Here is a 41,881-nt window from a genome sequence, read left to right as displayed (position 1 = left end):
TCGTCGTGGTCCACGGCGTGGACCCGGCCGTGCTGACCGAGGAAGCCGCGAACAAGCAGAGCGAGCTCGATGAGTCCCTGCCCAACGCTGCGACTCTTCCCGCTGCCTGTGGCACCCTGACCGCCTCACAGATGGATGGAATGCCTGAAGGCGGCGCCGACACCGGCGTCTCCGGCGGCTCACAGGGTGCAGATATCGCCATGGCCGCCGGCGGCGGCGCACTCGCCCTCGGAGCCATCGGTGCCGGTGCCTACTTCATGCGCCAGCGCACCGTCGAGTCCTGATCCCGAGTCGACCGGACTCTGACCGGTCGAATCGAGCCTGAGGGCTCATGCATCGCGTCACAGCGATGCGCCTACAGCGGTGGCCCCACTTCGAACTTCCGAGTTTGAAGTGGGGCCACCCCTGGTTGGGACATCGAGAGGCTCACCTCGAGCATTGATCGCTCCGGGGCACAGTTCAGCGGGTCAGGACACGTCAAGCTCCGAGGAGAAACCAGCCATCCACGCGCACATCCCATATCTACCAACTCCCTTATCTGGTTAGATGCCTCCTATGAAGCAGATCACTCGACTTGAGCACATCAGCATGAGCTACACCGACACTGGTGGTGAGAAGCCCCCGCTGGTCCTGCTTCATGGGTGGCCCCAGACCTCCCAGTGCTGGGACGCGGTCATCCCGGCGCTGGCCGAGGACTACCGCGTCGTCGCTCCTGATCTTCGCGGCTATGGGCACACCGACAAGCCGCGCGGCGGATATGACAAGAAGACGATGGCTGAAGACATCCGAGAGCTCATCGCGCACCTCGGATACGACTCTGTACGGGTTGTAGGGCACGATCGGGGCGCTCGGGTCGCCCACCGTCTGGCCCTGGACCACCGGGAGCTGATCACACACCTGACGCTGCTGGACATCGCCCCGACGCTTCACATGTTCCGAAACGGCACCATGGAGATGGCTCAGGGCTACTGGCACTGGCTGTTCCATATGAAGGACGATCTGCCAGAGCTGCTGGTCGGGCCCCACATCGAGGAATACCTCAGGTTCTTCTTCGAACGATGGACCCTGCAGCGCCACACACTCGACGCGGTGATCCCTGACTACGTGGAGGCGTTCTCCCGACCAGGAGCGTTGCGCGCCGGATTCGACGACTATCGCGCCACCGACATCGACCTGGTCCACGACGCCGAAAACCTCGACGCCGGTGACACAGTGGATCTGCCGATCCAGGTGCTCTGGGGAGATCATGGATTGGTCGCCGGGCGCGACGTGGTCCAAGCCTGGAGACCCTTCGCCCCGCACGCGCACGGCGAACCGATCACCGACTGCGGACACTTCATCCCGGAGGAACAGCCCGAGGTCCTGGTGAAGAAGCTCAAGGACCACCTCGCCTCCTGAGCACGGAGGCCTCCCCCGCTCAGGCCTACAGGGTTCCCCGCGTGGGCTCCCCCGCGAGCGGCGCGGCCTGCCGAGGGAGGTCTCGCCGCAGACTCACGTCCTCTTCGCGCGGGCGAGCAGCACGTCCAGGGCATTCTCGATCGACTCCGCGTGCTTCTCCGCCGTATAGCGATCCCGCACAACGGCGAGGCTCGCCTCCCCCAGCTGGGTCAGCTGCGCTGGGTCGGCCAGGAGCTCGGCGAGGACCTTGCGCAGCGAGCCGGCGTCGCCGGCCTGGTAGTACCGGCCGGTGATTCCCTCCACCACGGCCTCGATCTCGGGGCTTGAATCGGGGTTGCCGTCCTCGGCCAGCACCGGCACGCCGAAGCTCATCGCCTGGGTGACGTTCAGCCCGGCCCCGCCGACGGAGACTGCGAGGTCGGCCTGGGCGTAGAGCCCGCGCAGCTGGTCATAGTCGTAGACGGCGCCGAGAAACGCTGCATCCACGCCGTGCTCGGTGAACACCTGCTCGAGCCGGGGCCGCTCGGCACCCTCCCCCACGATGAGCACCTTCGGCCGCTCAGCCGCCGGCATGCCGCCGAGTGCTTCGGCGAGCAGGTCCAGCCGGTGCCGGCTGGTGAGCCGGGAGCTGTAGATGATCGTGGCGGCTGAGCCGGCGTCGTCGTCAGTGGCTTGACCCACGTGAGCGTCAGCGGCCTCCCTGGCCATGCCGGTCAGAGCCTGCGGGTAGATGCTGTTGTAGATGACCTGGATCTTCTCGGCCGGGACCCCGTAGGAGCTGCCAAGCTCCTTCGCTCGGTCCCCGTAGACGAGCAGCCCGTCGGTCAGTCGGTAGAAGGCGAGCCGGACCCGGCGCTTGAGCCCGTCCTCGGGTCGCTTCCAGCCGTGGCCCCACATGATCAGGGTGCGTCCGCGCAGCGCGGCGACCGCTGAGGCGGCCCAGGCGGAGACGGTGGGGATGCGACCGGCGATCACGTAGGCGTCGTGGTGACCCCGCCAGATCTCCCGGACCTGGCCGTGTTCCCACCAGAACTTGCCCAACGCGGAAAACTTGAGCGGCCTGACCTTCACCAGGACCTCGTCAGCGGCGGAATGGATCGAGTCGGCGGAGGAGGCTTCGGAGTTCTTGAACCGTCCCACCAGGTCGAAGTCGTACCGCGTGGACTCCAGCAGCCGGCGCAGCAGAGGCTCGCGGTAGTGCGCCACGGTGGGCTGGACCACGAAATACACCCGGGGAGGCGCCATGGGTTCCTCTCACTTTCGAGCCGACTTTGCGGCAGATGCACAAAAAGCCTCTCCTGCTGTGACCGAGGGGACCCGATCACCGGGAGAGGCTTGGAAGTGACTGGAGGGGATGACGGGAATCGAACCCGCATCGTTGGTTTGGAAGACCAAAGCTTTACCACTAAGCTACATCCCCGTGTACGCCCGGAATCTGGCCCTTTTCAGGCTGATTCACCGCCGCAACGAGTCTTCACTCTAGCAAGCCGGACTGCCTCCTCCAAACCCAACACGCCTCGGGATAGTGTCGAGGAGTGAATCTCCCAGACAACTCCTCCGCCCAGCCCGCGAGCACTCCCGCCAGCACCCCGGCCTCTGGCACAGCAGTCTCTGAGATCACGACGGCGGCGGCATCGGCAGCCGCAGTCCACGAACAGGCCGCGCAGGAACTCTCCAGCTCAGCGCATCATGAGCAGCTATGGGCGCCGTTGGAGCGGGCCCACCGCGAGCGCGCGGCGGATCTGCGCAGCCGGGCCGCACAGGCAACCGCCGCACCCGATGACGCCGCGCTGACCGCCCCACTCGCGGCACCTCTGGCAGCACCATTGGCGGCACCATTGGCGGCCCAGTCCACCCAGGACGCGCTGGCCGCCGCCCGCGCCGCGGCCGCGCAGCTTCCGGCCACCGAGCCTGGCACCTCCCGGCCCCCGCTGGACCTGCGGATCGGGATCATCTGCGACCGGTTCCTCTTCGACACCTACTCCGGGGCGGCCACGCTGATCCCGATCACCCCAGACAACTGGCAGGACCACCTCGATGACGTGGACCTGCTGCTGGTGGCCGCCACCTGGCGCGGCCACGACGGGCTCGCCTGGGACAACACGGCTGCGGAGGCTCCGGAGCGCCGTCGGCTCCTGATCAGCACCATCATCCCGGCCTACCGTGAGGCAGGGGCTCCGCCGGTCTACTACGGCAAGGAGGACCCTCCGGACTACCGACAGTTCCTCGACGTGGCCCGGGCCTGCGACCACATCTTCACCACCGCCGCCGAGGTCCTCGAGGACTACCGGCGCGACTGCCCCGCCGCCCACAGCATCGAGGTGCTGCCCTTCGGGGTCAACCCGCTGCTGCACTCCCCCATCGGGTCCCGCAGCGCACCCGCGCAGGCCCGCGAGCTGATCTTCTTCGCCGGCTCCTGGATGGCAGGCAAGTACCCGAAGCGGGCCCGCTATGCCGAATGGATCTTCGACGGGGTGCTCGACGCGGGCAGGCCGCTGGCGATCGTGGACCGCTGGTGGGAGGAGATCTCCGCCCAGCTGGACTCCGCACACCCGCTGCTCAGCCCCAACCAGCTGATCCCGGTCAAGTACTGGCCCTACCGGGTGCCGGCCATGGACCACCACGAGCTCATGGACCTCCAGCGCGTGGTGGACGTCGCGGTGAACCTGAACTCGGTCATCGACTCGCAGACCATGTTCGCCAACCGGGCGCTGGAGCTGCAGGCCGCCGGCACTCTGGTGCTCTCCAGCTACAACCAGGGCCTGAATTCTTACCACCCGCAGGTCCGCATCGCGAACTCCGCGGCCGACGTGGAGGAGAGCCTGCGCGGGCTCGACCTCGAGGAGCTGCGCCGGGCCCAGGGCGACGGCGTCCGGGAGGTCTACCTGCGCCATCACGTCTCCGACCTGCTCACCCGGGTGGCCCGGACCGCCGGCAAGGCGATGGAGCGTCAGCAGGAGCTGGTGGTCGCCGTGGCCGAGAACGTCACCGCCGAGCTCGCCCAGGACATGGCGGCGCAGAGCCTGGCCGGACTCAGCTCGTCAGCCCCTGGATTCAGCCCGGTGGAGCTGCTCAGCTGGGAGCAGCTCGGCGCCCGCGCCGCAGACCCGCTGGCGACGCCCATCGACGTGCTGCTGCCGCTGAGCGACCAGCGCCGGTATGGGCCGCACTACGCCGCCGATCATGTGGCGGCCTTCCGCTACCAGTCGGCGACGATCAGCACCAAGCTCACCGGCACCGCCGCAGAGACCGACGCGCACGCTCACCAGCACCAGCGCGGCTTCGCCGATCTGGACCTGACGGCCTGGTGGCGGCCCGAGGCGGCGGCGCTGGTCACCCCCGCGGTGCTGGCGGCCTCCGGGCAGGACGCCCGGGTCTACGCCATCGATCATCTGGGGCACGCCGCGGCGTCGTCCATCGCGGCTTCAGGGCTGCTCCCTGCAGCGCTCCCCCACCCCGGGGATGACCTGGCCGCCGTCAAGGCGGAGGTTCGTCGCACCGCGGAGGCCGAGCAGCTGGAGCTCTCGGTGATCGTGCCGATCTACAACAACGGGGACCATCTGCGGCACAAGGCGTTCGCCTCGCTGCGCCGCTCCCCGCATTTCCCGCGCACCCAGGTGCTGCTGGTCGACGACGGCTCCTCCGACCCGGTCACCGTGGCCACCGTCGAAGAGCTGGCCCGGGCCCACCCGAACGTGTCCGCCTTCCGGCACGGCACCGGGGGCTCCGGCTCGGCCTCACGTCCACGCAACACCGGCCTGGAGCTCGCGGCGACCGAATACGTCACCTATCTGGATCCTGATGACGAGGAGCTGGAGGCCGGCTATCACCTGCTTCAGCAGCGTCTGATGGAGAAGCCCGACGCCGACTTCGCCCTGGGCACGCAGGTCACCTGGACCAACCGGCACCAGATCCTGCGGGTCCACGACTGGTACACCGGCATCGAGCAGCGTGATGGCCTGTGCTGGCCGACCCGCGAGTCGCTGCGTGAGATCCGGTTCCGCCCGGCCTCGATCGAGGGACTCGTGGCACGCACCGAATGGCTGCAAGGGCTGGGACTGACCCAGCCGGTGGGTGCCACCGGGCAGGACACCTTCTTCTTCCAGCAGATCCTCTTCCATGCCCGCGCCTATGTGCCGGTGGACCGCCCGGTCTACACCTACTACGGGGCTGTGGACACCTCCATCGTGAACTTGGTCAGCCCCGGGTACTTCCGCAAGTACCTGATCCTGGAAGCTGCCCGGGCCTCCTGGCTGCGCGAGGTCGGGCTGCTCCAGGACTACCTGGACACCCGCTTCGAGCACTTCTTCGTCACCTGGTACCTGTGGAAGTTCTCCCGGGTCCCCGCCGCAGACAGGGCGGAGGCGGCAGCGGTGCTCGCCGAGATCGCCGCGTTCTACGTGGAGGACCCGAAGAATCACCCCTGGCAGACCCCGGAGGCGCTGCGCTTCTTCGGTCAGCGTCGGCTTCCGTCGGCCAAGAAGCTGCGCCCGCTCGCGGGCCGGGTCAAGCGCCGGGCCCGCAATGCTGCGGGCCAGCGACTGGGTCAGTTCAAGCGCACCCGCCTGGGACGTGGCGCCGGGGCCGTCTACCGGCGCACGCTCAAGCCCAAGTCCGATGACCAGGTCACCGCGCTGCGCGAGGTCTCCGCCGAGATCGACCGCATCCGCCGACGCGAAGCCGACCAGTGGGGCATCACCGCCGCGGAAGCGGCCTACGCGCTGGCAGTGCAGGACCGCAGCAAGGCCAACGACGCCGGCTGAGTCAGCGGCCGTATTCCTCGTAGCGACGGCCGGCGGCGGCCTGGAGCATGCCCCACCCTTCACGGTGATAGACGCTGTCCACATACCGCACCGGTGCACGCTTGAGCCGACGCGCCGCGGTGCGAGTGGCCCCATAGCCGAGCCGAACGACTCCTTCGGCGGCGATCCGCAGCCGAAGCGCCGGAGTGGGGTGCTCGAGCTGAGCGCGGCGGATGAGTTTGGTGGCGCGCACGTGACCGGCACGGATCCCGCGCTGACGCATCCAGGCGGGGCTGAGCCGTTCGGCGGGCAGGTCCTCTTCCACCTGCGCCTCGGCGCACCACCAAGACCGCGCCCCGGCGGCCTGCATCCGGCCGAAGAGGTCGGAGTCCTCGCCGCCGATGAAGCTGAACGCCTCGTCGAAGCGAAAGCCCAGCCGGGTGAACCAGTGCGCGCGGACCAACACGTTGTTGGTCGCCGCCCGGAGGCCCCAGGGTCCGGTGGGAAAATCGATGCGCCGGATGAAGCCGCTGGACTGCAGCCAGGCCGGCGGGTCCTCCCCGAAATGGGTGATCACCGGACCCGAGACGGTGTCGGCCCCGGACTCGTTCGCGCAGTCGATCATCGTGCGCAGCCAGTCCGGCGCCGCGCGTTCGTCGTCGTCGAGGAAGAGCACTGCTTCCGCATCCGCGGGCACGGCCTGCACTGCGGCGTTGCGCGCGGCGGCGATCCCCGGGCGTGGCTCATGGATGTAGTGCGCGGACGGATACCGGCTGCGGACCTGGGCCTCGGCGTCGCCCTCGGGGCTGTTGTCCACCACGATCAGCTGCGGCAGCTGCGCTGCGCCAGTTGACTGCCCTGAGTCGCCCGGGCGCCCGGAAGCTCCCAGATCCTGGGCGCGCAGCGAGGCCAGCAGCTCAGCCAGCGGGCCGGGTCGACGGTAGGTGCAGACACAGATATAGGCGTTGGCGGCGGTGATCACCGGGAGTGCTCCTGCAGCAGCTGGCGCAGCAGGGCGGCGTAGCGGCTTCCCAGGCCCGGCAGGTCGGCGTATTCGGCGACCCAGTCGCGTCCGCGCGAATCCACCGGGGTGGAGTCCGGGTCGGCGGCGAGCTCGGTGAGCGTGGCCGCGATCTCTGCGGAGTCTCCGTCGAGGAAGCTGACGTTGGGCGCGTGGCCGAGCACCCAGGCGGCCTCCCCGGTGACCGCGGCGGTGATGTGTTTGCCCAGGCCCAGCAGCTCGAAGGTCTTCGAGGGCACGGTCCAGGCGAAGGAGGCCCAGTCGGTGCGCAGGCTCACCAGCGCGGTGTCGGCCCAGCGGTAGTGCTCCCAGATCTCCTCGCCGTGCACCGGGTCGCAGAACTCCACCGCCCCGCTCTCCAGGGCCCCGGCGGCGGCGGCGATCTGGCGCAGCTGCTCCTTCTGGGTGCCGGAGCCGACCAGCCGGAGCGTGACGTCGAGCCCCTCGGTGCGCGGGATCATGGCCACGGCCGTGATGAGCCGCTCCAGCGCCTGGCTCTCCCCATGGTTGCCCAGATAGGCGATGCGCAGCTCCCCGGCCTCGCGGGAGCGGTGTTCCAGCTGCGGCACCTGCTCCAGGGCCACGCCGTTGCTGATCGTCTCCACTCGGGCGACACCGCGCTCGCGCAGCCGCTGACCGAAGCCCTCGGTGACGGTGACGACGAGTTCCGCGCGGCGCTGGACGCTGACCACCGCGGATTCCATGACTTTGCCCAGCACGCCTGCCTTGACCCCGGCCTCACGGGCGAGTTCAGGCCAGGCGTCGCGCATGTCGACCACCAGCGGGACCCGGCGGCAGCGGCTGACCAGCCATCCCGCGCAGATGGTGGGCAGCGCGGGCACGGTCGCGATGACCAGATCGGGCTTGGGAGCGCCGAGCGCGCGAGGCACCATCAGCACCGCAGAGGCCAGATCGGAGGCGAAGCGTCCTGCGCGGGAGTTCTGCAGCAGGATGTACGGGGTGCGGTGCAGCCGCTCGCCGGTGGGCCCCGGGCTGGGGCGCAGCCGGAAGCGCCCCAGCGCGCGGACCTCTTCCGGGGTGTGGTGGGAGTTCACGGCAGGCGTGACGACGTCGACCGCCCAGCCGTCCTGGCGCAGCGAGCCCACGAGGCGCTCCCAGCGGCGCTGGGGGGCCGTGCGCTCGGGCCAATAGCTATGCGTCAGAAGCTGGACCCTAGGGGTCACTGCTGCTCATCCTGGGATTCGCGCAGCTCGATGTATTCGATGAAGCCCTCCATGTTGTCGTTCTTCAGAGACCGCTGCAGCAGCTCCAGCATCTCTTCGTCCTTGAGGATCACCTGGGCGCCGCTGGCGGTGGTGGCCATCTCCCCGGTGGGGATGGTGAACATCTCGATGTCCCCGGAACGGATGTCGCGCATCTCCAGGGCGTAGCCGGCGATGGTGTTGGCGTCGAGTCCGTCATCCACGCTCAGGTAGGGGACGATGCCGTTGACCACGTCCATCACCCGCTGCGGGTTGGTGAGGGTGTCGGCGGAGAGCAGCTGATCGACGATGCCGTTGATCACCAGCTGCTGGTTCTGCACCCGGGTGAAGTCTCCGTCTGGGAAGGCCTTGCGCTCGCGGACGAATCGGAGCGCGTTGTCCCCTTCCAGCCGGATGGTGCCTTCGGGGTAGAACGCCGGGTTGTGCTGCCCGGCGGAGAAGGGCCGCGGGTTCTCCACGTAGACCCCGCCCAGCGCGCGGGTGAGGTCGGAGAACCCTTCGAAGTCGATGATGGCCACGTGGTCGATGTGGGTGTTCAGCAGCTCCTCGACCGTGTCGATCACCAGCGGGTAGCCGCCCACGCCCAACGCGGAGTTCACCCGGCCCTGGCCCTCACCGGGGACATCGACCCAGAGGTCACGCACGATGGACATCACGTAGACCCCGGACCGGTCCGCGGGGATGTGGACGAACATCATGGTGTCTGAGCGTTCGGCGGCCTCGTCGCCGATCTCGCCCCGGTACTCCAGATCGTCTTCGCCGCGGCTGTCGGAGCCGAGCAGCAGCATGTTCACCGTGCCGTCCTCGGTGCGCCCGGCGGTGTCATCGCTTCCAAGCCCCAGGTCCAGGACGTTTCGCTGTTCGTCAAAGGTGGTGCGCAGCTGGTTGACGTAGATCAGCCCGGCGCCCACCGCGACGATGAGCAGCACCGCCACGGCGATGAGACCGTTGCGGATCAGGCGGCGTCGTCGTGAGTGGTCTTTGGGGGTGTCCTCGGAAGAGTCTGTGGCGCGGTTCGACGTCGAGGCTGCCACCGGGTCCGCGGGGCGCTTGGCGGCTCTGCGGGGTCGGTGAGGCTGTGGCTCGGGCGAATTCTTTTCGGCCACAGACCCTCCTCTACACGTTCGTCGATCCGATTCATGCTAGCCCACCGATCTGGGCAGTTACGCATCGGCGCTGTTCAGGCGGACTGTTCAGGGACTCCGGTCAGGCGCGGGCCCGGCGGGGGCGGGGCTGGCAGGTCGGGCACCAGAAGGAGGAGCGACCCATGAAGGGATCCCGGCGGATGGTGGCGGCGCGCGGCGTGTCTGCGCAGCGGCGGCAGGGCTGCCCGGTGCGCCCGTAGCTCTGCAGCGAGCGGTCGAAGTAGCCGGAGGCGCCGTTGACGTTGACGTAGAGCGCGTCGAAGCTGGTGCCGCCGGCCTCGAGCGCGGCGAGCATCACGGTCTTGACCCCGTCGAGGAGCCGGGCGGCCTCGGCACGGGTGATGGTCTCGGTGGGGCGCAGGTAGTGCAGCCGGGCGAGCCAGAGCGCCTCATCGGCGTAGATGTTGCCGATCCCGGAGACCATGCCCTGATCCAGCAGCGCCCGTTTCAGCCCGGTCTTGCGTCGGCGCAGGGTGCGGAAGAAGGTCTCCTCGTCGAATCCGGGCTCCAGCGGGTCCGGGGCGATGTGCACCGCTGCGGCCGGCACGCTGCCGCTGGGGTGGGTGGAGGCGACCAGCTCGGAGATCTGCATGCCGCCGAAGATCCGCTGGTCGATGAAGCGCAGCTGCTTCGGGCGCGCGTCTTCGCCGCGGGCTTCTGAGCTCGGGTCTCCCCCTCTGGAACCTTCGTCGCCGGAACCTTCGTCGCCGGAACCTGACAGATCAGTACATTCCCCACCGAGCTGAAGCGTGATCTTCAGATGCTTCTGCGCCGGAGCGGAGGGATCATCGATGAGCACCTGTCCGCTCATGCCCAGGTGGATCAGCAGCGACTGCTGGACCGGTTCACTCCCGGAGGCGGATTCGGCAGGTGCCGCGGGTCCCTGCAGCGGGATCCAGAGGAATTTTCCGCGCCGCTGGGGCGCCAGCAGCGTCTGCTGGGTCAGTGCGGCGGCGAAGGAGTCCAGTCGGGCCGGTTCGGCGAGCGTGGTGCCCAGAGCGTGCCGGCGCAGGCTGCGCGGATCGTGGATGGTGACCTTCTCCACGGTGCGTCCGGTGGCCCAGCGGCCGATGCCGCGGCGGACCACTTCGACCTCGGGCAGCTCGGGCATCAGGCGGGTGCGTCGTCCCCGAAGCGGTCGAGGACCAGGGTGAGGATGTCGCCCTGTTCACCGCGGCCGGCGGTGAGGGTCTCCACGGTGACCCGGGCGGCTTCGCGCTCGGCCTCCTTCTTGGAGGGCCCGGAGCCGGCGCCGTACGGGGTTCCGCCGATGACCAGGGTGGCATTGAAGGACTTGTGGTGGTCCGGACCGAAGTCGGTGATCAGGTACCGGATCTCGCCCATGTCTTTGGCGGCCGCAATCTCCTGGATGGTGGTCTTCCAATCCTTGCCGGCGGTCATCGCGTCCTTGTCGCTGAGCAGCGGGACCACGAGGCGCAGCACCAGACGGCGGGCCGTCTCGGTGTCGGTGGAGAGGTAGGCGGCGCCGATGAGCGCCTCCATGGTGTCGGCGAGGATCGAGTCCTTGTCCTGCCCGCCGGTTAGCCGTTCGCCGGCGCCGAGGCTGATGTGGGGGCCGACGCCGAGGCTGCGGGCGACCCGCGCCAGGGCACGGGTGCTCACCAGCGCGGCACGGAGCTTGGCGAGGTCGCCCTCGGCCAGGTCCGGGAAGGTCCGGAACAGGTAATCGGTCACCGCCAGGCCGAGGATCGAGTCCCCGAGGAACTCCAGCCGCTCATTGGTGGGCAGGTTGGAGTTCTCGTAGGCGTAGGAGCGATGTGTCAGGGCAAGACGAAGAGTCCCGGGGGCAATATGCACCCCGAGACTCTTCACAAGCTCTTCGTGATCACTCACGTGTGATGTCGTCATGTTTCGACGACTCAGGCGTCAGCGACCTTGCGACCCTTGTACTCATAGAACAGTGGTGAGCCGGCGGAGTCGGTGACCAGCTTGGCCTGGTGAGGCTGGCTGTAGACGACGCGACCGTTCTCCACGGTCTTCACCAGCTTCGGCACAGAAGCCTTCCACTGCGAGCGGCGGTGACGGGTGTTGGATCGGGACATCTTCCGCTTTGGAACAGCCACGGTGTCTCTTTTCTCTCTAGATGATGGACAGGGTCTTGGTCAATGAAGTTCTAGGTGTTCAAGTTCTAGGTGCTGGAGCTGGACTCGGGGTCCGACTCCGGCAGTCCCGCGGCCACGTCTTTCAATGCGGCCCAGCGGGGGTCGAGCTGCTCGTGGTAATGCTCGAGGTCGTCCTCCATGCGGAATCCGCAGACGGAGCACAGTCCCGGGCAGTCCTCGCGGCAGACCGGCTGGAACGGCAGCGCCGAGACCATCAGGTCACGCAGCACCGGTTCCAGGTTGATGGTGAGGTCATTGCCCATCGGGCGGGTGTCCTCATCCTCTTGCTCTGCCGGATCGGTCCGCGCCTTCTGGGGCCAGCTGAACAACTGCATGATGTCAACGGTGAGCGGGAACTTCAACTCATCGAGACACCGTCCGCACTGTCCGGTGACCTCGCCGACGGCGGTGCCTGTCATCAGCACACCTTCATGCACCGATTCCAGACGCAGATCCACCTGCAGCTCGCTGCCCTGCGGGATCCCGATGAGGACCGTTGCGAAGCCCTCCGGGGCCGGGACAGTTCTGTGAATCTCGTGCTGAGTTCCGGGCTTGCCCCGGAGCTCCTGCACATCTACGCGTAGAGCAGTCATTGCTGAACCACTCCTCAATGATCTAGACCGACGTGCCACTCTACCAGTCAGGGTGGCTGCGGGGCGAACCCCCGATCAGATCTGGCCGACGAACTCTTTCAGCCACTCGCGCAGGTCCGGTCCGAGGTCTTCGCGGTCCACTGCCAGGGTCACCACGGCCTTGATGTAGCTGAGCTTGTCCCCGGTGTCATAGCGGCGTCCGCGGAAGATCACGGCGTGGACTCCGCCGCCTTCTTCGGCGGGCTTGGACGCCATGGCCTGCAGCGCGTCGGTCAGCTGGATCTCGTTGCCACGACCGGGCTTGGTCTGCTCGAGCTCGGCGAAGATCGCCGGGTGCAGCACGTAGCGGCCGATGATGGCGAGGTTCGAAGGCGCCTCGTCCACGGGAGGCTTCTCCACCAGAGCGTGGACGGGCACGACGTCGGCGGGCTGTCCGTTCTCGCCGTGGAGCTTGTCGTGGCCGTTGGCGTCGATGACGCCGTAGGCGCTGATCTTGTCCTCAGGAACCTCCATCACGGCGATGACGGATCCGCCGAGCTTCTCCTGGGTCTCCAGCATGGTCGAGAGCAGCTCGTCGCGCTCATCGATCAGGTCATCGCCGAGCAGCACGGCGAAGGGCTCGTCGCCGACGTGGCGCTTGGCGCAGAGCACCGCGTGGCCCAGGCCCTTGGCCTCGCCCTGGCGGATGTAGTGCAGATCGCCGAGCTCGGTGGCCTGACGGACAGCCTCCAGCTTCTTGGTGTCACCCTTGGCTTCCAGGGTGGCCTCCAGGTCGGGGACCCGGTCGAAGTGGTTCTCCAGGGAGCGCTTGTTGCGGCCGGTGATCATCAGGATGTCATCGAGGCCGGCCTTCGCGGCTTCGGCGACGACGTACTGGATCGCCGGCTGATCCACCACGGGAAGCATCTCTTTAGGCATGGCCTTGGTGGCCGGAATGAATCGGGTTCCCAGTCCCGCAGCGGGGATCACGGCTTTTCGAGTAGACGTTGTTGAACTCATGTAAACACCTTATCGTTTCCTGAATGCTTGACCAGAGGGTTCTATGAAGTTTATTCATCCGACTCTCTCAGCGGCGGCGATCCTGGAGTCGGCGCTGCACGGCACGCGGAATGAACTCAGCGACGTCTCCGCCGAGCGTGTGGATCTCCTTGACCAGCGTGGAGGACAGATGCGTGTAGCGGCCGTCCGCGGCGAGGAACACGGTCTCCAGCCCGGAGAGATGGCGGTTCATCGTGGCCATCGGGGACTCGTAGCCGAGATCCCTGGGGTCGCGCAGGCCCTTGACCAGAGCGTTGGCGCCTACCTCTTTGCAGAAATCGGTCAGCAGCCCGGTGCCCAGCGGCTTGACGCTCACCCCGCGCACATAGGAGAAGGTCTCCTGCGCCATCGCTATGCGCTCTTCGACGGAGAACATCGGGTTCTTGTGGATATTGGGCGACACGGCGACGATCACCTCGTCGAAGAGGTTCGAGGCACGGGCGATGATCTCCACATGGCCGTTGTGCAGGGGGTCGAATGATCCGGGGCACACTGCTAGCTGCATGATCTGACACTACTTCAGGTGAGCAACCTCCTGCCTCAAGGCGCGCAGGACACATTCCCGATCGGCTGGCTGTCTACGATGGAGTACATGTCCTCTCATCCCACCCCCAGCCCCGATCCGCTCACCCTCGACCAGCCCTGGGCCCGGACCGCGGCCGGAGCCAACACCTTGGGCATCGACTCTGCGCAGAGCTCACCCCAGGTCATGCCCACCATCTACGAGCGCACGACGGCGGCGGCGATCGCCCACGGCGCGATCAATCTGGGTCAGGGATTCCCCGACACCGAGGGCCCGGACTGGCTGCTGGAGCTGGCCGCGCGAGCGATCACCGAGCCCGAGACCGGTCCGCGCAATCAGTACGCGCCGGGGATGGGATTGATCGAGCTGCGCGAGGCGATCGGTGACGCCCAGGCGCGGCGCCAGGGCGTCACGTTGGATCCTGCCACGCAGGTCATGGTCACCACCGGAGCCACCGAAGGGATCTCGGCGACGATCCTGGCGTTCGCCCGTCCCGGCAGCGAGGTGCTCACCTTCGAGCCGCACTATGACTCCTACGGGGCCTGCGTCGCCCTAGCCGGGGCCCGCCTGGTGGGCATTCCGCTGCGCGGCCCGGAGTTCCGCCCCGATCTGGACGCCTTCGAGGCCGCCATCACCGAGCGCACCTCGATGATCCTGCTCAACACCCCGCACAACCCCACCGGCACGGTCTTCAGCACCGAGGAGCTGACCCGGATCGTGGAGCTGGCGGTCAAGCATGATCTCAAGATCATGTGCGACGAGGTCTACGAACACCTGGTGCTCTCCGATGCGCGGCTTCCGCACCGCAGCATCCTCACCATCCCCGGCGCCGAGGAGGTGGCCGTCGCGGTGGGCTCCGCCGGGAAGTCCTTCTCGGTCACCGGGTGGAAGGTCGGCTGGATCACCGGTGGGACTGAACTGGTCAGCCAGATCCGCGGGGTCAAGCAGTTCCTGAGCTTCTCCTCCGGTCCGGCCTTTCAGTGGGCGATCGCCCACGGACTCGAGGACGACCGAGGATTCTTCGCGAAGAACACGGCCGAGCTGGAGGCCGGCCGGGACCTGCTGCGTGACGGCCTGCGCGAGCTGGGCCTGGCGCCGAACCGCGCCGAGGCGGGCTACTTCGTGCTCGGCAACGTCTCCGGCATCACCTCCCTCTCGGCCGCCGACTTCTGCCGGATCCTCGCCGAGGAGGTCGGTGTCGCGGCGATCCCGGTCTCGGCGCTGACCATCCAGCACCTGGCAGCACCGACCGATGAGCTGGAGCACCTGGTCCGCTTCGCCTTCTGCAAGGATCACGCGACCATCGAAGAGGGGCTGCGCCGGATGCGTGAGCACCTGCCGGCCGCGCTGGCTGCCTGCCCGCCGGTGGAGGCTGCCTTCGGCGCGAGCTCGGTGGCCGACGCCGGCCCGGCTGCCCGCGCGACCGTGTCTGTCGCCGGACCTGGAAGCCTGTGATGCCGCACCGGGACACCCTGGGGCTCCCCCGCAGCCAGCGGCTCTCCTTCTCCGGGCAGCTGGCCGAGCTCACGAAGGACGACCTCACCGAGGACGGGGTGGTGCTGAGCATCGGCGGGGCCGAGCAGTCCCATGTGGAGGTCGGCGATCCCGATTATCTGCTCCACGACTACCTGTTCCGGATGGGCGCGGTGCTGCAGACCTGCGCCCGCGAGCGCCTGGGTCCTGCTGCCGCTGGCAGCTCGGCGAGCCCTGAGACCCCATCCTCCGAGCGGTCGACCTCCGGCTCCCCCCGGGTGCTGCACCTGGGCGCCGGGGCGCTGACCCTGCCGCGGTGGATCGAGCACCACTGGCCCGCGGTGGAACAGACCGTGGTGGACATCGAGCCCGAGCTGGTGGAGTTCGTGTTGGAGCATCTGCCGATGCGCAGAAGCCCGCGCAATCTGGTGGCCGACGCCGCCGCGGTCCTCGGCCCCGGCGGGGCCCTGGAGGAGGCGAGCTTCGACGTCGTCGTGGTGGACCTGTTCAACAGTGCGGCCGCGCCGGAGCACCTGCGCAGCCCGGAGTTTCACCGGGCGGTCTCTGCGGGTGTGGTCCCGGGCGGGCTGCTGCTGGTGAACCTCGGGGATGAGCCGCCGATGGACTTCGTCCGGGCGCAGGTGGCCTCGCTGCTCGACGCGGCGGCCGCGACCGCAGCCGGAGGCGGCGTGACAACTCCTGCTGAGGCGGCGAGCTCCGCGCTGCTGAGCGCGCCCAGCGATGTGCTCCAGGCCCGTGCGGAGGGGAACCTGACCTTCGCCGCGCGCCGTGGGCCTGAGCTGGAGCAGACCGAGCTCAACGCGCTCTGGGCCGCGGGCCCGCATCCCGGGGACGTGCTCAGTGCGGAAGAGCTGCTGGTGTGGGCTCGACCATGAAGATCTGGGTGCTTCCGTAGGACTTCTCGCTGAAGATCTCCAGGCCGTCCGGCAGTGAGGGCGCCCCGCTGCCGGCGTCGCGCTCGATCACCACGGTGGCCGCCTCGTGCAGGTGCTCCCGTGCGGCGCGCAGCACCTTGAGCAGCTCGGCATCGCCGAGGCTGTAGGGCGGATCCAGGAAGAGCAGCTCGATGGGCGGGCCGGTGCGGGACCCGAGGTATTTCAGCGCATCGGCCTTGTGCACCGAGACCTGCTTGCGCAGCGACTTCTCCGCGTCCGGGCCGAAGAACTCGGCGTTGCGGCGCAGCGTGCGCACCGCGGACTCGGCCTTGTCCACGGCCTCCAGGCTGCGGGCGCCACGGCTGAGCGACTCGAAGCCCAGCGCTCCGGAACCGGCGTAGAGGTCGACGACGACGGCGTCGATGAGCGCGTCATAGCCTTCGAGCCGGGAGAACAGCGACTCCTTGACCCGGTCGCTGGTGGGTCGGGTGGCGTCGTTCGGGACGGCGACGAGGCGGCGTCCCTTATGCGTGCCGGCGATGATCCGTGCCATCTCACACTCCTGTCCTGGGGCCCTGATGTCCTGATCCGCGGGAGGTCAGCCGCGCTGGATGAATTCGTCCGCACCCTCGTGGAGGTCGCGGTACTCCCCTACCGCGGTGCGGAGTCCAGGGTAGTCCTCCCAGCTGGGATCCTTGGCGCTGAGCTGGCTCAGCAGCTCGGAGGCGCGGACGATGATCTTCTCATCTCTGATCGTGCGCAGCAGCTTCAGCGTCGACGCCCGGCCGGCCTGCGCGGCGCCGAGCACGTCGCCTTCACGCCGGCGCTCCAGATCCAGCCTCGCCAGGGTCATCCCGTCGGAGTGTTCGGCGACCTGTTCCAGCCGCTCCAAGGACGGGTGCCCGTCGGGCAGCCGGGTCACCAGCAGCGCCAACCCGTGGGCGCCGCCGCGGCCGATCCGTCCGCGCAGCTGGTGCAGGGTGGAGACCCCGAAGGCGTCGGCGTCGAGCACCGCCATCACCGTGGCGTTGTGCACGTCCACGCCCACCTCGATCACGGTGGTGCAGACCAGCACGTCGACCTCCCCGCGCTCGAAGGCGGTCATCACCTCCTCCTTGGAGGCGGCGTCCATCCGGCCGTGGACCTCGGCGCGCCGGGTCCTGCCCAGCAGCGGGTGATCGGCCAGGCGCTGGGAGATCAGCTCCACCGAGGCGTCCTGGTCGGTCTGCACCCCGGTCTCGGGGTCCTCGCGCGCATCGGCCTCGCTGATCTTGGGGCACACCACGTAGACCTGGTGACCGGCGGCGACCTCCTCGGCGATCCGCTCCCAGACCCGGCCGATGAGGCGCGGGCCCTGCACGGTGCGCACCACGTGGGTGACGATCGGCTGTCGGCCCATCGGCAGGCCCTCCAGGGTGGTCAGCTCCAGATCGCCGAAGACCGTCATCGCCACCGACCGTGGGATCGGGGTGGCGGACATGACCAGCATGTGCGGGGTGAGCTCGTAGCGGGTGCGCAGCGCATCCCGCTGCTCCACCCCGAAGCGGTGCTGCTCATCGACCACGGCCAGGCCCAGATCGACGAAGTGCACCTGGTCGCCGAGCACCGCGTGGGTGCCCACCACCAGTCCGGCGGTGCCGGAGGCGATGTCCAGCAGGGCGCGGCGTCGATCGGCGGTGTTCAGCGATCCGGTGAGCAGGGTGAGCCCGACCTCCCCGGCGAGGTCACCGAGCATCCGGCGCAGCGAGCGCTCATGCTGGGCGGCGAGCACCTCGGTGGGCGCGATCAGGGCGGCCTGTCCGCCGCTCTGAAGCACCTGCAGGATCGCGCGCAGCGCGACGAGGGTCTTGCCGGAGCCCACCTCGCCCTGGAGCAGCCGGTTCATCGGGTGTTCGCTGTCGAGCTCGGCGGCGATGAGCCCGCCGCAGCGGACCTGACCCTCGGTGAGGGTGAAGGGCAGCGCGGCGTCGAACCGGGCCAGCAGTCCGTCCTCCTGTGCGGGTCGCGGCTCTGCCCGGCGGTGCTGCTCCTGGGCGCGGCGCTGATGCAGCAGCCCCTGGAGCAGGAACGCCTCGTGATAGCGCATCCTTCGCAGTCCGCGGTCTGGGTCTTCCATGGTCTCGGGCCGGTGGATCAGCCGGTAGGCCTCGCCCAGGTCGGGCAGCTCCTCTTCTGTGCGGACGCTGGAGGGCAGCGGCTCGGGCCAGGCGGAGAAGTCGGTGAGGTCCAGCAGGATCTCGATGCAGTCCAGGATCCGGAAGCTGCTGATCCCGGAGGTCGCCGGATACAGCGGCACCGGGGTCTTGCCCCGGCTCAGCGCCCGGGGCAGGGCGGTCGCGCCCAGCGGGTCCTTGTCCGGGTCGACATGGTCGGTGATGGTCTCCGGATCGGCGTCGACCAGCACGGTGAAGTCGGGGTTGTTCAGGGTGGGGCGGTCGCGGTAGCTGCCGACCTTGCCGTGGAAGATCGCGCGGACGCCCTGGGTCAGCTGACGGCCCACGCTCCAGCCGTTGAAGAACGCCATCTTCAGCGAGTTGCCCTCGTCATCGGCGACCCAGACCTCGGCGAGGGAGCCGCGCCGGTTCTGCATCTTGCGCACCGATACCCCGGTGACCTCGGCGATCAGGCTGACGTGCTCCCCGGCCTCGGGGAGATCGCGGAAGGAGGAGAGCTGACCGAACTCGATCCAGCGGCGCGGATAGTGCTGCAGCAGCTGCGCGGCGGTGGTGATGCCCAGCCCCTGCTTGAGCGTCTTCGCCGACTCCGCGCCGATGAGCCGGCTCAGCTCGGTGGAAGGAAGCACATCCACGCGGGGGTCACTCCTGGCTTCGGGGCGGCTGGTCTTGATGAGTGATGTGCAGCGCGGTGGCGGCGTAGGACTCCACCGGTCCCGCGGCGTGCACGGTCTCGGAGGTGCGCGGCTCCTCACACGTGTGCACGTGGATCCGCCAGCGGTAGGTGCCGTCGTCGTCGGCGTTCACGTCGATCGGTGTCACGATCACCGAGTCGCCGAGGTCATCGAGGGCATGGCGCAGCGAGGCGGCTCCGAGCGGGTCCAGCCGCACGGTGCACATGACCTCGGCACCGTCTGCCCCGTCGGCGGATGCCTCCGCAGTGGACGCCGGCGCGGAATTCTGGCCCTCGAGGTCCTCATCGGCGGGGCGCTGCTGCCAGCCGGGCAGAGTGTGCAGCGGGGCGAAGTCCATGGCGATCCCGGTGATGGTCGAATGCAGCGCGATGAGCACCACCAGCAGTCCGGCTCCCCCGGAGTCCACCACGTTCGCGCGCTGCAGCACCGGCAGCTGTTCCCGGGTGGCCTGCACGGCGACGAAGGCGCGGGAGACCACGTAGGGCATGGCCGCCTCCAGGGCGGCCCGGCTCTCGGGCTCCTGGGCCGCGGCGGCACGATGGCGCACCTCGGAGTGGACCGCGTCGAGCACCGAGAGCATGGTCCCGGCGACCGGGTCGGTCAGCGCGGACCAGGACCGGACCTTTGCACGCTCCAGCGCCCGGGCGAACCCGGAGATGGTGAGCCGCTCCTGCCCGTGCAGCGGTTCGGCCAGCCCGGAGATCAGCACCGCGAGCAGGGTGCCGGAGTTCCCGTAGGCCTCCGACATCGCACGGGATCCGGCGGCGGCGAAGAGCTCGCCCAGATCCTGGGTGGAGGAGGTCTCCACGCTCGCGCGGCAGGCCTTGATCGTGGCGAGCATGTTCTCGCCGGTGTCGGAGTCAGGGATCGGGAACACGTTGAGCCGGTTGAGGTTCTCGACGTTCTGTTCCAGGGCGGCTTCGGCCAGGATGAACCAGCGGTGCACTGCGGCGGCGCCCTTGACCTTGCCCCTCACCTAGTGCTCCCCTCGAGAGTGGTCTGTGTGTGGCCTCATCCGACGTGGCGTCAGCGGCTCATCTGTACGCGGCATATTCGTCCAGCGTACTGTCCGCGATGGCATCCGCGATGTCCGCCATGGCCTGTTCGTCCTGGTAGAAGATCCATTGGCCGTCCTGGGAGTAGCCGCTGCCGCCGGTGGGGACGGTGAACATGTCGACGTTGCCGGCGGCGCCGCGCACGTTCCAGCGCAGCGCGGCCGCGGTGCCGGCGTCGAGGGTGTCATCGACGATCAGGTGCGGGGAGAAGGTCTCCACCATCTCCTGGACCCGGCCGGGGCTGCTCAGGTTGCCGGGATCCAGCGTCTCGTCGAGGACTGCGCGGATGAAGGCCTGCTGGTTGCGCACCCGCTGGAGGTCCCCGTCGGGGAAGCTCATCCGGTGCCGGACGAAGGACAGCGCCTCTTCGGAGTTCATCTCCTGCTCCCCGGGATGGAAGGTGAAGCCCTCTGCGGTGGTGAACGCCTGGTCGTAGCCGGAGTACACGGTGACCCCGCCGAGCGCCTCGACCAGGCCGGTGAAGCCGAGCATGTCCACCGCCGCCACGTGATCGATGCGCGCATCGAAGAGGGACTCGATGGTGCTGACGGTCAGCGGTATGCCCCCCAGGCTCAGTGCGGCATTGATCTTGTGCGAGCCGTGTCCCGGCACCTCCACCCAGAGGTCGCGCGGGATCGACATGATCTGCACGCTCTGCCGGTCACTGGGGACATGGACCAGCATCATGGTGTCGGAACGCCCGCCCTGGGGCACCCGCGCAAGCTCCTCGGTCGCACCCGATCCGCCGTTGTCATCGGAGCCAAGCAGCAGGATGTTGATCGACTCGTCCTCCTCGGCCCGGACCGGGCGGACCTCCTCCTCCGGGAAGCTCTCCTCGAAGGTCTGGGCATTGTCCTCATAGGCGCTGCCCAAGGAGTTCAGATACCACATCGACGCCACCAGGGCACCGACCACGACGACGGCCACCACACTCACGATGATCAGTACGGCACGACGCGCGCGCCTCTTCGGCCTGGGCCTGGCGTAGTCGACCTGATTTGTCATCTCGTGCTCCTGGAATGGGCAACTGTTGAGAACTTGATACAGAATATGTCATGTGTCTATATCTCCCGGCTACCCCCGTGTTCGCGTTCGTGCCGTCCTAACCACACTGTTGGGACTGGGTCTGATCAGCGGCTGCGCCTCCACGGCGACGGTCGAAGCCGCCCCGGACGCTGCGAATCCTGACTGCGCCGACGTGATGCTCATGGTGCCTGAGGTCCTCGGGGACCATGAGCTGCGCCCCACCACATCCCAGGGCACCGCGGTATGGGGCGATCCCAGCCAGGTGGTCATGCGCTGCGGGGTCGTGCCTCCGGGTCCGAGCGCTGAGCACTGCGTGGGGGCCGACGGCGTGGACTGGCTCGCGCTGGAAGAGGACGAGCAGACCTGGCGGCTGGTCACCTATGGTCGGGATCCAGCCGTGGAGGTGCTGCTGAACCTCGACGAGGTCGGCTCCTCCACCGCGATGCTCGGCCTGGCCCCCGCGGTGCAGCAGGTGGAGCAGACCAGGGCCTGCACCACCCTGGATCAGGAGATCGAGGAGACCGAGGACGCGCAGGAGGTCCAGGAGGGCGCGGCGACGGAGCCGCAGGACTGAGGAGCCCGGCCCCTGGGCCGGGCGCCGGCCTCAGCCGGTCGCAGCGGCAGGACTGGTGCAGCCCGCCCGCCCGGGCAGGTTCAGCGCAGGCCGGAGGGGCGCTGCAGCGCCAGGCTGATCAGCTCGGTGATCAGCGCGGTGTAGCCGATCCCGGTGGCCTTCCACATCTGCGGGTACATGCTGATCGGGGTGAAGCCGGGCATGGTGTTGACCTCGTTGATGACCACGTCCCCGGCGGTGGTGTAGAAGAAGTCTGCCCGCGAGATGCCCTCGGCGCCGAGGGATTCGAACGCGATGACGGCCTGGCGGCGGATCTCCTCGCTGACCTCCGCGGGCAGCTCGGCCGGGCAGGAGAGGTCCGCGGCCGCGGCGTCGGTGTATTTGGCGGTGAAGTCATAGAACTGGTGCGCCTGGGAGCCGTCGTGGACCACGATCTCGCCCAGCAGCGAGGCGCGGGCGGGTGCGCCGTTCTGGGATCCGAGCACTCCGCACTCGATCTCCCGACCGTCGATCCCCTGCTCCACGATCACCTTGGGGTCGTGTCTGCGCGCCTCGGCGATGGCGTCTTCGAGCTGGGCGTGGTCATCGACCCGGGTGATGCCCATGGAGGAGCCTGCTCGGGAGGGCTTCACAAACACCGGCAGCGTCAGCTCGCGGATCCGCTCCAGCGCCGCGGCGGGGTCCTGGGTCCACTGTCGGTCGGTGATGGTCACCCAGGGCCCGACGTGCAGCCCGGCGGCGGCGAAGGCGATCTTCATGTAGTGCTTGTCCATGGCCAGCGCAGAGCTGAGCACCCCGGCGCCGACGTAGGTCAGTCCGGCGAGCTCGAGCAGTCCCTGGATGGTGCCGTCCTCGCCGAAGGGTCCGTGCAGCAGCGGGAAGACCACGTCGACGTGGCCCATCGCGGTGGAGCTGCCGTCGGCGTGGACCTCGAGGAGTTCGGCGCGGCGCTCGGAGGAGCCGGCGGCGCCCGAGTGCAGCTGCACCGTGGACTCGGTGGGCAGCACCCGGGGCAGCTCCTCGCCGCCGAAGCCGTGGCTGCGCGGGTCGGTGACCGGGCGGGTCCACTGGCCGGTGGCGGTGATGCCGACGGCGACGACGTCGAAGGCGTCGGTGTCGATGGCGTTGAGCACGCCGGCCGCGGTCACGCAGCTCACCGCATGTTCGGAGGACTGCCCGCCGTAGAGGACGAGGACGCGGGGCTTGCATGCAGGGTCAATCTCTGCCATGGGTCATCTTCCTTCGGCTTTGAGGTCTCGTGCCAGCAGCAGCGAGGACAGGCGGTCCACCGGCAGCTTGCCGTCCAGGACGGCCACCACGGCTTCGCAGATCGGCATCTCGACGTCGTGCTGGCGGGCCAGCTCCACCACGGCGGAGCCGGACTTCATGCCCTCGGCGGTCTGCGAGAGCTGGGCGGTGGCCTCGTCGGCGGTGAGCCCCTCGCCGAGGAGCCGACCGGCGCTGCGGTTGCGCGAGAGCGGGGAGGCGCAGGTCGCGACGAGGTCACCGAGGCCGGCGAGGCCGGAGAAGGTCTCCAGGCGTCCGCCCAGCTCGGTGGCCAGGCGGGTGGTCTCGGCCAGCCCGCGGGTGATCACCGAGGCTTTGGAGTTGTCGCCGAGCTTCTGCCCGTCGCAGATGCCCACCGCCAGGGCGATGACGTTCTTCACGATTCCGGCGATCTCGACCCCGATGACATCGGTGTTGGTGTAGGGCCGGAAGTACGCGTTGTTGCACAGCGCCGCCACGCGTTCGGCGGTCTCCTCACTGGTGCTGGCGACCACCGAGGCGGTGGGCTGCTCCTGGGCGATCTCCATGGCCAGGTTGGGTCCGGAGACCACCGCGATGCGCTCGGGGGCGACGGCCAGCTCGGCGCCGATGACCTCGGACATGCGCAGGTCGGTGCCACGCTCGAGACCCTTGATCAGCGAGACCAGGACGGCGGACTCGTGCAGGTTCTCGCGGACCACCTGCAGCTGCGAGCGCAGCGACTGGGCCGGCACGGCGAGCACGACGATCTCCGCGTCGCGGACGGCCTCGGCCAGGTCGCTGGTGGCGGTGATCATCTCCGGGAGGCGGGTCTCGCCGAGATAGGTGGTGTTGGTATGGGACTCGGTGATCTCGGCGGCCACCTCGGGGCGGCGGGCCCAGAGCGCGATCGTGGGTGCGTGGCCTCCGAGCACGGCGGCGTCGGCCATCACCTTGGCGAAGGTGGTGCCCCAGCTGCCGGCTCCCAGGACGGCGATCTTGGTCATGGCTGACCCTCCTGCGCGTCGTCGGACTGGTCGGCTGCGGGGTGCTGAGCTTCCCGTGGGGCGCGGCGCGGCTGCCTGCGCGGGACCCGCTGGCGCAGGCTGCGGTCCCAGATCATCTCCGGGGGCTCCTCCCCGCGCAGCGCGGCCACCCCTTCGGTGAGCGCGGCCTCGATGCGTTCGGTGGCCTCGGTGAGCACGGCCCGGGTCATCGGGCCGCCGCGCAGGTCGGAGAGGTCGATCGGCTCTCCCACGGTGAGCTGGTAGCGCTTGCGTGGGAAGAACTTGGGCATCTTGGCGTAGGTGCCGAAGAGCTCCTGCACGCCCCAGTGGGTGATCGGGATCAGCGGGGCCCCGGTGCTCAGCGCGAGCCGCGCGGCGCCGGTCTTCGCGCGCATCGGCCAGCCCTCGGGGTCCCGGGTGAGGGTGCCTTCGGGGTAGATCATGATCGCACCGTCTGCGGCGAGCACGTCCTTCGCCGCCTCCAGCGAGCGGCGAGCGTCGGTGCGGCTGTCCCGGGAGACCGGGATCTGCTTCAGGCCGCTGAACACCTTGCCCAGCACCGGGATGCGGAACAGCGAGTCCTTGGTCATGAAGTGGAAGGTGTGGCCGCTGCGGTAGACGGCGTGGGCGACGGCGAGCGGATCGACCTCGCTGACATGGTTCGCCACCACGATGAACCCGCCGTGCGGCAGCGTCTCCAGGCCGTGCCAGCGGCGTCCCATGGCCAGGTTCAGCACTGGGACGCACACGACGGCGGCGGCGGAGAAACCGAGCCGGGTGCCGCGACCCACGGTGTAGTCCATGGTGCCATGGGCTGAGCCCCCGCGGGTCAGCGTGGTCTCAGCCGGCTCGGCGCGCTTGGACTTCCGGCGGCTCGAGCCGGATTTGCGGCGGCTCGAGCGGCCTCGGCCCTCGACGGGTGCTGGGTCGCTGCTCTGATCGGTCACAGAGATAGACCCTACCGGCCCGACTCAGCGTTCGGACATCACGACATCCGCACCCAGGTCGTTGAGCTTGTCCATGAAGTGCTCGTAGCCGCGGTTGATGACTTCGATGCCGGTGACGGTGGAGGTGCCCTTCGCGGCCAGCGCCGCGATCAGGTGGGAGAAGCCGCCGCGCAGGTCCGGGACGTCGATCTCGGCACCGGTGAGCTCCACCGGACCGGAGATCACGGCGGAGTGCAGGAAGTTGCGCTGCCCGAAGCGGCAGGGGCTTGAGCCCAGGCACTCCCGGTGCAGCTGGATGGAGGCGCCCATCCGCTGCAGCGCCTCGGTGAAGCCGAACCGGTTCTCATAGACGGTCTCGTGCACGATCGAGACGCCGTGGGCCTGGGTCAGCGCGACCACCAGCGGCTGCTGCCAGTCGGTCATGAATCCCGGGTGCACGTCGGTCTCGAGCACCAGCGGCTTCAGGGCGTGGCCTGCGTGCCAGAAGCGGATGCCGTCGTCGTCCACGGCGAACTCGCCGCCGATCTTGCGGTAGGTGTTCAGGAAGGCCATCAGGTCACGCTGGGCGGCGCCCTTGACGTAGATGTCGCCCTGGGTGACCAGTGCGGCCGAGGCCCAGGAGGCGGTCTCGTTGCGGTCGGTGATCGCGCGGTGGCGGTAGCCGGAGAGCCGGTCCACGCCTTCGATACGGATGGTGCGGTCGGTGTAGACCGTGATGATCGCGCCCATCTGCTGCAGGATCGCGATCAGGTCATGGATCTCCGGCTCCACCGCGGCGTTCTCGAGCTCGGTGATGCCCTCGGCGAGCACCGCGGTGAGCAGCACCTGCTCGGTGGCTCCCACGGAGGGGTAGGGCAGGGTCAGCTTCGCGCCCTTGAGCCCGCGCGGCGCGGAGATGTGGATGCCGGTGGGAGATTTGTCGACGACGGCGCCGAAGTTGCGCAGCACCTCGAGGTGGTAGTCGATCGGGCGGTCACCGATCCGGCAGCCGCCGAGGTCGGGGATGAACGCCTCGCCGTGCTGGTGCATGAGCGGACCGCAGAAGAGGATCGGGATGCGGGAGTCCCCGGCATAGGCGTCGATCTCGGAGTGCGCGGCGCTGTAGGAGTCGCGCGGGTCCAGCGTGAGGTCATTGGTGACCGGGTCGGCGTCGACCTTGACGCCGTGGATCTGGAGCAGATTGGTGACGATCTCGACGTCTTTGATCGCCGGGACGTTGCGCAGCTGCGAGGGCTCGCTGCCCAGCAGCGCGGCCACCATGGCCTTCGGCACGAGGTTCTTTGCGCCACGGACGTGGACGGAACCCTCGAGTGGCTTTCCACCTTGGACGGTGAGCAGCTTGGCCATTGGACTGGATGTCCCTTCTTCGACAAACGTGGAATGTAGCTTTGCCACTGTAACCACATCCGCTGGGGTCCCTTCCCAGTTCCGCCGGTGGCGGAGGCAACAATTCGGTCAAGCCCGAGCCCCCGCAGGGTGGAATCAGGCGAGGTCAGACCTTTACTGGCAGGGTTTTCGGCTTGAATCCGGGCCGTGTCTCCTCGAAGGCCAACACGTGCGACTCTTCGCGCAATGTGAGCGAGATATCGTCGAGTCCCTCGAGCAGCCGCCAGCGGGTGTAGTTGTCGATCTCGAAGGTGGTGTCCACCGAGCCGCAGCGCACGGTGCGGTTCACCAGGTCCACGGTGATCTCGGTGCCGGGGTTGTTCTCCAGCTCCTTCCAGATGAGCTCCACATCGGGCTGGGCCACCTTCGCGGCGAGCAGGCCCTGCTTGGCCGAGTTGCCGTAGAAGATGTCGGCGAAGCGCGAGGAGATCACGGCGCGGAAGCCGTAGTCCTTCAGCGCCCAGACGGCGTGCTCGCGGGAGGAGCCGGTGCCGAAGTCTGATCCGGCCACCAGCACCGAACCGTGCTTGTAGACAGGCTGGTTGAGCACGAAGTCCGGGCTCTTCCGCCAGGAGGAGAAGAGCGCATCTTCGAAGCCGGTCTTGGTGATCCGCTTCAGGTAGACCGCGGGAATGATCTGGTCGGTGTCCACATTCGACTGCTTCAGCGGGACGCCGATGCCGGTGTGCGTGGTGATGGGTTCCATGGTCACTTTCTCAGCAGTTCAGAGCGAGGCTCAGAGATGTCGGTGAGCGAGGCTCAGAGGTGTCGGTGAGCGAGGCTCAGGCGGGGACGAGGAGGTCGGCGGGCGCGGAGAGGGTGCCGCGGATCGCGGTGGCGGCGGCCACCACCGGGGAGACCAGGTGGGTCCGGCCGCCCTTGCCCTGCCGACCCTCGAAGTTGCGGTTCGAGGTGGAGGCGCAGCGCTCTCCGGGGGCCAGCTGGTCCGGGTTCATGCCCAGACACATCGAGCAGCCGGCGAAGCGCCATTCGGCGCCGAACTCCTTGAACACCTTGTCCAGGCCCTCGGCTTCGGCCTGCAGCCGGACCTTCGCGGAGCCCGGGACCACGATCATCCGAATCTCGGGGTCCTTCTCGCGGCCGGCCAGGACCTCCGCGGCGGCTCGCAGATCCTCCATCCGGGAGTTGGTGCAGGAGCCCAAGAAGACGGTGTCCACCCGGATGTCCTTCATCCGGGTGCCCGGTTCCAGGTCCATGTAGGTCAGCGCGCGTTCGGCGGACTCGCGGGCGACGTCGTCGGTGAAGTCGGTGGGGGCCGGGACCGCGCCGTTGAGGCTCACGCCCTGGCCCGGGTTGGTGCCCCAGGTGACGAAGGGGTCCAGGGTGTCGGCGTCGAGGATCACCTCGGCGTCGAAGACGGCGCCGTCATCGGTGCGCAGCGACTCCCAGTATTCGACGGCCGAGTCCCAGTCCTCGCCCTGCGGGGCGTGCGGGCGATCCTTGATGAACTCGAAGGTGGTCTGATCCGGGGCGATCATCCCGGCCCGGGCGCCGGCCTCGATGGACATGTTGCAGATGGTCATCCGCGCATCCATGGAGAGCTCCTCGATGGCGCTGCCGCGGTATTCGAGCACGTAGCCCTGTCCGCCGCCGGTGCCGATCTCGGCGATGACCGCCAGGATGATGTCCTTGGAGCTGACTCCGGGACGCAGCGAGCCGTTGACGGTGATCGCCATGGTCTTGAACGGCTTCAGCGGCAGGGTCTGGGTGGCCAGGACATGTTCGACCTCGGAGGTGCCGATGCCCATCGCCAGGGCGCCGAAGGCCCCGTGGGTGGAGGTGTGGGAGTCACCGCAGACCACGGTCATGCCGGGCTGGGTGAGTCCGAGCTGGGGGCCCACCACGTGGACGATCCCCTGGTCGGCGTCGCCCAGGGAGTGGATCCGGACGCCGAACTCCTCGGCGTTCGCGCGCAGCGTGTCCACCTGTTTCCGCGAGATCGGGTCGGCGATCGGCTTGTCGATCTCCAGCGTGGGGGTGTTGTGGTCCTCGGTGGCGATGGTCAGATCCGGGCGACGGACCGGACGGCCGGCCAGGCGCAGACCCTCGAAGGCCTGCGGGCTGGTCACCTCGTGGACCAGGTGCAGGTCGATGTAGAGAAGGTCCGGGGACCGCTGACCGTCTGACTCCTTGCCGGGGACGACGACGTGGTCGCGCCAGACCTTTTCAGGCAACGTGAGTGGCTTGTTCGCCATGGGATCCTCCTGATTGGCTCACTCTCTACAGAACCACCATTGGACGGCGGCTTCTATACCCCCACGCACAGGTCTCATTATCTGAGATCGCGTGGGCGATTACCAGTATCATGAGCACATGCCAGCTTTGCCCTATTCCCCCCGGCCCGGTGAGCAGTACTCGCCCCAGACCTCCCGTGCCGCCGCCTCCGCGGCCGGCGGCACCGGTCCGCGCCGGATGGTGGCGCAGAAGCTGCCCCCGGCAGACGCTGCCGGCACGACTCCGCCCACGCTGCCTGCGGATCCGCCGCGGCCGCTGCACTCCCCCTCCGGGATCGGGGTGGTGGACAAGTCGGTGATGATCATGGACGCCCTGGAAGCCGGTCCGGCCTCGCTGGCCCAGCTGGTGGAATGCACCGGACTTGCCCGGCCCACCGTGCACCGGCTGGCCAGCGCGCTGGTCCATCACCGCTTCCTCAGCCGCGACGTGCGTGGACGCTATGTGATCGGGTCCCGGCTCGCCGAGCTGGCCTCGGCCGCCGGCGATGACCGGCTGGTCACCGCGGCGGGCCCGATCCTGCTGCGGCTGCGCGACGCCACCGGCGAGAGCTCCCAGCTCTACCGCCGGCAGGGCGACGCCCGGGTCTGTGTGGCCTCCGCGGAGCGGCCGATCGGGCTGCGCGACTCGATCCCGGTGGGCACCCAGCTCTCGATGAAGGCCGGCTCCGCCGCCCAGGTGCTGCTGGCCTGGGAGGACCACGAGCGCCTGGTCGAGGGCCTGCAGGGCGCCCGCTTCACCCCCACGGTGCTCGCCGGGGTGCGACGACGCGGCTGGGGCGAGTCCCTCGGGGAGCGCGAGGCCGGGGTCGCCTCGGTCTCAGCCCCGGTGCGCGGACCCTCGGGACGGGTGCTCGCTGCGGTGTCGATCTCGGGACCGATCGAGCGGCTGACCCGCCAGCCCGGACGGCAGTACGCCGGCGTCGTCGTGCAGGCGGCGCATCAGCTCACCGAGCTGGTGCGCAAGAACCCCGACGCCGCCGAACACGGGCTGGGCGAGCAGTAGCCCAGGCACACCGACCGAGGCACGCCCGCCTGGAGGCATTTCCCAGGAATCTCGGTCCCGCCTTTATGATGAGGGCGTGATTGAGAATATAAGCGTCATCGGAACTGGCTACCTCGGCGCCACCCATGCGGCATGCATGGCAGAGCTGGGCTATAACGTCCTCGGCGTGGACATCGACCCGGAGAAGATCGATTCGCTCTCCCGCGGCGAACTTCCCTTCCATGAACCCGGCCTGCCGGAGCTCATCCGCAAGCACGTGGATTCGGGTCGACTGCGCTTCACCACCGATCTCGAAGAGGTCGGCGCCTGGGGCGACGTGCACTTCATCGCCGTGGGCACCCCACAGCAGGCCGGCGGCACCGGCGCGGACATGACCTTCGTCAACGCCGCCACCAGCTCGCTGGCACGGGCGATCAAGAAGGACGCGCTGATCGTCGGCAAGTCCACCGTCCCGGTGGGCACCGCCCGGCGGCTGGCCGCCCTGGTCGAGGAAGAGTCCGCCGAGGGTGTGCGCGTGACCCTCGCCTGGAACCCCGAGTTCCTGCGTGAAGGCTTCGCCGTCGAAGACACGCTGCGTCCCGACCGGCTGGTCGTGGGCACCGCCGATGAGGCCGACGAGGCCGTGCTGCGCGAGGTCTACTCCGAGGCGCTGAGCCGGGAGACCCCCTGGATCACCACCGACTTCGAGACCGCCGAGCTGGTCAAGGTCGCCGCGAACGCGTTCCTGGCCACCAAGATCTCCTTCATCAACGCCTTCGCCGAGGTCACCGAGACCGTGGGCGGCAACATCACCACCCTGGCCGACGCGATCGGCCACGACACCCGCATCGGGCGCAAGTTCCTCAACGCCGGCGTCGGCTTCGGCGGCGGCTGCCTGCCCAAGGACATCCGCGCCCTGCAGACCCGCGTGGGCGAGCTCGGCCTGGACCACACCATGCGCTTCCTGGATGAGATGGACCAGATCAACCTGCGCCGCCGCGACAAGGTGGTCACGCTCGCCGAGCAGATCCTCGACGCTGACCTCACCGGCAAGCGCATCGCGGTGCTGGGTGTGGCGTTCAAGCCGCTCTCCGACGACGTCCGCGACTCCCCCGGTCTGGATGTGGCCGTCCGGCTGTTCAGCTCCGGCGCCGACGTCGCCGTCTATGACCCGGAGAGCAACCGCAATGCGGCCAAGCGCTTCCCGCGCCTGGGCTACGTGGACTCGCTCATCGAGGCTGTCACCGGCGCGGACCTGGTGGTCCTGACCACCGAGTGGAACGAGTTCAAGGCGCTCACCCCCAGCGACCTCGAGCCCCTGGTGGCGCAGAAGCAGTTCATCGACGCCCGCAATGTGCTCAGCGCCGAAGAATGGGAAGGCGCCGGCTGGCGCTTCGCCCAGCTGGGTCGGATCTTCAACGACGCCTGAACGAATCCCAGCCACGATCACCGATGGCGCCCGTGAGGACCACCTCGCGGGCGCCATCGGCGTCTGATCCGGCTTCTTCGCCCGCCTCGGAGGTCTCTGCGACGTCCAGGATCTCGCCGACCCTCAGGAAGCCTGCCGGAAGCGTCACGTCTGCGGGGAAGCTGGCGAGCAGCTCGTAGTCCTCTCCCCCGGCGGCGGCCCAGCGCAGCACCTGCGCGTGCGCCTGCGTCGCCGAGAGTCCCAGAGCCTCTGCGGCCGGGAGCAGAGCAGCAGCCTGCTCAGCCAGGGCCGTCTCGTCCAGGAGCACCCGCACGGCGGAGGCTCGGGCGATCCGTCCGGCGTCGCGCAGCAGTCCGTCGGAGAGGTCCATGCCGGCGGTGGCCCCGGCGGCCAGGGCCTGGGCGCCGGTGGTCAGGCGCGGTGCGGGAGCGATCTGGGCGTCGCGCAGCCGGGAGAGCCGCGGCTCGGCAAAGGGGTGGCCGGCTTCGAGCAGCGCCAATCCTGCCGCGGCCGCGCCCAGGGGGCCCGAGACGGCGAGCTGGTCTCCCGGTCGGGCGCCCGTGCGGCGCAGCGGCGCCCGGCCGGCAGACAGCCGCCCGACGGCGGTCAGGGTCACCGAGATGCCGGGGCCCGTGCCGAGGTCGCCGCCGGCGATGTGGCAGTGTCCCGCGCCTTCGCGGCGCATCGCCTCGGCGAGTCCGCGGTAGAACCCGCGCACCCAGTCCAGCGGTGTGGCTTCGGGCAGCGTCAGGCTGACCAGGAGGGCGATGGGGGTCGCCGCCATGGCGTTGAGGTCGGAGAGGTTCTGTGCGGCGGCCTTGAGCCCGACGGCTCGGCCCATCGGGGCGCCCTGATCCGGCGCGGTCCACCAGCTCGCGCGGAAGTCCTGGTCCTGACTCAGGGTGTCAGTGGTGAGCGCGATGCGGGCGGGTGCCCCGTCGTCGGGGAGCTCCAGCACCGCCGCGTCGTCACCGGAGGCCAGGGCAAGCGCGGCCAGGTCGGTCTCGCGGCTGTGGAGGTCGCCGAGCTCCTGAAGGATGACGGCGAGGACCGCGTCCTCACCGGACTCCCCCACGCTCAGCGCGTCAGGGTCATTCAGCATCAGGGGCACTCAACATCAGGATCGCTGGCGCGCGGACTCATTCTGCATGGGAATCATTCTGCATCAGGGTCACGGGACATCCGGGAGCTCAGCCGCCAGGACCGCAACACCCGCATCGTCGCGGATCTCCAGGCGCTCCACGTCCTCACGCAGCACCGCCCAGCCCATCCGACACTCGAGGGGCACCTCGGTACCGAGGAATGACGCTGACTCGATCTCCTGCCCATCCGCGGCCACCAGTGCCACGGTGAAGGAGCCCTCGCCGGTGAGCCCATCGATCTCCACGACCGCCTCGGTGCCCCGGTCACGGGCGATCAGCACCCCGTCAACCTCAATGCCTCGGTCGCTGAACCGCAGCGGCTCCAGAGAGCCGGGAGGGACCGGCGGGGCCTCCTCATGCCGGGAACCCAGGCCGCGGCGCAGCGCGGTGCGGAACTCGCGCAGCGCGCTCAGCTCCTCAGCAAGCTGCGGGTCCTGCGCGCACATCGCGTCCAGCTCCTGCTGCTCGGCCGCGCTGAGCTCATCTGCGAGGGCGGCGCCCAGCAGCTCGGCCCCCCGCTGGGATGTTGGACCGGAACGCCGCGCGGGGCCCTGCTTGGACGCCGGATCAGATTCGGGCTCGGCAATCGAGCTCGCCTGGAGACGCCCCGCTGGAGTCAGCCGGGGGTCGGCGTCGTCGTGATGTTCACTCATGCCCCACCTTCATGTCTTCATCATCGCGCGGCGCAGGACGCCCGCCCCTCATGCAATTCGCCCCGCCAGTTTATCCAGCTCGACAGACGTCTCTCATTCCTCATCCGGGCCTTCGACCAGTCAATCCACGGTCGAAGAGTCCGGCTCTACAATACACAGCGTCCTCTGTGTCGAAAACCCTCAGACAAAAGATAGGTTCAATTACCGTCAATGCGAAGGCGACCTGCTTCCTACTACTTAGTGCCGAGTCGAAATTAGGTATACCGAGTTCCCGAAGAGGTCGCGACGAGCACCGATTCTCAGTGAGACATTCATCACTCTCCAGTCGAGGCGGAGAGCATATGGGACAACCCCATCGTGTTCGCTGTGCCGGTGGACGCTTCCGGTGGACACCGACACAGCAAGGTGAAAGGGTCAGCCGATGGACATGACCCAATTCTGGGACGGGTGGGATCCCATCATCCACACCGTCATCACACTCACCGCAGGCTACTTAGCCCTGCTCATCATTCTCCGACTCTCCGGCCCGCGGACGATGGCGTCGATGACGCCGCTGGACTTCATCGTGGCGGTCACCATCGGCTCGGCGTTCGGTCGTACCCTCACCGCGGTCGATGTGCCGCTGAGCCAGGCGATACTCACGGTGCTGCTGCTGGTGCTGCTGCAGTGGCTCATGGCCTGGATGCGCGGCCGCTCCCCGAAGATGCGCCGGATCCTGGACGCGCCCCCGGTGCTGATCTACTACCAGGGCAAGTTCCAGCGCAAGGCGCTGCGCAAGCACCAGCTGGTCGAGGACGATATCCACACCGCGGTGCGCTCCTCCTCCCGCGGCTCCCTGAAGGAGGTCTCGGCGGTGATCCTGGAGCAGAACGGCGGCCTGGTGGTCATCGGCGACGCCGAGCTCGACGACTCCTCCTCGGTGCTGAAGTTCACCGGCGAGGCCGAAGACGACTGACCCACTCCTCCCACGTCGAGGGGCGGATTCTCCGTGCATCTCATGGGCTTTTCGGCCCAGAGTGCTCGGAGAATCCGCCCCTCAATGCGTGGTCCAGGACCACGCATATAAAAGCGCTCTGCGCCCGTTCCGTCAGGAAGCGGGCGCAGAGCGCAGAGAGTGAAGCTTACTCGTCAGGCGTGTGACTTCTGGTTGCGAAGTGAGCGAGCGACGAGGATGGCACCGCCGACGAGCAGCAGTGCTGCGCCGCCGACCAGGATGCCGATCGAGCCCGGGCCGGTGGCGGCGAGCTCGTCGCCGGCGCCGGCTGCGTCTGCGCCGGAGGCGTCGGTGCCTGCTGCGTCGGCGCCGTCTGTGCCGGCGCCGTCTGTGCCGGCGCCGTTGACGCCGGTGTTGGCTGCATCGGTACCGGTGCCGGCAGTATCAGTGCCGGAATCGTCGGTGCCTGCAATGGTGATGGTGACCGTGTCGGTCAGGCCGCTCTCGGCGCCGGTGGCGGTGAGCTCGTAGGAGCCCGAGGCGTCGCTGTTGAAGGTGAGCTCAGCGGAGACGTCGCCGTTCGGGCCGGCGGTCTTGGTGACATCAGTGCTGGAGACTGCACCGACGGAGGCGAGGCTCTGGGTGTTGCCGTTGATGCCGGTCAGCACGATGTTGACGTCCTCACCCGCGATGAAGATCGGGCTGAAGACCACGGTGATGGGCGTGTTGATCGAAACCGTGATGCTGTCAGGCGTCGGGGTCGGTGCGTAGGCCATGGCGGGGGCCGGGGCGAGAGCCACAAACCCGACGATGCCGGCGACTGAAAGGGTCTTTGCGAAGGTCTTCTTCATGGGGTCTACCTCAAAGCTGCAGGAATATTGGTTTAAAGCAATCTCCGTGAAGAGTCGCCAGGCATCTCCCGCTCCCGGTCTTGCTGGGGCTGAGTGACACCATTCAATCTACGGTTCGTCACCGGTGAAATGCAAATTTCTCAGGGATACACACCCGATATCTGCTCTATCCAAAGGAAAAGATAACACGCTCGTCATCTGCCGTACGCCTCAGGCGCTGACTGCCGAAGAGAAACGGTCAGTTCAGCATTCCGGCTCGACGTCGACGTCGGTCAACACGGGGGTCGAAACGACATCCAACTGGTCCCCGGTATTCGTCTGCGCCTGCACGTCGAGCGTGGCAGACTCCCCCGGCGCGAGGTCGGTGGTCCACTCGTAGACGTTGCGGCCGTCGTGCTGACCCGCGAGCTGCGCCTCACCGGCATCGCCGGTCAGTTCGGCCCCCTCGGGCAGGTAGACGTAGGCAAGCGTGCGATTGATGCCGCGTGGGACGCCGCTCTGGGTCTCCTCGCCTGACGTGCCGAGCAGGTAGTCGGGGTAGTCGCTGATGTCTTCTGGGGCGTCGTTGCGCAGGGTCACGCGCAGGGATGCCGTGGCGTCGCTGCACCAGGCGACGCTCGAGCCGGCTGCCATGTAGTAGTCGAGCTTCGCCCCGACGCCGTCGTTGAGATACACGCCGAACGCGGTGTTGTCGTCGTCGCTGACCGGCATTGCGCCTGACACGGAGGTGTCTTCGAGCAGGGCACGTTCTTCTTCGTCGGCGCTCCACACCAGCAGGCGGCGCTCGTCGACGGCCCGGGTGATGGCCTGCACCGCGGTGACCGGGTCCACGTCGTCGCTGAGCAGGGCTTCGAACACGGCATCGGCGGCGACACCGAAGAATACGTCCTGCTCGGCGGGGTCCTCGTATCGCAGGTAGGCCTCGTTGAGCAGCAGCTGCACCGCGTTCTCGCTGGAGATCACGTCACCGGTGGGCAGTTCCAACGGGCCCGTGGCCTCCAACAGGTAGGAGAGCGTGACCGGGTCGATCGCGATCACTCCCGTCGTGTCGCCCCCTTGATCGGCCTTCCAGAATTCGCGGGCCACGTGCGCGGCCTCGGCGAAGTCGGGAATCATGGTGGGATTCTGCATATAGCGGGCGGGCCGGTCGCCGAAGATCAGCTCGGTGTCGAACTCGAGCGGCGTGACAGCCTCCTCGCTGCTGAAACTGCGTCCGGGCAGCTGATCGCTGAACTCGATCTCCCCATCGGTCGCGGTGAGCTTGATGACCGATCCGATGATGCCGCCCTGGGATCGCCATTCGGCGCTGTTCTGCAGCAGCAGCAGGTGCTCGCGCTGTCCCTCGGCGCCGAGGAACCCGGGCAGCAGCGAGGTCGCACGGGAGGTGCCTTCGAGCGTCGGCTCGATCTCAGCGAGCAGCTCATCGATCTGCGCAGTGCCGTCCCGCAGCGGACCGACGACGCCGGCTGGTTCGATCGTCGCGAGGCGGGCGCGAGCGTCGGTCACGGAGACCAGCGCCGACTCGACCTGCGCGTTGAGCGCGCTCAGTCCGGCGACATCAACCTGGCCCTCGCGCGGCAGCAGCGCGTCCACCCCGTCACCGGCCTCGGCCGCGGTGGCAAGCCCGTCGCTGGCGAGATCGTCGAGCGTCTCGGTGAGCGTGCGTGTGGCGGTGAACTGCGGGCCCACCCACGGCACGCCCTCGGCGAGCCTCCACGCAGGCCCGGACGTGTTGCTGCGTGCGGCGGCCAGCTCGTTCTGCAGCTCGTCGACCTGCGACGTGTCGCCGGCGAGCACGGACTGCATGTCAAGTCCTGCAGCCACCTGCTGGGCGCGCTCGATGTGCGGCAGCGCACGGACGGCACCGACTCCGGCCCAGGCGAGCACGACCACGAACCCGAGCGCGAGCGTGGTGACCAGCGCGAGCACGATCCGTCCGGCGGAGACCCGTCTTGTTGCGCCTCTGCGCCGATGCTGTCGCTTCCTGACCATGGGGGCCATCCTATGGCAATCCACAGGCTCGCCCTGTCGGCCGAATGATCAGTCGTGGCACGCGGGCGGACCCACGGCCACGCCCGCGTCTCTCAGGTAGGTTTAGCCGGGTGAAGTCCCCAAACAGCGCCGTCGAGACGGATCGCACCACCAGCCGCATCGAACCGCCCACCCCAGAGCACGTCACGCCCGTCGCGGTGAAGCACGCTTCCTCCGCTGAGCGGCGGGCCCGCGGAACACGGACCTGGCTCGAGGGCAGCCGGACGGCACGCGCCTGGAACGGCACGGTTCTCGCCTACACCGCGGTCGCCGTCGGCGCGGCCCTGGTGCTCTCGGTGGCTGCCCGGACCCAGCTGGAAGCTCCGCTCGGGCCGGTGCTGTCGTCCCTGTTGCTGTGGATCGGCATGGCCGTGCCCGTGGTCATCGCCATTGCCCGCTCCCGTCCCCGCGGCCTCTTTCGCTTCCGGTGGACCGACATCCTGTGGGGTCTCGGCCTCGGCGTCCTGCTGCGCATCGTGCAGGGGTGGCTCGAGGTGGCCGCCGGCAGTCCTGGCGGGCTGCCGTCCTACCCGACCCTCAACGGCGACCTCAGCATCAACGCGACGTGGCTGCTCCTCGGCCTGTTCGCCCCCGTGCTGATCTTGCCGCTGGTGGAGGAGTTCCTCTTCCGCGGCGTGGTGCTGGTGTCCGTGTACCGCATGGCCCGACGCGGCGTGGAGGCCGGCCTGCTCGCCATCCTCGCCTCCACCGCTGCCTTCGTGGCGCTTCATGCCGTCAACGGGATGAACCGCTGGGACGAACCGGTCTACCTCGCGCTCGTCGGTCTGACCTGCGGCATGCTCGTGCTCTTCACCGGTCGGATCTGGGGCGCCGTGCTGGTTCACATGGTGTTCAACGGCATGTGGGTCGCGCTCGCCCTGACCGGGACCGCACTGGCGTAGCCGCCGGCGGCCGAGACCTGCGGAGGAGACCTGCGGAGGAGACCCGCAGGGAATTCGGCTACCATCAGCTCGCCGGACAACAACCGGAGAGACGGATAATGCCCGCCCCCTCAAGGGACGGGCATTGCGATGAGAAATTCCTCAGCCCCCGCTGCTCAGACACGGGGTCTGCGCTGCGGAGCCGTGGTGACCCCAGCGGGATTCGAACCCGCGTTACCGCCGTGAGAGGGCAGCGTACTAGGCCGCTATACGATGGGGCCTTATCAATTTGTGCCTCCCGCGCGGCGGGAGGGTCCTGCATTGTGGAATGTAGGTCCCCCGCGCTCCGAGGAGCGTGGGGGACATACGGCCGTGACCCCAGCGGGATTCGAACCCGCGTTACCGCCGTGAGAGGGCAGCGTACTAGGCCGCTATACGATGGGGCCGTATTCCATAGCTGTGGCCCCCGTCGCCGAGGGCCGATCCTGCTGTGATAGAGACCATATAAGCGTCTCCGCTGGGCTACTAGGACTCGAACCTAGAACGACGGTACCAGAAACCGCTGTGTTGCCAATTACACCATAGCCCAATATTCGCTTGTCAACGCCGTCGCAGCGGCCATATTTCCGCGCCGAGCAACGGGAATCAACTATACACACTGGTGGCGCCCAAGCACAAAATGAGCCCGGCGCCACCGGTGAGTGGAACAGATCAGCCGCGTGCGGCGACGAGCTCCCGGAACCGGCGCAGCCGGCTCAGCGAGGACTCGCGTCCCAGCAGCTCCATGGATTCGAACAATGGCGGGGAGACCCGACGTCCGGAGATCGCCGAGCGCACCGAGCCGAAGGCCTTGCGCGGTTTGAGCTCGAGCCCCTCCAGCAGCGCCTCGCGCAGCGCAGCCTCGATCACCTCGGTGCTCCACCGGGCGTCCTCGATGTCGCTGAGCGCCGAGATGGAGGCGTCCAGGGTCTCGAAGACCTGATCTCCGAGCCCGCTGAAGGCCTTGTCCTCGATGGCGAGGTCGGCGTCGTCGGTGAAGAGGAACGCCATCATGTCCGCACCCTCGTCCAGCAGCGCGATGCGCTCCTGCACCAGGGGCGCCGCGCCGTCCAGCAGGGCGGCCTGTCCCGGCGCCAGCTGCTCCCCCAGCAGGCCCCTGGCCTGCAGGTAGGGCACCAGGCGGTCGCGGAAGTCTGCGGCCTGGAGGCGACGGATGTGGGTGCCGTTGATGGCCTCGGCCTTCTTCACGTCGAAGCGTGCGGGGTTGGCCAGCACGTCGGTGATGTCGAAGTGCTCGATGAGCTGCTCCACGGTGAAGATGTCCTCATCGGCCGAGAGCGACCAGCCCAGCAGCGCCAGGTAGTTCAGCAGACCCTCAGGGATGAAGCCGCGGTCGCGGTGGTGGAAGAGGTTCGACTCCGGGTCCCGCTTGGAGAGCTTCTTGCTGCCCTCCCCCATCACGTAGGGCAGGTGACCGAAGACCGGCATGTGCTTGGCCACGCCGATCGCGTGCAGCGCCCGGTAGAGCGCCACCTGGCGCGGGGTGGAGGAGAGCAGGTCTTCGCCGCGCAGCACGTGGGTGATCTCCATGGCGGCGTCGTCTACCGGGTTGACCAGGGTGTAGAGCGGCTGGCCGTTGGCGCGGGCCACCACGAAGTCAGGCGTGGACCCGGCGCCGAAGGTGATCTCGCCGCGCACGACGTCGGTGAAGGTGATGTCCTCCTCGGGCATCCGGAAGCGCAGCACCGGTTCGCGGCCCTCGGCACGGAAGGCGTCGATCTGCTCCTGGCTCAGCGTCCGGTCGAAGCCGTCGTAGCCCAGCTTCGGGTCCCGCCCGGCGGCCTGGTGGCGTGCCTCGACCTCCTCCGGGGTGGAGAAGGCCTCGTAGATGAATCCCGCCTGCAGCAGCTGGCTGAGCACCTCGGCGTAGAAGTCACCGCGCTGGGACTGCCGGTAGGGGGCGTGCGGGCCGCCGGTCTCGGCGCCCTCGTCCCAGTCGATGCCGAGCCAGCGCAGCGCCTCGAGCAGCTGCTGGTAGGACTCCTCGGAGTCCCGGGCGGTATCGGTGTCCTCGATCCGGAAGATCATCTTGCCGCCGGTGTGCCGGGCGTAGGCCCAGTTGAACAGGGCGGTGCGGATCAGCCCGACGTGCGGGGTGCCGGTGGGCGAGGGGCAGAACCGGACCCGGACCTGCGTGCTCGGGTCGACGGCGGGGATCTCGGTGGACGGTGCAGCAGAAGTGACAGTCATGTGTGGAATCAGTTCCTGAAGTGGTTGACGAGGGTGCCGATGCCTTCGATGTCCGCCTCGAAGCGGTCTCCGGCGCCGAGCAGCCCGACGCCGGCCGGGGTGCCGGTGAGGATGACGTCGCCGGGGAGCAGGGTGAAGGCCTGGGAGATGTAGGCGATGAGCTCGGCCACGCCGAAGATCATCTCGGAGGTGGAGCCGTCCTGGACGGTCTCGCCGTTGAGCCGTCCGGAGATCCGCAGGCCCTCGGGCTCGAGGTCGGTCTCGATCCACGGACCCAGCGGGGTGGAGCCGTCGAAGCCCTTGGCGCGGGCCCACTGGCCGTCGGTGCGCTGTGCGTCGCGGGCGGTGAGATCGTTGGCGACCGTGTATCCGAAGATGACTTCCTGGACCCGATCCACCGGCACGTCCTTGCAGATGCGCCCGATGACGACGGCAAGCTCGGTCTCGTAGCTGATCTCCTCAGAGAAGGAGGGCAGCGTGACAGGCTCGTTGGGGCCCACCACGGCGGTGTTGGGGATCAGGAACAGCAGCGGCGAGACCGGGATCTCTCCGCCCATCTCCTTGACGTGGTCGGCGTAGTTGCGACCCACTCCGATCACCTTCGAGCGCGGGATGATCGGGGCGACCAGCCGCACGTCTTCGAGGCGGTGGGTGGTCTCGGTCTGCTGGATCCCTTGATAGAACGGGTCTCCGTTGAGCCCGATGATGGTTTCTTCGCCCTCTTCCCCGGTGACAAGACCGTAGGAGGGTTCGGCGTCCGTGACAAAACGAGCAATGCGCATGGGCCAACTCTATCGCCCACGCGCATTGCACGTTCCGCAGTGGTCCGTTCTCCAGCGGCTCAGGCGAGGCGGTGCATCCAGTCGTGGCGATCCTGGACCGTGCCGGTCTGGATGCCCAGCAGCTCCTCGCGGATCGAGAGGGTGACCGCTCCGGTGCCGGCGGAGGCGATGCTGCGCTCCCCGTCCAGCAGCTCCCCGATGGGGGTGATGACCGCGGCGGTGCCGCAGGCGAAGGCTTCGGTGATGCTGCCGTCGGTGATGCCGGCGTCCCACTCCTCCAGGGTGACCTGCCGCTCCTGGACCTCCATGCCGCGGTCCTTGGCCAGCTGGATCACCGAGGCGCGGGTGATGCCCTCCAGGATCGTGCCGGTCAGCGCGGGGGTGATGAGCTTGTTGTCGGCGGTCACCAGGAAGACGTTCATGCCGCCGAGCTCCTCGATGGCGTTCTCGCGCAGCGGGTCCAGGAAGAGCACCTGATCGCAGCCCTTGGCGGTGGCCTGCTGCTGGGCGGCCAGAGAGCCGGCGTAGTTGCCGCCGGTCTTGGCCGCGCCGGTTCCGCCGGGGGCGGCGCGGATGTAGTCGCGGGAGACCCAGATGCGCACCGGCTTGAGCTCGCCGCCGAAGTAGTTTCCGGCCGGAGACGCGATGACCCGGTAGGAGACCGCGTTGGCAGGTCGGACGCCGAGGAACGCCTCGGAGGCGAACATGAAGGGCCGCAGGTAGAGCGCCTCGCCGTCGCCGTCGGGGACCCAGTCCTTGTCGGTCTGGACCAGCTCCTCCAGAGATTCGATGAAGAGCTCCTCGGGGAGCTCGGGCAGCGCCATCCGCACGGCCGAGCGGTTGAGCCGTCGGGCGTTCTCCCACGGGCGGAAGGTGTAGATCCCCCCGTCGGCGTGCCGGTAGGCCTTCATCCCTTCGAAGACCTCCTGGGCGTAGTGCAGCACCGCCGCCGCCGGGTCCAGCGAGATGGGGCCATAGGGCTCCACCCGGGCGTTGCCCCAGCCACCCTCCGACGTCCAGTCGATCACCGAGGTGTGGTCGGTGAAGTTCGTCCCGAAGCCCGGGTTCGCCAGGATCTGCTGCAGCCGCTCGGGCGAGGTGGGCGTCGGGTGGGGGGTGTGATGGAACGTCATGGTGACCTTTCAGATGTGCACGAGCGGGTGCGCGCTGCGAGTGAGTCTCGTGCCCTACTCTACGAGACTCGCTCCCCCGGCCGCCCAGCACGGTTCGACTGGACAGCCGGGCTCAGCGGGTCGGGCCCGGTTCAGCTGACGGGCGCGGTGCGGCCGGACAGGCGCGCCACGAAGGCGTCGCCGCGCTGGCTGGTGTTCAGCCCGGAGATCCCGTCCTGCGCCCACTGGCTCAGCTGCGCGTGGACCGCGGTCTCCACCCGGGCCGCGGCTTCGC

At 68.5% G+C, this 41,881-nt stretch carries 37 protein-coding genes, 4 tRNA genes and 1 pseudogene (1 of these 42 running past the window's edge); 10 read left to right on the top strand and 32 right to left on the bottom strand.

All coding sequences use genetic code 11. The features are described 5' to 3' along the window. Together LSI54_RS03795 and LSI54_RS03790 are read left to right on the top strand one after the other, a co-directional pair. Positions 1–284: pseudogene (locus LSI54_RS03795) on the top strand (hypothetical protein); the annotation flags it as partial. A 271-nt stretch (positions 285–555) separates the two neighbouring features. Then, a complete protein-coding gene (locus LSI54_RS03790) occupies positions 556–1,398 on the top strand; it encodes an alpha/beta fold hydrolase (RefSeq protein ID WP_241469877.1) in 843 nt (280 codons plus the stop codon). Positions 1,399–1,491: 93 nt separating this feature from the next. Here LSI54_RS03790 and LSI54_RS03785 read toward each other — a convergent pair whose 3' ends face one another. Continuing rightward, entirely contained in the window at positions 1,492–2,643 is a 1,152-nt protein-coding gene (locus tag LSI54_RS03785; RefSeq protein WP_241477779.1) for a glycosyltransferase family 4 protein, read from the bottom strand. A 101-nt stretch (positions 2,644–2,744) separates the two neighbouring features. Beyond that, positions 2,745–2,818, bottom strand: a tRNA-Gly gene (locus LSI54_RS03780). Positions 2,819–2,933: 115 nt separating this feature from the next. Here LSI54_RS03780 and LSI54_RS13150 point away from each other — a divergent pair. Next, a complete protein-coding gene (locus LSI54_RS13150) occupies positions 2,934–6,161 on the top strand; it encodes a glycosyltransferase (RefSeq protein WP_241477778.1) in 3,228 nt (1,075 codons plus the stop codon). Between the two features lies 1 nt (position 6,162). On the opposite strand, the gene LSI54_RS03770 is transcribed toward LSI54_RS13150, so the two are convergent. From LSI54_RS03770 to coaD, 9 genes are all read right to left on the bottom strand, one after another. Then, positions 6,163–7,122: a glycosyltransferase family 2 protein gene (locus tag LSI54_RS03770; RefSeq protein WP_241477777.1), complete on the bottom strand. Its 960-nt coding sequence runs from the start codon at positions 7,120–7,122 to the stop codon at positions 6,163–6,165. Continuing rightward, entirely contained in the window at positions 7,119–8,345 is a 1,227-nt protein-coding gene (locus tag LSI54_RS03765; protein WP_241464408.1) for a glycosyltransferase family 4 protein, read from the bottom strand. The genes LSI54_RS03770 and LSI54_RS03765 overlap by 4 nt, the downstream gene beginning before the upstream one ends. Continuing rightward, positions 8,342–9,490, bottom strand: a complete 1,149-nt coding sequence (locus LSI54_RS13145; protein ID WP_241464407.1) for an LCP family protein — start codon at positions 9,488–9,490, stop codon at positions 8,342–8,344. Before LSI54_RS13145 ends, LSI54_RS03765 begins: the two co-directional genes overlap by 4 nt. A 100-nt stretch (positions 9,491–9,590) precedes the next feature. Beyond that, positions 9,591–10,640: an Fpg/Nei family DNA glycosylase gene (locus LSI54_RS03755; RefSeq protein ID WP_241477776.1), complete on the bottom strand. Its 1,050-nt coding sequence runs from the start codon at positions 10,638–10,640 to the stop codon at positions 9,591–9,593. Continuing rightward, positions 10,640–11,383, bottom strand: coding sequence for a ribonuclease III (gene rnc / locus LSI54_RS03750; RefSeq protein ID WP_241464405.1), 744 nt, complete (start codon positions 11,381–11,383; stop codon positions 10,640–10,642). Before rnc ends, LSI54_RS03755 begins: the two co-directional genes overlap by 1 nt. Positions 11,384–11,409: 26 nt before the next feature. Beyond that, positions 11,410–11,613 (bottom strand): 50S ribosomal protein L32, encoded by a 204-nt coding sequence (gene rpmF / locus LSI54_RS03745; RefSeq protein WP_058888791.1) that lies wholly within the window; start codon positions 11,611–11,613, stop codon positions 11,410–11,412. 65 nt (positions 11,614–11,678) lie between these two features. Next, the gene (locus tag LSI54_RS03740; protein WP_241464404.1) at positions 11,679–12,245 is read right to left on the bottom strand and encodes a YceD family protein; all 567 of its coding nucleotides are present in this window, start codon (positions 12,243–12,245) and stop codon (positions 11,679–11,681) included. 75 nt (positions 12,246–12,320) lie between these two features. Then, positions 12,321–13,244, bottom strand: a complete 924-nt coding sequence (gene galU, locus LSI54_RS03735; RefSeq protein WP_241464403.1) for a UTP--glucose-1-phosphate uridylyltransferase GalU — start codon at positions 13,242–13,244, stop codon at positions 12,321–12,323. Positions 13,245–13,311: 67 nt separating this feature from the next. Further along, positions 13,312–13,788 carry a pantetheine-phosphate adenylyltransferase gene (gene coaD / locus LSI54_RS03730; protein ID WP_241464402.1) on the bottom strand — a complete coding sequence of 159 codons (477 nt, stop codon included), beginning with the start codon at positions 13,786–13,788 and terminating at the stop codon, positions 13,312–13,314. Positions 13,789–13,875: 87 nt separating this feature from the next. On the opposite strand from coaD, the gene LSI54_RS03725 reads away from it, so the two are divergent. Then, on the top strand, positions 13,876–15,261 hold the full coding sequence (locus tag LSI54_RS03725) for an aminotransferase class I/II-fold pyridoxal phosphate-dependent enzyme (RefSeq protein WP_241477775.1): 1,386 nt from the start codon (positions 13,876–13,878) through the stop codon (positions 15,259–15,261). Continuing rightward, positions 15,261–16,175, top strand: coding sequence for a spermidine synthase (locus LSI54_RS03720; protein ID WP_241464400.1), 915 nt, complete (start codon positions 15,261–15,263; stop codon positions 16,173–16,175). Before LSI54_RS03725 ends, LSI54_RS03720 begins: the two co-directional genes overlap by 1 nt. Here the strand turns inward: LSI54_RS03720 and rsmD are convergent. Genes rsmD through LSI54_RS03700 form a run of 4 tightly spaced genes read right to left on the bottom strand, consistent with a single transcriptional unit; the run spans position 16,138 to position 21,104 of the window. Next, positions 16,138–16,728 (bottom strand): 16S rRNA (guanine(966)-N(2))-methyltransferase RsmD, encoded by a 591-nt coding sequence (gene rsmD, locus LSI54_RS03715; RefSeq protein WP_241469911.1) that lies wholly within the window; start codon positions 16,726–16,728, stop codon positions 16,138–16,140. The two genes, LSI54_RS03720 and rsmD, sit on opposite strands and share 38 nt — an antisense overlap. A gap of 45 nt (positions 16,729–16,773) precedes the next feature. Beyond that, positions 16,774–18,984 carry an ATP-dependent DNA helicase RecG gene (locus tag LSI54_RS03710; RefSeq protein WP_241477774.1) on the bottom strand — a complete coding sequence of 737 codons (2,211 nt, stop codon included), beginning with the start codon at positions 18,982–18,984 and terminating at the stop codon, positions 16,774–16,776. A gap of 7 nt (positions 18,985–18,991) precedes the next feature. Beyond that, complete coding sequence (locus LSI54_RS03705) at positions 18,992–20,020, bottom strand: DAK2 domain-containing protein (RefSeq protein ID WP_241469915.1); 1,029 nt, start codon at positions 20,018–20,020, stop codon at positions 18,992–18,994. A 58-nt stretch (positions 20,021–20,078) separates the two neighbouring features. Beyond that, on the bottom strand, positions 20,079–21,104 hold the full coding sequence (locus LSI54_RS03700) for an LCP family protein (RefSeq protein WP_241477773.1): 1,026 nt from the start codon (positions 21,102–21,104) through the stop codon (positions 20,079–20,081). Positions 21,105–21,156: 52 nt separating this feature from the next. On the opposite strand from LSI54_RS03700, the gene LSI54_RS03695 reads away from it, so the two are divergent. Beyond that, positions 21,157–21,699 carry a DUF3515 family protein gene (locus tag LSI54_RS03695; protein ID WP_241464395.1) on the top strand — a complete coding sequence of 181 codons (543 nt, stop codon included), beginning with the start codon at positions 21,157–21,159 and terminating at the stop codon, positions 21,697–21,699. Between the two features lie 80 nt (positions 21,700–21,779). Here LSI54_RS03695 and LSI54_RS03690 read toward each other — a convergent pair whose 3' ends face one another. The 6 genes from LSI54_RS03690 to leuC all read right to left on the bottom strand — a co-directional run bounded on the left by LSI54_RS03690 (position 21,780) and on the right by leuC (position 28,500). Further along, entirely contained in the window at positions 21,780–22,928 is a 1,149-nt protein-coding gene (locus LSI54_RS03690; protein WP_241464394.1) for a D-alanine--D-alanine ligase family protein, read from the bottom strand. A gap of 3 nt (positions 22,929–22,931) precedes the next feature. Beyond that, positions 22,932–23,951, bottom strand: a complete 1,020-nt coding sequence (locus LSI54_RS03685) for an NAD(P)H-dependent glycerol-3-phosphate dehydrogenase (protein ID WP_241464393.1) — start codon at positions 23,949–23,951, stop codon at positions 22,932–22,934. After that, positions 23,948–24,898: a lysophospholipid acyltransferase family protein gene (locus LSI54_RS03680; protein ID WP_241469919.1), complete on the bottom strand. Its 951-nt coding sequence runs from the start codon at positions 24,896–24,898 to the stop codon at positions 23,948–23,950. The genes LSI54_RS03685 and LSI54_RS03680 overlap by 4 nt, the downstream gene beginning before the upstream one ends. 24 nt (positions 24,899–24,922) lie before the next feature. Then, complete coding sequence (murA, locus tag LSI54_RS03675; RefSeq protein ID WP_241464391.1) at positions 24,923–26,245, bottom strand: UDP-N-acetylglucosamine 1-carboxyvinyltransferase; 1,323 nt, start codon at positions 26,243–26,245, stop codon at positions 24,923–24,925. A 145-nt stretch (positions 26,246–26,390) separates the two neighbouring features. Next, positions 26,391–26,990, bottom strand: a complete 600-nt coding sequence (gene leuD, locus LSI54_RS03670; RefSeq protein WP_241464390.1) for a 3-isopropylmalate dehydratase small subunit — start codon at positions 26,988–26,990, stop codon at positions 26,391–26,393. A gap of 76 nt (positions 26,991–27,066) precedes the next feature. Beyond that, positions 27,067–28,500 carry a 3-isopropylmalate dehydratase large subunit gene (gene leuC, locus LSI54_RS03665; protein ID WP_241464389.1) on the bottom strand — a complete coding sequence of 478 codons (1,434 nt, stop codon included), beginning with the start codon at positions 28,498–28,500 and terminating at the stop codon, positions 27,067–27,069. A gap of 118 nt (positions 28,501–28,618) precedes the next feature. On the opposite strand from leuC, the gene LSI54_RS03660 reads away from it, so the two are divergent. Then, positions 28,619–29,542 carry an IclR family transcriptional regulator gene (locus tag LSI54_RS03660; RefSeq protein ID WP_370644373.1) on the top strand — a complete coding sequence of 308 codons (924 nt, stop codon included), beginning with the start codon at positions 28,619–28,621 and terminating at the stop codon, positions 29,540–29,542. A gap of 76 nt (positions 29,543–29,618) precedes the next feature. After that, positions 29,619–30,950, top strand: coding sequence for a UDP-glucose dehydrogenase family protein (locus LSI54_RS03655; RefSeq protein WP_342357701.1), 1,332 nt, complete (start codon positions 29,619–29,621; stop codon positions 30,948–30,950). On the opposite strand, the gene thiL is transcribed toward LSI54_RS03655, so the two are convergent. Both thiL and LSI54_RS03645 read right to left on the bottom strand, forming a co-directional pair. Then, the gene (gene thiL, locus LSI54_RS03650; RefSeq protein WP_241477772.1) at positions 30,937–32,052 is read right to left on the bottom strand and encodes a thiamine-phosphate kinase; all 1,116 of its coding nucleotides are present in this window, start codon (positions 32,050–32,052) and stop codon (positions 30,937–30,939) included. The genes LSI54_RS03655 and thiL overlap by 14 nt on opposite strands. Positions 32,053–32,121: 69 nt before the next feature. Beyond that, positions 32,122–32,745 carry a hypothetical protein gene (locus LSI54_RS03645; protein ID WP_241477771.1) on the bottom strand — a complete coding sequence of 208 codons (624 nt, stop codon included), beginning with the start codon at positions 32,743–32,745 and terminating at the stop codon, positions 32,122–32,124. A gap of 421 nt (positions 32,746–33,166) precedes the next feature. On the opposite strand from LSI54_RS03645, the gene LSI54_RS03640 reads away from it, so the two are divergent. Next, entirely contained in the window at positions 33,167–33,700 is a 534-nt protein-coding gene (locus LSI54_RS03640; RefSeq protein ID WP_241477770.1) for a DUF421 domain-containing protein, read from the top strand. Between the two features lie 173 nt (positions 33,701–33,873). Here LSI54_RS03640 and LSI54_RS03635 read toward each other — a convergent pair whose 3' ends face one another. Next, positions 33,874–34,530 (bottom strand): hypothetical protein, encoded by a 657-nt coding sequence (locus LSI54_RS03635; RefSeq protein ID WP_241477769.1) that lies wholly within the window; start codon positions 34,528–34,530, stop codon positions 33,874–33,876. Positions 34,531–34,773: 243 nt separating this feature from the next. Further along, entirely contained in the window at positions 34,774–36,522 is a 1,749-nt protein-coding gene (locus tag LSI54_RS03630) for a DUF4012 domain-containing protein (protein ID WP_241477768.1), read from the bottom strand. 110 nt (positions 36,523–36,632) lie between these two features. Here LSI54_RS03630 and LSI54_RS13140 point away from each other — a divergent pair, with 110 nt between their 5' ends. After that, positions 36,633–37,463, top strand: coding sequence for a CPBP family intramembrane glutamic endopeptidase (locus tag LSI54_RS13140; RefSeq protein WP_241464383.1), 831 nt, complete (start codon positions 36,633–36,635; stop codon positions 37,461–37,463). Between the two features lie 184 nt (positions 37,464–37,647). Here the strand turns inward: LSI54_RS13140 and LSI54_RS03620 are convergent. The 7 genes from LSI54_RS03620 to LSI54_RS03590 form a co-directional block, all read right to left on the bottom strand. Then, positions 37,648–37,723, bottom strand: a tRNA-Glu gene (locus LSI54_RS03620). A 92-nt stretch (positions 37,724–37,815) separates the two neighbouring features. Further along, a tRNA-Glu gene (locus LSI54_RS03615) sits at positions 37,816–37,888 on the bottom strand. Positions 37,889–37,959: 71 nt separating this feature from the next. Further along, positions 37,960–38,031 (bottom strand) — tRNA-Gln (locus LSI54_RS03610). 122 nt (positions 38,032–38,153) lie between these two features. After that, positions 38,154–39,692 (bottom strand): glutamate--tRNA ligase, encoded by a 1,539-nt coding sequence (gene gltX / locus LSI54_RS03605; RefSeq protein WP_241477767.1) that lies wholly within the window; start codon positions 39,690–39,692, stop codon positions 38,154–38,156. 8 nt (positions 39,693–39,700) lie between these two features. Further along, a complete protein-coding gene (locus LSI54_RS03600; protein ID WP_241464381.1) occupies positions 39,701–40,474 on the bottom strand; it encodes a fumarylacetoacetate hydrolase family protein in 774 nt (257 codons plus the stop codon). 59 nt (positions 40,475–40,533) lie between these two features. Then, positions 40,534–41,607, bottom strand: coding sequence for a branched-chain amino acid aminotransferase (locus tag LSI54_RS03595; RefSeq protein ID WP_241464380.1), 1,074 nt, complete (start codon positions 41,605–41,607; stop codon positions 40,534–40,536). Between the two features lie 131 nt (positions 41,608–41,738). Next, positions 41,739–41,881, bottom strand: the 3' portion of a protein-coding gene (locus LSI54_RS03590; protein WP_241475160.1) for a 3-isopropylmalate dehydrogenase. It continues 949 nt past the right edge of the window; 143 of the gene's 1,092 nt are visible here — the last part of the coding sequence; the start codon falls outside the window, past its right edge; it ends in the stop codon at positions 41,739–41,741.

Origin of the sequence: Nesterenkonia sp. AY15 (assembly GCF_022565855.1) — a bacterium.
Lineage (GTDB): Bacteria > Actinomycetota > Actinomycetes > Actinomycetales > Micrococcaceae > Nesterenkonia.
This window is presented reverse-complemented; position numbering and strand designations above follow the sequence as displayed.

Excerpts from the sequence above, each read along its gene's own strand:
- LSI54_RS03790 (WP_241469877.1), top strand. The coding sequence starts at position 556 with ATGAAGCAGATCACTCGACTTGAGCACATCAGCATGAGCTACACCGAC.
- LSI54_RS03785 (WP_241477779.1), bottom strand. The coding sequence starts at position 2,643 with ATGGCGCCTCCCCGGGTGTATTTCGTGGTCCAGCCCACCGTGGCGCAC.
- LSI54_RS03755 (WP_241477776.1), bottom strand. The coding sequence starts at position 10,640 with ATGCCCGAGCTGCCCGAGGTCGAAGTGGTCCGCCGCGGCATCGGCCGC.
- LSI54_RS03740 (WP_241464404.1), bottom strand. The coding sequence starts at position 12,245 with ATGACTGCTCTACGCGTAGATGTGCAGGAGCTCCGGGGCAAGCCCGGA.
- galU (WP_241464403.1), bottom strand. The coding sequence starts at position 13,244 with ATGAGTTCAACAACGTCTACTCGAAAAGCCGTGATCCCCGCTGCGGGA.
- coaD (WP_241464402.1), bottom strand. The coding sequence starts at position 13,788 with ATGCAGCTAGCAGTGTGCCCCGGATCATTCGACCCCCTGCACAACGGC.
- LSI54_RS03725 (WP_241477775.1), top strand. The coding sequence starts at position 13,876 with ATGTCCTCTCATCCCACCCCCAGCCCCGATCCGCTCACCCTCGACCAG.
- LSI54_RS03720 (WP_241464400.1), top strand. The coding sequence starts at position 15,261 with ATGCCGCACCGGGACACCCTGGGGCTCCCCCGCAGCCAGCGGCTCTCC.
- rsmD (WP_241469911.1), bottom strand. The coding sequence starts at position 16,728 with ATGGCACGGATCATCGCCGGCACGCATAAGGGACGCCGCCTCGTCGCC.
- LSI54_RS03700 (WP_241477773.1), bottom strand. The coding sequence starts at position 21,104 with ATGACAAATCAGGTCGACTACGCCAGGCCCAGGCCGAAGAGGCGCGCG.
- LSI54_RS03690 (WP_241464394.1), bottom strand. The coding sequence starts at position 22,928 with ATGGCAGAGATTGACCCTGCATGCAAGCCCCGCGTCCTCGTCCTCTAC.
- LSI54_RS03685 (WP_241464393.1), bottom strand. The coding sequence starts at position 23,951 with ATGACCAAGATCGCCGTCCTGGGAGCCGGCAGCTGGGGCACCACCTTC.
- murA (WP_241464391.1), bottom strand. The coding sequence starts at position 26,245 with ATGGCCAAGCTGCTCACCGTCCAAGGTGGAAAGCCACTCGAGGGTTCC.
- leuD (WP_241464390.1), bottom strand. The coding sequence starts at position 26,990 with ATGGAACCCATCACCACGCACACCGGCATCGGCGTCCCGCTGAAGCAG.
- leuC (WP_241464389.1), bottom strand. The coding sequence starts at position 28,500 with ATGGCGAACAAGCCACTCACGTTGCCTGAAAAGGTCTGGCGCGACCAC.
- LSI54_RS03660 (WP_370644373.1), top strand. The coding sequence starts at position 28,619 with ATGCCAGCTTTGCCCTATTCCCCCCGGCCCGGTGAGCAGTACTCGCCC.
- thiL (WP_241477772.1), bottom strand. The coding sequence starts at position 32,052 with ATGCTGAATGACCCTGACGCGCTGAGCGTGGGGGAGTCCGGTGAGGAC.
- LSI54_RS03645 (WP_241477771.1), bottom strand. The coding sequence starts at position 32,745 with ATGAGTGAACATCACGACGACGCCGACCCCCGGCTGACTCCAGCGGGG.
- LSI54_RS03640 (WP_241477770.1), top strand. The coding sequence starts at position 33,167 with ATGGACATGACCCAATTCTGGGACGGGTGGGATCCCATCATCCACACC.
- LSI54_RS03635 (WP_241477769.1), bottom strand. The coding sequence starts at position 34,530 with ATGAAGAAGACCTTCGCAAAGACCCTTTCAGTCGCCGGCATCGTCGGG.
- LSI54_RS03630 (WP_241477768.1), bottom strand. The coding sequence starts at position 36,522 with ATGGTCAGGAAGCGACAGCATCGGCGCAGAGGCGCAACAAGACGGGTC.
- gltX (WP_241477767.1), bottom strand. The coding sequence starts at position 39,692 with ATGACTGTCACTTCTGCTGCACCGTCCACCGAGATCCCCGCCGTCGAC.
- LSI54_RS03600 (WP_241464381.1), bottom strand. The coding sequence starts at position 40,474 with ATGCGCATTGCTCGTTTTGTCACGGACGCCGAACCCTCCTACGGTCTT.
- LSI54_RS03595 (WP_241464380.1), bottom strand. The coding sequence starts at position 41,607 with ATGACGTTCCATCACACCCCCCACCCGACGCCCACCTCGCCCGAGCGG.